This is a genomic window from Actinacidiphila polyblastidii, assembly GCF_036353415.1.
GTDB lineage: Bacteria > Actinomycetota > Actinomycetes > Streptomycetales > Streptomycetaceae > Actinacidiphila > Actinacidiphila polyblastidii.
The window spans coordinates 1-56,384 of the sequence record NZ_JAZEWV010000032.1 but is presented as its reverse complement, the minus strand read 5'-3'; the positions used below and the strand labels follow the sequence as shown (position 1 = coordinate 56,384).

General features: G+C 74.0%; 50 protein-coding genes (1 of these 50 running past the window's edge). 21 read left to right on the top strand and 29 right to left on the bottom strand.

What is annotated here, in order from left to right; all coding sequences use genetic code 11:
* On the top strand, positions 1-203 hold the final stretch of the coding sequence (locus V2S66_RS27315; RefSeq protein WP_330799369.1) for a LysR family transcriptional regulator. It extends 724 nt beyond the left edge of the window; only the last 203 of its 927 coding nucleotides appear in the window; its start codon lies off the left edge, out of view; its stop codon occupies positions 201-203.
* Between the two features lie 54 nt (positions 204-257).
* Here V2S66_RS27315 and V2S66_RS27310 read toward each other — a convergent pair whose 3' ends face one another.
* Positions 258-818, bottom strand: coding sequence for an NUDIX hydrolase (locus V2S66_RS27310; RefSeq protein WP_330799393.1), 561 nt, complete (start codon positions 816-818; stop codon positions 258-260).
* Positions 819-868: 50 nt separating this feature from the next.
* Complete coding sequence (locus V2S66_RS27305; protein WP_330799368.1) at positions 869-1,852, bottom strand: ArsR/SmtB family transcription factor; 984 nt, start codon at positions 1,850-1,852, stop codon at positions 869-871.
* A 91-nt stretch (positions 1,853-1,943) separates the two neighbouring features.
* Here V2S66_RS27305 and V2S66_RS27300 point away from each other — a divergent pair, with 91 nt between their 5' ends.
* The 3 genes from V2S66_RS27300 to V2S66_RS27290 all read left to right on the top strand — a co-directional run bounded on the left by V2S66_RS27300 (position 1,944) and on the right by V2S66_RS27290 (position 4,136).
* Entirely contained in the window at positions 1,944-3,218 is a 1,275-nt protein-coding gene (locus V2S66_RS27300; RefSeq protein WP_330799367.1) for an MFS transporter, read from the top strand.
* 136 nt (positions 3,219-3,354) lie between these two features.
* Positions 3,355-3,759: a YidH family protein gene (locus V2S66_RS27295; RefSeq protein WP_330799392.1), complete on the top strand. Its 405-nt coding sequence runs from the start codon at positions 3,355-3,357 to the stop codon at positions 3,757-3,759.
* Positions 3,759-4,136, top strand: a complete 378-nt coding sequence (locus V2S66_RS27290) for a DUF202 domain-containing protein (RefSeq protein WP_330799366.1) — start codon at positions 3,759-3,761, stop codon at positions 4,134-4,136. Before V2S66_RS27295 ends, V2S66_RS27290 begins: the two co-directional genes overlap by 1 nt.
* A gap of 50 nt (positions 4,137-4,186) precedes the next feature.
* On the opposite strand, the gene V2S66_RS27285 is transcribed toward V2S66_RS27290, so the two are convergent.
* Together V2S66_RS27285 and V2S66_RS27280 are read right to left on the bottom strand one after the other, a co-directional pair.
* Entirely contained in the window at positions 4,187-5,743 is a 1,557-nt protein-coding gene (locus V2S66_RS27285; RefSeq protein WP_413966493.1) for an MFS transporter, read from the bottom strand.
* Positions 5,744-5,904: 161 nt separating this feature from the next.
* The gene (locus V2S66_RS27280; protein WP_330799364.1) at positions 5,905-6,669 is read right to left on the bottom strand and encodes a FadR/GntR family transcriptional regulator; all 765 of its coding nucleotides are present in this window, start codon (positions 6,667-6,669) and stop codon (positions 5,905-5,907) included.
* A 148-nt stretch (positions 6,670-6,817) separates the two neighbouring features.
* On the opposite strand from V2S66_RS27280, the gene V2S66_RS27275 reads away from it, so the two are divergent.
* Entirely contained in the window at positions 6,818-7,342 is a 525-nt protein-coding gene (locus V2S66_RS27275; RefSeq protein ID WP_330799363.1) for a gluconokinase, read from the top strand.
* Positions 7,343-7,473: 131 nt separating this feature from the next.
* A complete protein-coding gene (locus tag V2S66_RS27270) occupies positions 7,474-8,871 on the top strand; it encodes a GntP family permease (RefSeq protein WP_330799362.1) in 1,398 nt (465 codons plus the stop codon).
* Positions 8,872-8,983: 112 nt separating this feature from the next.
* Here V2S66_RS27270 and V2S66_RS27265 read toward each other — a convergent pair whose 3' ends face one another.
* Entirely contained in the window at positions 8,984-10,300 is a 1,317-nt protein-coding gene (locus V2S66_RS27265) for a glucarate dehydratase family protein (protein WP_330799361.1), read from the bottom strand.
* Positions 10,301-10,417: 117 nt separating this feature from the next.
* Here V2S66_RS27265 and V2S66_RS27260 point away from each other — a divergent pair, with 117 nt between their 5' ends.
* Entirely contained in the window at positions 10,418-11,449 is a 1,032-nt protein-coding gene (locus V2S66_RS27260; RefSeq protein ID WP_330799360.1) for a phosphotransferase family protein, read from the top strand.
* A 6-nt stretch (positions 11,450-11,455) separates the two neighbouring features.
* Entirely contained in the window at positions 11,456-12,670 is a 1,215-nt protein-coding gene (locus tag V2S66_RS27255) for an acyl-CoA dehydrogenase family protein (RefSeq protein ID WP_330799359.1), read from the top strand.
* Positions 12,671-12,968: 298 nt separating this feature from the next.
* Here V2S66_RS27255 and V2S66_RS27250 read toward each other — a convergent pair whose 3' ends face one another.
* The 6 genes from V2S66_RS27250 to V2S66_RS27225 form a co-directional block, all read right to left on the bottom strand.
* Positions 12,969-13,952, bottom strand: coding sequence for an NADPH:quinone oxidoreductase family protein (locus V2S66_RS27250; protein WP_330799358.1), 984 nt, complete (start codon positions 13,950-13,952; stop codon positions 12,969-12,971).
* Positions 13,953-13,971: 19 nt separating this feature from the next.
* A complete protein-coding gene (locus tag V2S66_RS27245) occupies positions 13,972-14,625 on the bottom strand; it encodes a TetR/AcrR family transcriptional regulator (protein ID WP_330799357.1) in 654 nt (217 codons plus the stop codon).
* Positions 14,626-14,695: 70 nt separating this feature from the next.
* Complete coding sequence (locus V2S66_RS27240; RefSeq protein WP_330799356.1) at positions 14,696-16,351, bottom strand: AMP-binding protein; 1,656 nt, start codon at positions 16,349-16,351, stop codon at positions 14,696-14,698.
* Positions 16,348-17,196 carry an SDR family oxidoreductase gene (locus V2S66_RS27235; RefSeq protein WP_330799391.1) on the bottom strand — a complete coding sequence of 283 codons (849 nt, stop codon included), beginning with the start codon at positions 17,194-17,196 and terminating at the stop codon, positions 16,348-16,350. The genes V2S66_RS27240 and V2S66_RS27235 overlap by 4 nt, the downstream gene beginning before the upstream one ends.
* Positions 17,197-17,491: 295 nt before the next feature.
* Positions 17,492-20,260 carry a penicillin acylase family protein gene (locus V2S66_RS27230; protein WP_330799355.1) on the bottom strand — a complete coding sequence of 923 codons (2,769 nt, stop codon included), beginning with the start codon at positions 20,258-20,260 and terminating at the stop codon, positions 17,492-17,494.
* 136 nt (positions 20,261-20,396) lie between these two features.
* The gene (locus tag V2S66_RS27225) at positions 20,397-21,140 is read right to left on the bottom strand and encodes an SAM-dependent methyltransferase (RefSeq protein WP_330799354.1); all 744 of its coding nucleotides are present in this window, start codon (positions 21,138-21,140) and stop codon (positions 20,397-20,399) included.
* Between the two features lie 788 nt (positions 21,141-21,928).
* Here V2S66_RS27225 and V2S66_RS27220 point away from each other — a divergent pair.
* Both V2S66_RS27220 and V2S66_RS27215 read left to right on the top strand, forming a co-directional pair.
* On the top strand, positions 21,929-23,368 hold the full coding sequence (locus V2S66_RS27220) for an amidase (protein WP_330799353.1): 1,440 nt from the start codon (positions 21,929-21,931) through the stop codon (positions 23,366-23,368).
* 128 nt (positions 23,369-23,496) lie between these two features.
* Positions 23,497-23,961 carry a MaoC family dehydratase gene (locus tag V2S66_RS27215; protein WP_330799352.1) on the top strand — a complete coding sequence of 155 codons (465 nt, stop codon included), beginning with the start codon at positions 23,497-23,499 and terminating at the stop codon, positions 23,959-23,961.
* A 56-nt stretch (positions 23,962-24,017) separates the two neighbouring features.
* On the opposite strand, the gene V2S66_RS27210 is transcribed toward V2S66_RS27215, so the two are convergent.
* Both V2S66_RS27210 and V2S66_RS27205 read right to left on the bottom strand, forming a co-directional pair.
* Positions 24,018-24,632, bottom strand: a complete 615-nt coding sequence (locus tag V2S66_RS27210) for a TetR/AcrR family transcriptional regulator (protein WP_330799351.1) — start codon at positions 24,630-24,632, stop codon at positions 24,018-24,020.
* A gap of 151 nt (positions 24,633-24,783) precedes the next feature.
* Complete coding sequence (locus tag V2S66_RS27205; protein WP_330799350.1) at positions 24,784-25,932, bottom strand: acyl-CoA dehydrogenase family protein; 1,149 nt, start codon at positions 25,930-25,932, stop codon at positions 24,784-24,786.
* Between the two features lie 77 nt (positions 25,933-26,009).
* Between V2S66_RS27205 and V2S66_RS27200 the strand changes: the two genes are divergently transcribed.
* Positions 26,010-26,645 (top strand): TetR/AcrR family transcriptional regulator, encoded by a 636-nt coding sequence (locus V2S66_RS27200; protein WP_330799349.1) that lies wholly within the window; start codon positions 26,010-26,012, stop codon positions 26,643-26,645.
* Positions 26,646-26,685: 40 nt separating this feature from the next.
* The gene (locus V2S66_RS27195) at positions 26,686-27,300 is read left to right on the top strand and encodes a DUF402 domain-containing protein (RefSeq protein ID WP_330799348.1); all 615 of its coding nucleotides are present in this window, start codon (positions 26,686-26,688) and stop codon (positions 27,298-27,300) included.
* A gap of 81 nt (positions 27,301-27,381) precedes the next feature.
* Here V2S66_RS27195 and V2S66_RS27190 read toward each other — a convergent pair whose 3' ends face one another.
* From V2S66_RS27190 to V2S66_RS27175, 4 genes are all read right to left on the bottom strand, one after another.
* Positions 27,382-28,473: a Zn-dependent alcohol dehydrogenase gene (locus V2S66_RS27190; protein ID WP_330799346.1), complete on the bottom strand. Its 1,092-nt coding sequence runs from the start codon at positions 28,471-28,473 to the stop codon at positions 27,382-27,384.
* Positions 28,474-28,560: 87 nt separating this feature from the next.
* The gene (locus V2S66_RS27185; RefSeq protein ID WP_413966492.1) at positions 28,561-29,943 is read right to left on the bottom strand and encodes an aldehyde dehydrogenase family protein; all 1,383 of its coding nucleotides are present in this window, start codon (positions 29,941-29,943) and stop codon (positions 28,561-28,563) included.
* A 259-nt stretch (positions 29,944-30,202) separates the two neighbouring features.
* Positions 30,203-30,817 (bottom strand): TetR/AcrR family transcriptional regulator, encoded by a 615-nt coding sequence (locus V2S66_RS27180; RefSeq protein ID WP_330799344.1) that lies wholly within the window; start codon positions 30,815-30,817, stop codon positions 30,203-30,205.
* A 5-nt stretch (positions 30,818-30,822) separates the two neighbouring features.
* The gene (locus tag V2S66_RS27175; protein WP_330799343.1) at positions 30,823-31,500 is read right to left on the bottom strand and encodes a TetR/AcrR family transcriptional regulator; all 678 of its coding nucleotides are present in this window, start codon (positions 31,498-31,500) and stop codon (positions 30,823-30,825) included.
* A 240-nt stretch (positions 31,501-31,740) separates the two neighbouring features.
* Here V2S66_RS27175 and V2S66_RS27170 point away from each other — a divergent pair, with 240 nt between their 5' ends.
* From V2S66_RS27170 to V2S66_RS27155, 4 genes are all read left to right on the top strand, one after another.
* A complete protein-coding gene (locus tag V2S66_RS27170; protein WP_330799342.1) occupies positions 31,741-32,451 on the top strand; it encodes an SGNH/GDSL hydrolase family protein in 711 nt (236 codons plus the stop codon).
* Positions 32,452-32,521: 70 nt separating this feature from the next.
* A complete protein-coding gene (hmgA, locus tag V2S66_RS27165; RefSeq protein ID WP_413966491.1) occupies positions 32,522-33,907 on the top strand; it encodes a homogentisate 1,2-dioxygenase in 1,386 nt (461 codons plus the stop codon).
* A complete protein-coding gene (locus V2S66_RS27160) occupies positions 33,904-34,650 on the top strand; it encodes a GntR family transcriptional regulator (protein WP_330799338.1) in 747 nt (248 codons plus the stop codon). Before hmgA ends, V2S66_RS27160 begins: the two co-directional genes overlap by 4 nt.
* Before the next feature lie 23 nt (positions 34,651-34,673).
* Positions 34,674-35,933, top strand: a complete 1,260-nt coding sequence (locus tag V2S66_RS27155) for a type ISP restriction/modification enzyme (protein ID WP_330799337.1) — start codon at positions 34,674-34,676, stop codon at positions 35,931-35,933.
* Between the two features lie 126 nt (positions 35,934-36,059).
* Here V2S66_RS27155 and V2S66_RS27150 read toward each other — a convergent pair whose 3' ends face one another.
* Both V2S66_RS27150 and V2S66_RS27145 read right to left on the bottom strand, forming a co-directional pair.
* Entirely contained in the window at positions 36,060-36,323 is a 264-nt protein-coding gene (locus V2S66_RS27150; protein ID WP_330799336.1) for a hypothetical protein, read from the bottom strand.
* A 169-nt stretch (positions 36,324-36,492) separates the two neighbouring features.
* Positions 36,493-37,287, bottom strand: coding sequence for an SGNH/GDSL hydrolase family protein (locus tag V2S66_RS27145; protein WP_330799335.1), 795 nt, complete (start codon positions 37,285-37,287; stop codon positions 36,493-36,495).
* Between the two features lie 294 nt (positions 37,288-37,581).
* On the opposite strand from V2S66_RS27145, the gene V2S66_RS27140 reads away from it, so the two are divergent.
* Positions 37,582-38,697 carry a DUF5925 domain-containing protein gene (locus V2S66_RS27140; RefSeq protein ID WP_330799334.1) on the top strand — a complete coding sequence of 372 codons (1,116 nt, stop codon included), beginning with the start codon at positions 37,582-37,584 and terminating at the stop codon, positions 38,695-38,697.
* Between the two features lie 82 nt (positions 38,698-38,779).
* Here the strand turns inward: V2S66_RS27140 and V2S66_RS27135 are convergent, their stop codons facing one another.
* The 4 genes from V2S66_RS27135 to V2S66_RS27120 all read right to left on the bottom strand — a co-directional run bounded on the left by V2S66_RS27135 (position 38,780) and on the right by V2S66_RS27120 (position 44,995).
* Positions 38,780-39,157, bottom strand: coding sequence for a GntR family transcriptional regulator (locus V2S66_RS27135; RefSeq protein WP_330799333.1), 378 nt, complete (start codon positions 39,155-39,157; stop codon positions 38,780-38,782).
* Complete coding sequence (locus V2S66_RS27130; protein ID WP_330799332.1) at positions 39,154-40,293, bottom strand: methyltransferase domain-containing protein; 1,140 nt, start codon at positions 40,291-40,293, stop codon at positions 39,154-39,156. The genes V2S66_RS27135 and V2S66_RS27130 overlap by 4 nt, the downstream gene beginning before the upstream one ends.
* A gap of 61 nt (positions 40,294-40,354) precedes the next feature.
* Positions 40,355-41,209, bottom strand: a complete 855-nt coding sequence (locus tag V2S66_RS27125) for an esterase/lipase family protein (RefSeq protein ID WP_330799331.1) — start codon at positions 41,207-41,209, stop codon at positions 40,355-40,357.
* Positions 41,210-41,467: 258 nt separating this feature from the next.
* Positions 41,468-44,995, bottom strand: coding sequence for a PHP domain-containing protein (locus V2S66_RS27120; RefSeq protein ID WP_330799330.1), 3,528 nt, complete (start codon positions 44,993-44,995; stop codon positions 41,468-41,470).
* A 219-nt stretch (positions 44,996-45,214) separates the two neighbouring features.
* Here V2S66_RS27120 and V2S66_RS27115 point away from each other — a divergent pair, with 219 nt between their 5' ends.
* Positions 45,215-45,841 carry a 2'-5' RNA ligase family protein gene (locus V2S66_RS27115; RefSeq protein WP_330799329.1) on the top strand — a complete coding sequence of 209 codons (627 nt, stop codon included), beginning with the start codon at positions 45,215-45,217 and terminating at the stop codon, positions 45,839-45,841.
* Between the two features lie 660 nt (positions 45,842-46,501).
* Complete coding sequence (locus V2S66_RS27110; RefSeq protein ID WP_330799328.1) at positions 46,502-46,963, top strand: PPOX class F420-dependent oxidoreductase; 462 nt, start codon at positions 46,502-46,504, stop codon at positions 46,961-46,963.
* 133 nt (positions 46,964-47,096) lie between these two features.
* Here the strand turns inward: V2S66_RS27110 and V2S66_RS27105 are convergent, their stop codons facing one another.
* From V2S66_RS27105 to V2S66_RS27085, 5 genes are all read right to left on the bottom strand, one after another.
* Positions 47,097-47,921 carry a S1 family peptidase gene (locus V2S66_RS27105; RefSeq protein WP_413966490.1) on the bottom strand — a complete coding sequence of 275 codons (825 nt, stop codon included), beginning with the start codon at positions 47,919-47,921 and terminating at the stop codon, positions 47,097-47,099.
* Between the two features lie 419 nt (positions 47,922-48,340).
* The gene (locus V2S66_RS27100) at positions 48,341-49,093 is read right to left on the bottom strand and encodes a DUF1684 domain-containing protein (RefSeq protein WP_330799324.1); all 753 of its coding nucleotides are present in this window, start codon (positions 49,091-49,093) and stop codon (positions 48,341-48,343) included.
* A complete protein-coding gene (locus V2S66_RS27095; RefSeq protein ID WP_330799323.1) occupies positions 49,090-49,896 on the bottom strand; it encodes an LLM class flavin-dependent oxidoreductase in 807 nt (268 codons plus the stop codon). The genes V2S66_RS27100 and V2S66_RS27095 overlap by 4 nt, the downstream gene beginning before the upstream one ends.
* Positions 49,893-51,092, bottom strand: a complete 1,200-nt coding sequence (locus V2S66_RS27090) for an LLM class flavin-dependent oxidoreductase (protein ID WP_330799322.1) — start codon at positions 51,090-51,092, stop codon at positions 49,893-49,895. Before V2S66_RS27090 ends, V2S66_RS27095 begins: the two co-directional genes overlap by 4 nt.
* 636 nt (positions 51,093-51,728) lie before the next feature.
* A complete protein-coding gene (locus V2S66_RS27085; protein WP_330799321.1) occupies positions 51,729-52,958 on the bottom strand; it encodes a DUF5685 family protein in 1,230 nt (409 codons plus the stop codon).
* 304 nt (positions 52,959-53,262) lie between these two features.
* Here V2S66_RS27085 and V2S66_RS27080 point away from each other — a divergent pair, with 304 nt between their 5' ends.
* On the top strand, positions 53,263-53,706 hold the full coding sequence (locus V2S66_RS27080) for a cell division protein SepF (RefSeq protein WP_330799320.1): 444 nt from the start codon (positions 53,263-53,265) through the stop codon (positions 53,704-53,706).
* A 130-nt stretch (positions 53,707-53,836) separates the two neighbouring features.
* On the opposite strand, the gene V2S66_RS27075 is transcribed toward V2S66_RS27080, so the two are convergent.
* Positions 53,837-54,427 carry a hypothetical protein gene (locus tag V2S66_RS27075; protein ID WP_330799318.1) on the bottom strand — a complete coding sequence of 197 codons (591 nt, stop codon included), beginning with the start codon at positions 54,425-54,427 and terminating at the stop codon, positions 53,837-53,839.
* A 997-nt stretch (positions 54,428-55,424) separates the two neighbouring features.
* On the opposite strand from V2S66_RS27075, the gene V2S66_RS27070 reads away from it, so the two are divergent.
* The gene (locus V2S66_RS27070) at positions 55,425-56,345 is read left to right on the top strand and encodes a helix-turn-helix transcriptional regulator (RefSeq protein WP_330799317.1); all 921 of its coding nucleotides are present in this window, start codon (positions 55,425-55,427) and stop codon (positions 56,343-56,345) included.
* The last annotated feature ends 39 nt before the right edge of the window (positions 56,346-56,384 follow it).

Genomic DNA, 56,384 nt, shown 5'->3' with positions numbered 1-56,384 from the left:
TGCTCGACGCCCCGGCCGCCGTCGCGGTGGCCGACCTCGGCCCGCGCCGCCCGACCCGCAAGGTCGGCTACGTCACCACACCGGAGCTGGCGCACACTCTCGCGGTCCGCGCGCTCATCCGCGAACTGCGCTCCACCGCGCCCTCGTTGCTGCCCGCGGCCGCGCAACCCGCCGGTCCGGCGCGTGAGTCGGCGACGGGCTGATCAACGACGGCCGGAACGAGCCCCGAGGCGTGGGCAGCTCGACGGGCGAACGGCTCAGCGGCCCTCGCGCCAGGCGAGCAGCCGCCGGTACGCGTCGAGGCCGTCCGGCACCCATTCCCACTGGGTCAGCCGCGCGGCCAGCTCCTCCTCCGGCAGGAAGGCGTGCCAGGCGACCTCCTCCTGCTGCGGGGCGACCGGCAGTTCGCACCTGACCTGGTAGACGGCGGACCACCAGCGGTGCGAGCCGTTCTCGTAGAGGAAGGTGAACAGCGGCTCGGGCTGCGGCAGTCCGCTGACGCCCAGCTCCTCCTCGGCCTCGCGCAGCGCCGCCTGGTCGTAGCTCTCGCCCGCGCCGACCACGCCGCCGACGAACATGTCGTACAGGGAGGGGAAGACGAGCTTGCGGGCGGTGCGCCGGTGCACGAAGATCCGGCCCTGCCCGTCGCGGGCCAGCACGAACGAGGTGCGGTGGCGCAGCCCTCGGGCGTACGCCTCGGCGCGCGGCGCCTGGCCGACCACCCGGTCGTGTTCGTCCACGATGTCGAGGATCTCGTCCGCGGACAGCGGCGTGTCCGGCTGCGTGTCCGGCTGCTCGCCGGGCGGCTCGGCGTGCAGCGCACGCGGGTGGGGGTCGGGCTGCGGACGGGGAGCTGGCTGCGGCACGTTCAGGCACTTCCTGCGAGCAGGGACTCGGCGACGGCGGTCCGCATGTACAGCACCGAGCGGCCCACCCGGTGCGCCGAGACTATCCCGGCGTCCCGCAACGCGGTCAGGTGCTGGCTGACGCCGCCGGCCGACAGGCCGGTGCGGTCGGCGAGTTCGCTGGTGGAGGCGGGCGCGGCCAGCTCGGCGAGCAGCAGCGCGCGGGTGCGGCCGAGCACCGCGGCGACCGCGGCGGGGACCGGTGCGCGCTCGTCGTGCCAGACCGAACCCCAGCCGCGGCTGGGGTAGAACAGTTGCTTGACCGAAGGCGCCGCGGTGGTGGTGGCCACACCGGACCAGGCGAAGACCGAGGGCACCAGGACCATGCCCCGGCCGCCGAGGTCGACGCCGGGCGGGCAGTGCTTCTTGTCCACGGTGAGCACCCCCGCGCCCCACCGCACGGTCGGGTGCAGGTCGCCGAGCACCGCCTCCGCGCCGTCCGCCGCGAGCCGCCTGGCCTGGTGGAAGACGTCGGCCTCCAGCACCGCCTGCACCCGTGGCCAGTAGGGGGCCAGGGCCAGCTCCCAGTACGTGCGGATCTCGGCGGTGAGCCGGGCCAGGCCGTCGGCCGGATCGGCGTCCATCGCCTCGATCCGCGCGGTGCGCAGCCCGTACGCGTCCAGCTCCCGCCTGACCTCCGGCGCCGGTGTGGCGGCGACCTCGCGCAGTTCCGCGGGCAGACCGGCGCCCGGCCCGGTCGCGGGCGGCGGGGTGATGAAGTCCGGGGTGTAGCCGGCGGGCGGCACCAGGTCGAGGAGCAGGCAGCGGTCCAGGCCGGCGGCGGCCAGCCGCGGCGCGACCTCGTCCCGCCAGCGGCGGTGCACCGAGTGCGGCCCCGCGTTCTGGAAGGCCCGGACGCTCGCGACCACCTCCCACAGCGGCGATACCGCGAAGCGGGTCCGCGCCATGTCACTCGCCGAGAAGGCGAACCGGACGTTCCCCGCCATGTCGACTCCCCCGTCGCCGGCTGCCGTTCGCCGGATTCAGCCATGCCTTAATCAATGCCGTCAACCCAGGGGGCCGCCGCACCATTCCTTCATGACCACTCCCGTCCTGCAACCCCCGCAGCCGCCGAGCCGCCCGGGCGGCGCACCGCCCGAGGCGCCCCGGGCGCGGCCCGGCCGGGTGCGCGCCGCCGTGGCCGGGCACTTCGGCGGGCTGCCGGGACCGTTCTGGGTGGTCTTCGCCGGCACGGTCATCAACCGGGTGGGCACGATGGTGGTGCCGTTCCTGGTCTTCTACCTCGGCTCACGCGGCGTCACCACCGGGCAGACCCCGTACGTCCTCGGCGCGCTCGGCGCCGGCGGACTGGCCGGGCCGGTGCTCGGCGGCTGGTTCGCGGACCGGCTGGGGCGGCGTCCTGCCATCCTCACCGGCATGGTCGCCACGCCGGTCAGCCAGGCGCTGCTGTTCTGCTCACCGGGCCTGGCGACGCTCGCGGTCGCCGCCGCGCTGGTCGGCGCGGCGAGCAGCCTGCACGCTCCGGGGGTCGCGGCGGTCATCGTCGACTCGGCGGGACCGTCCCGCCGCCAGGCCGCCTTCGGGCTCTACCACTGGGCGATCAACCTCGGCGCGGCCACCGCGGGCGCGCTCGGCGGCTTCCTGGTGGACCGCGGGTTCTGGCTGCTGTTCGCGGTGGACGCGGTGACCTGCCTGGGCTTCGCGGCGGTCGCGGCGGTGGCGCTGCCGCGCGACCCGGTCCGCCCGGCGAAGTCCGCGGCGCCCGGCGGGGGTTACGGCGTGGTGCTGCGCGACCGGCTGCTGCTGGCCTTCGTGACGGTGTCCGTCGCCGGCGAATGCGTGTACGCGCAGACCGAGTTCACGGTGCCGATGGCCATCCGCGACCACGGGCTGCCGGCGAGCGTGTACGGGCTGGTGGCGGTGGTCAACGCGGCGCTCGTGGTGGCCCTGCAGCCGTTCGCCAACACGTGGGTGCTGCGCTTCGACCGGATGCGGGTGTGGGCGGCGGCGTCCGTGCTGGTCGCCGCGGGCGTCGGGCTGACCGGGACGGCGCACACCACCGGCGGCTTCGTGGCGACGGTGGTGGTGTGGAGCGCGGGCGAGGTGTGCGCGGGCGGCATCGCCACGTCGGTCGTGGCCGACCTGGCCCCCGACCACGCCCGTGCCCGCTACCAGGCGGCCCTCAACTGGGCGCGCGGCGCGGCCCGCTTCCTGGCCCTCGCCTTCGGCCCCGCCCTCTACGCGACCGGCGGCCCGGCCGCCCTGTGGTGGACGGTCGTCGCCGTGGGGCTGTGCGGTGCGCTCGGCGCGCTGCTGCTGCGCCCGGCGCTGCGTGCGGTGCGCCGCCCCTGAGCGGGCGGTCCGGCGCTCACGGGGGTGCCGGACCGCCTACCACCGCCCGGCCCTCGCACGGCGGCCCCACTCCCCTGGCGACCGGGCCCGCCGGGTGAAGTGGGAGGTGGCTGGTTAGTGTGGTCGGGTGAGCGACATCGGCCGGCTGCGCGGCGCCCGTGAGGCGGTACGGCTGTGGTTCGCGCCCAGCCGGGTGGAGGCGGAGGGCGCCACGCCCGACTACCGCTTCTCGCTCGCGAACGAGCGCACGTTCCTGGCCTGGATCCGTACCGCCCTCGCGCTGATCGGCGGCGGCTTCGCGGTCGACCAGTTCCTCACCCACCACCTCACGCACTGGGTCCGGGTCGCGCTGTCCCTCGCGCTGCTCGCCGGCGGCGTCGCCTGCACGCTGCGCGCGGTCAACCACTGGGTGCGCTGCGAGCGGGCGATGCGCCGCGGCACCGATCTGCCCCAGTCGCGCTTCCCCGCCTCCCTCGCGATCCTCGTCGCGGTGATCGCGGTCGCCATGGTGGCCGTGGTGCTCTTCGGCTGGGCCGGCTGATGGACGCGGCCCCGGCGGGCGAGGGCGGCGCGCGTACCGGGTCGGGCCGGTGGGTCGCGGTCGAGACCGACCGCGACCCGGGGCTGCAGCCGGAACGCACCCGGCTGGCGTGGCGGCGCACCACCCTGTCCTGGGCGGTCGTCGCCGTGCTCGGCGTCCGCCAGGCGCTGCGCCGCCCCGGCGGCGGGGCGGCGCTCCCGGTCACCGCGGTCTGCGTCCTCGCCGCCGTCTTCCTCGCCTTCCTGGCCCTCGCGCACCTGCGCATCCAGCGCCTCGGCCGGAGCCCGCAGCCGGCGCGCCTGAGCCGGCGAGCCGCGCTCGCCGTCCTCACCTGCACCCTCGCACTCGCCGCGTGCGGCGCCGCCCTGATCCTCTAGCACGGGCACCGCACCGGCGCCGGGCCGGTCTGGCGCGGCGCCCCGGTTCGTCAGCGGGCCGCCCGCGCCGCGGTCTCGGCCGCGGCGCCGCCCGGCGCGTCGGCGCCGGCGCCGGCCGCGGCGCGGTCCGCCGGGGCGACCGCGGCGGACGGCGGGGCTTCGGAGGGGCGGCGCAGACCCGCCCAGGCGACGAGGGCGACCAGGGCGAGGGCGACGCCGGCGATGGCGAAGCTGAGGGTGTACTGGGACTCGGCGGGGAGGGCGGGGGTGCCCGGGGGCAGGTGGGGGACGGTCTTGGAGGCGAGGACGGTGGTGACGACGGCGCTGCCGATCGCGCTGCCGGTGGAGCGCGAGATGGAGTTGATGCCGTTGGCGATGCCGGTCTGGTGGTGCGGCACGCTGCGGACGATGACGGCGGGCATCGCCGCGTACCCGAAGGCGATCGCGACGCCGACGAGCGCGCCCGCGCCGATCACCGAGAAGCTGTGCGCGTGGTCGGCGACGATCCAGCCGAATCCGGCCGCGCCGGCCAGCGCGGCGAGGAGCAGCACCAGGCGCGGCCCGTGCCGCCGTACGAGCGCGCCGCCGACGGGCGCGGCCACCAGCGACACCAGGGTGCTGGGCAGCAGGTACTCCACGGACGCGCGCAGCACGCTCGCGTCGAAGCCGTAGCCGATCAGCCGCGACGGCATCTGCGCCAGGTAGGACACGCCGATGAAGAGGACGAAGGCACCGAAGCCGACCAGGAGTCCGGCGAGGTTCGCCATGAGCACCGGGCGGTGGACGAACATCCGCATGTCGACCAGCGGTTCGCGCACCCTGCGCTCGACCAGCACCCACACCGCGCCCATCAGCACCGACCCAGCGAAGCAGCCGGCCGTGCGGACGGAGGACCAGCCCCACTCGTGGCCCTGGCTGATCGCGAGCAGCAGGAGGACGAGGGTGAGCGCCAGGGTCAGCGTGCCGAGCACGTCGGTGCGGCCGCCGGTCCTGTGCCGGGTCGCGGGGACCAGGGTGAGCACGGCGACGAGCACCAGCACGGCCATGCCGGTGGCCAGCCAGAAGGCGCTGCGGTAGTCGGGGTGCGCGCCGGAGGTGAGCAGCCCGGTGGCGACCAGTGCGATGCCGCTGCCGAACGCGAAGGCGCCGCTGGCCAGGGCCATCGCGCCGGGGAGCTTCTTCGGTTCGATCTCCTCGCGCAGGATCGACAGCGCGAGCGGGAAGATCGCGGTCGCCGCGCCCTGCAGGACCCGGCCGGCGATCAGCCAGAGCAGCGAGTGCGTGGTGGCCGCCAGCAGCGTGCCGGCGATGAGCACCAGCAGCACCCCGACGAGGGTGGGCTTCTTGCCGTGCTGGTCGCCGAAGCGTCCCAGCAGCGGCGTGAAGACCGCCGCGGACAGCAGCGTCGCCGTGGTCACCCAGCTGGCGTTGGCGGCCGTGGTGTGCAGGCTCGTCTGGATCAGGCCGAGGATCGGCACCACCAGCGTCTGCATCATCGACACGACCATCGCGGCCAGGCTCAGCGCGAGGACGGTGCCTTTCGTGCTCCTCCCCGGGTGGCCGGGGCGGAGCGCGTGGCCGGGCTGCGGCGCGGTACTGCTGCTCATCGCGGAGATGTCCTTCAGGTCCTGGATACTTAAAGATGTCAAGCAAATGTCCTGATGGATGCTAGGCGCGACTACTTAAGGTCGTCAAACAGAAGATCGATGCCCTGAAGCATCGGCGCGGGCCTCCGCCACCCGGTCGTACGGGGTCGCCGCGCCCGTCGTCAGCGGGCGCCGACCTCCGGCTCCGGGGCGAGGATGTCCAGTTCGCGCAGGGCGCCGACGCAGATCGCGCGCATCAGGGACTCCGCCGCGGCGGCGTCGCGGGCCCTGACCGCCTCCGCGACACGGACGTGCAGGGTCACCGCCTCGGGGTCGGGAGCGGTGAACATCACATGGTGCTCGGTGCGGCCGGTGAGCACCTCGGCGACCACGTCGCCGAGCCGGGCGAACATCTCGTTGCCCGACGCCTCCAGCATCACCCGGTGGAAGGCCACGTCGTGGACGAGGTACGCGGCGAGGTCGGCCGCGCGGCCGGCGGCCGCCATCTCGGCGGCGAGCACGGTGAGTTCGCGGCACTGCGCGGGCGTGGCCGCGTCCGCCGCGAGGCCCGCGGCGACCGGCTCGACGGCGGTGCGCAGCGTGGTCAGCGAGCGCAGTTGGCGCGCGCGGTCGGCGCCGGCCAGCCGCCACCGGATCACCGCGGGGTCGAAGACGTTCCACTCCTCGGTGCGCCGGACCGTGACGCCGACCCGGCGCCGGGTCTCCACCAGGTGCATCGCCTCCAGCACCCGCACCGCCTCCCGCACGACCGTGCGGGACACCCCGTAGCGCGCCTCGAGTTCGTCGATCCGCAGCACCGTCCCCGGCGGGTGCTCGCCGGAGGCGATGGCCGGGCCCAGCTCGGCCAGGACCCGGGAGTGCAGCCCGTTGGCGTGACCGGCGGCGGGGGCGTCGCGCCGGTCGTGCGGGGCTTCCTGCTGAGGCATGGGCCAAGCGTAGTTGGTCACCACTGTCGTATGACTTTTAGATCACAGACTCTTGAATAAGTAGTACCTAACGTGTTCAGTGGTCCGCAGCCGCCGGGCGGGGTCTCCCCCGTCTCCGCCCGGCGGTCCCCCAAGGAGGTAGGAACCGATGACGCCCGCACCGCAGCTGCTCCCGGTGATCGTGGTCATGGGAGTCTCCGGCTCGGGCAAGTCCACCGTCGGCGGCCTGCTGGCCGAGCGGCTCGGCGTCCCCTACGCCGAGGCCGACGACTTCCACCCGCCGGCCAACATCGCCAAGATGTCCGCCGGTCACCCGCTGGACGACACCGACCGGGCGCCCTGGCTCGACGCGATCGCCGGCTGGATCGAGGAGCGCGCCGGCCACGGCGGCGTGGTCAGCTGCTCGGCGCTGCGCCGCCGTTACCGCGACCGGCTGCGGCGCGACGCGCCCGACCTGTTCTTCCTCCACCTGGACGGCTCACCGGAGCTGATCGCCTCGCGGCTCGCCGCGCGGATGCAGCACTTCATGCCGTCCGGCCTGCTGGCCTCGCAGTTCGAGGCGCTCGAACCACTGGAGCCCGACGAGGCGGGGGCGGTCGTCCCCGTCGACGGCGGCGCGCGGCAGATCGCCGAGCGGGCGCTCGCCGCGCTGCCCGGCGCCACCGGGCGCTAGCGCCCCTCCCCCTCCCCGTCCGACCCGCCGTCACCGCGGCCGCCGCCTCGGCACCCGCCGCCTCCGGTGGCCGCCGCCGTCACGGCGCCCTGTCCGCCGCCCCTCACGCCCCCGTCCCCCTGGAGTCCTCCGTGTCCGCACTCAGCGTCGAGCTGCTGGCCGCCGCCACGCCCCCGCCGATCACCGACGCCGGCAACACCCGGCTCGCCCTGGCCGCACTGGCCGGTATCGCCGTCATCGTCGTGCTGATCACCCGCTTCAAGCTGCACGCCTTCCTGGCGCTGACCATCGGCGCCGGTGTGCTGGGCTCGGTCGCCGGCGCCCCGCTCGCCAAGACCATCACCAGTTACACCACCGGCCTGGGCACCACGGTGGCCAGTGTCGGCACGCTGATCGCGCTGGGCGCGATCCTCGGCAAGCTGCTCGCGGACTCCGGCGGCGCCGACCAGATCGTGGACACCATCCTGGCCAGGACCAGCGAGAAGCGGCTGCCCTGGGCGATGGCGCTGATCGCGGGCCTGGTCGGGCTTCCGCTGTTCTTCGAGATCGGCATCGTCCTGCTGATCCCGGTGGTGCTGCTGGTCGCCAGGCGCAGCGGTCAGTCGCTGATCAGGATCGGCATACCCGCACTCGCCGGCCTGTCGGTCATGCACGGCCTGGTGCCCCCGCACCCCGGGCCGCTCGCCGCGATCGACGCCATCCACGCCGACATGGGCACCACCCTCGCGCTCGGCGTACTGGTCGCGCTGCCCACGCTGGCGCTGGCGGGACCGCTCTTCGGGCGGGTCGCCTCGCGCTGGGTGGACGTCGCACCGCCGGAGCGGATGACCCCGGCGCGTGCCTCGGACGACCTGGAGAAGCGGCCGGGCTTCGCCGCCACCGCCTGCACGATGCTGCTGCCGGTCGCCCTGATGCTCGCCAAGGCACTGGCCGACGTGATCGTGGACGACCAGAACAGCCTCGCCTACCGGATCTTCGACGTGATCGGCACGCCGCTGGTCGCACTGCTGGCCGCGGTGATCGTGGCGATGTTCACGCTCGGCCGGGCCGCCGGGTTCGGCAAGGACCGGCTGTCCTCGACGGTGGACGCCTCGCTCGCGCCGATCGCCGGGATCATGCTCATCGTCGGCGCCGGCGGTGGTTTCAAGCAGACCCTGATCGACTGCGGGGTGGGCCAGACGATCCTCGACTGGTCGAAGGACTGGCACATCTCGGCGCTGCTGCTCGGCTGGCTGATCGCCGTGCTGATCCGGGTGGCGACGGGCTCGGCGACCGTGGCGATCATCTCGGCCTCCGGCCTGGTCGCGCCCCTTGCCGCGAACATGTCCGGCACCCACACCGCGCTCCTGGTGCTCGCGGTGGGCGCCGGCTCGCTCTTCTTCTCCCACGTCAACGACGCGGGATTCTGGCTGGTCAAGGAGTACTTCGGGATGGACGTCCCGCAGACGCTCAAGACCTGGTCGGCGATGGAGACGGTGATCTCGGTGGTGGCGCTCGGGTTCGTGATGCTCCTCTCGGTGATCGTCTAGCCGCCCGCGACCACCCGGCCTGCGACGACCGGCCTGCGACGACCGGCCCGCGAACCCACCGGCGGGCGGCCGTACCCCTCTCATGCGGGGTACGGCCGCCCGCCCCGGCCTGTCACCAGCGCGGCACGCTCGGCGTCTGCCACCGGGGGTCGGCCTTGCGCATCGCCGCCGCGTCGTCGCGGTCGCGCATCGTGCCGTCGTCCTCCAGCCAGCGCCGGTGCAGCGCGGCCAGCACCTCGCGGTCCAGCTCGACGCCGAGCCCCGGCCGGTCGGACACCGCCAGCCGGCCGCCCTCGAAGACGTGCCGCTCGGTGATGACGTCCTCGGTCTGCCACGGGTAGTGGGAGTCGCAGGCGTAGTCGAGGTTGGGCACGGTCGCCGCGACGTGGGTCATGGCGGCGAGGCTGATGCCCAGGTGGGTGTTGGAGTGCATGGACAGGCCGACGCCGAAGGTGCGGCAGACCGCTGCGAGCTGCTGGGTGTTGCGCAGCCCGCCCCAGTAGTGGTGGTCGGAGAGCACGACCTGGACGGCGCCGCGGGTGAACGCCTCCTGGATCTCCGGGAAGGTCGTCACGCACATGTTCGTGGCCAGCGGCACCTCGGTGCCCGCGGCGACCTCGGCCATCCGGTCGGTGCTGCTGGCCGGGTCCTCCAGGTACTCCAGGACGTCCGCGAGTTCGCGGGCGACGTGCAGCGAGGTCGGCACCGACCACGCGCCGTTGGGGTCCAGGCGCAGCGGGCGGCCGGGGAACGCCTCGGCGAGCGCGCGGACGGCGGCGATCTCCTCCTCGGGCGGGAAGACCCCGCCCTTGAGCTTGAAGGAGCCGAAGCCGTATGTCTCGGCGAAGCGCCGGGCCTGGGCGACCACGCCCTCCGGGTCGAGGGCGGCGCCCCAGTCGTCGGGCTCGCCCTGGCCCTGGGGGTGGGCGGCGAGCCGGTAGAAGAGGTAGGCGCTGTAGTCGATGTGGTCGCGGACCTTGCCGCCGAGCAGGGCGTGCACCGGCAGGCCGAGCGCCTTGCCGAGCGCGTCGAGGCAGGCCACCTCGAAGCCGGAGATCACCGACAGCCGCAGCTTGTCCGCGGTCTGCACGCCCCGCAGGCCGCCGACGTCGACCGAGTCCGACACCTCCGCCGGGTCGCCGCAGACCTGCTCGGCGAGGGTGAACAGGCCGTTCAGGTCGCTGACCGGCCGGCCGGGCAGGGCCTTGGCGAGGGGTGCCGCGAGGTCGAGATAACGGGTGTCACCGTAGGTCTCACCCACCCCGGTCGTACCGTCGGCGGTGACGACCTCGATGATGAGCCGGGGGGTGTAGGGCTGGTGGACGCCCTGGGTGTTGAGCAGTGGCGGGTCCGCGATCAGGATGGGGGTCAGCCGCACCTCGGTCACCGTGAGCGCCGCCGAGCGGTCCGTCGCATCCACTGTCTTCATATGTGAATTATGTTCACCCATAAGTCCAGAGAGTAGGCGCGCCGCCCCTCGCCCGTCAACGCGGCCGGGGGCGCGGGGGAACTGGACGGCATACCGACCAGTCGGTACGATTTCCGCATGAGCGATACGGACACCCCCCGGGGCCTCGACCTCGCCCGGCTCCGCGACCTGCTGGACCGGGAACGCCCCGGCCTGGTGGCCGCAGACCTGCGGGCGGACCTCGTCGAGGGCGGCCGGTCCAACCTCACCTACCGGGTCACCGACGGCGCCGGCTCCTGGGTGGTGCGCCGCCCTCCGCTCGGGCACGTCCTCGCCACCGCGCACGACATGGCCCGCGAGCACCGCGTGATGTCCGCCCTCGCGCCGACCCCGGTGCCGGTCCCCCGCACCGTGCTGCTCTGCGAGGACGACACGGTCATCGGCGCGCCCTTCTACGTGATGGACTTCGTGCCGGGCACCCCGTACCGCACCGAGAGCCAGCTGCGGGAGCTGGGCGCCGAGCGGACCCGGGCGGTCGCGCTGACCCTCGTCGACACCCTGGTGGACCTGCACGCGGTGGACCCGGCGGCGGTCGGCCTCGACGACTTCGGCCGGCCGGAGGGGTTCCTCGACCGCCAGCTGCGGCGCTGGGGCAAGCAGCTCGACGCCTCCCGCAGCCGTGAGCTGCCCGGCATCGACGAGCTGCACGCCGCGCTCGGCCGGGCGATGCCGGCCTCCCCCGCGCCGGCCGTCGTGCACGGCGACTACCGGCTCGACAACGTGCTCTTCGACCGGGACGACCGGCTGACCGCCGTGCTGGACTGGGAGATGTCCACCCTCGGCGACCCGCTCACCGACCTCGGGCTGCTGGTGATGTACGGCGAGCAGCACGGCGTCCCCGACTTCCCCGCGCCGACCACCGGCGGCGCCCCCGGCCATCCGTCCACCGACGAGGTGGTCGAGCGCTACGCCCGCCGCTCCGGCCGCGACGTCTCCTCGATCGGCTGGTACACCGCCTTCGCCTACTTCAAGCTCGCGGTGATCCTGGAGGGCATCCACTACCGCTGGACGCTCGGTCAGACCCTCGGGCGCGGCTTCGACCGCATCGGCAGCGTCGTGCCCCTCTTCATCGAACGCGGCCTGCACACCCTCCAGCACGAGAAGGGCTGACCCACCATGGACTTCGGCTTCGACGCCAGGACCACGGAACTGCGCGAGCGGCTGGCCGCGTTCCTCGACGAGCACGTGTACCCGGCGGAGGCGGTCTTCGACGAGCAGCGCGAGCAGGCCACCGGCGAGGCCGTCTGGTCGGCGCCGCCGGTCGTGGAGCAGCTCAAGGCCGAGGCCCGCGGGCAGGGTCTGTGGAACCTCTTCCTGCCCGGCGAGCACGGCGCGGGACTGACCAACCTTCAGTACGCGCCGCTGGCCGAACTCACCGGCCGCAGCCCGCACCTCGCGCCGCCCGCGCTCAACTGCGCGGCCCCCGACACCGGGAACATGGAAGTGCTCGCGGAGTTCGGCACCCCGGCGCAGCGCAAGGAGTGGCTGGAGCCGCTGCTGGCCGGCGAGATCAGGTCGGCGTTCGCGATGACCGAGCCGGACGTCGCCTCCTCGGACGCGACCAACATCGAGACGCGCATCGAGCGCGACGGCGACTCGTACGTCGTCAACGGCCGCAAGTGGTACATCTCCGGGGCGATGAACCCGCGGTGCGCGATCTTCATCGTGATGGGCAAGACCGACCCGGCCGCCGACCGGCACCGCCAGCAGAGCCAGATCCTGGTGCCGCGGGACACCCCGGGCATCGAAGTACGGCGCGGCATGCGGGTGTTCGGCTTCGACGACGGCGACCACGGCGGGCACGCCGAGGTGGTCTTCCACGACGTGCGGGTGCCGGCCGCGAACCTGATCGGCGAGGAGGGCGGCGGCTTCGCCATCGCCCAGGCGCGGCTGGGCCCCGGCCGCATCCACCACTGCATGCGGCTGATCGGCATGGCCGAGCGCGCCCTGGAGCTGATGTGCCGGCGCGCCGCCGGCCGGGTCGCCTTCGGCAAGCCGCTCGCCGCGCAGGGCGTGGTGCAGGAGTGGATCGCCGAAGCCCGCGTGGAGATCGAGCAGTTGCGGCTGCTGGTGCTCAAGACGGCCTGGCTGATGGACACCGTCGGCAACCAGGGCGCGCACACCGAGATCCAGGCGATCAAGATCGCCACGCCCGCGGCCGTGCAGCGCATCGTCGACCGCGCCATCCAGGTGCACGGGGCCGGCGGCGTCGGCCAGGACTTCCCGCTCGCCCACCTCTGGGCCGCGGCGCGGACACTGCGTTTGGCCGACGGCCCGGACGAGGTCCACAAGCGGTCGCTGGCGCGACGCGAGCTCAAGAAATACGCCTGACGGCGTTTGTCCCGCCGACGCCCCCCGCCCCACCCGGGGCGCGGGGAACGGCGCGAGCGACCCACCGGCCCGGAAACGACCGCAGCAGCCCCACCCGGCCGGTGACCACGTACAGTCCCCGCGGCGGCTGGCCGCGCGGTTCCCCGCGCCCCTCAAAAACCCCGGGCTGCGCCCGGAACACGCCGGGCGTCACGCAGCGCCAGGGGCGCGATCAGCCCACCCACCGGCAGGTGGTCCGGGGACGACGGCAACGGCCCGAACGGGCCGGTGGTGGGGTGACCGCCGGGAGGCGGACGGGTCAGGGGATGACGACGAGGCGGCCGGTGGTCGTGCCGTCGGCCACCCGCTGGACCGCGCCGGCCGCGCCGGCGAACGGCACGCGCTCGGTGACGAGCGGCCGTACCAGCCCCTCGGCGGCCAGGCGGCCCAGCTCGTCGTGGGCCTGCCGCACCGCGACCGGGTCGTGGGTGTTGTACAGCCCCCAGTGCAGCCCGAGGATCGCGTAGTTCTTCACCAGCGCGTGGTTGAGGCCGGGCGCCGGGATCGTGCCCGAGGTGAAGCCGACGACCACGATCCGCCCCTCGAAGGCGACGCACTTGGTGGACTTCGTGTACGCCTCGCCGCCCACCGGGTCGTAGACCACGTTCGCGCCGCGGCCCGCGGTCGCCTCCTTCACCACGGCCACGAAGTCCTCACGGTGGCGGTCCACCACGATGTCCGCGCCCAGCTCGCGGGCGGCCTTCGCCTTCTCGGGGCCGCCGACCACGCCGATCACGGTGGCGCCCGCGGCCTTGCCGAGCTGGACGGCCGCGCTGCCCACGCCGCCCGCGGCGGCGTGCACGAGCAGCGTCTCGCCGGGTCGGAGGGCGGCCCGCCGGTGCAGGCCGAACCATCCGGTCTGGTAGCCGATGTGCAGCGCGGCGGCCTCCGCGTCGTCCAGCGCCTCGGGCGCGGGCAGCACGCCGGCCGCGGGAACCACCGCGTACTCGGCGAAGGCGCCGGCCGGCAGCGCCGCCGGAGTGATCACCCGGGCGCCGGCGTCGAGCCCGGTGACGCCCTCGCCGACCGCCTCGACCCGCCCGCACATCTCCACGCCGGGGGTGAAGGGCAGCGGCGGCCTGATCTGGTACTGGCCGCGGCACAGCATCGCGTCGGGGAAGTTCACATTCGCGGCCAGCACCCGCAACAGCACCTCGCCGGGGCCCGGTTCGGGCGCCGGGACCTCGTCGAGGCGCATCGCCTCGCGCGGTTCGCCGTTCTCGTGGACGCGCCATGCCTTCACGTGGGAACTCCCCAGGGGGTCAGGGCCGCCGCACCGAGTGCAGCAGCAGATCGGAGAACTCGGTGGCGACCTGCTCCGCGGACAGCGGTCCGTCCGCGTGGTACCAGGTGCCGAGATGGTGCACGGAGCCGAAGAAGTAGTCGACGACGAGGTCGGGCCGCAGTTCGGCGCGGAAGTGCCCGTCGCGCTGCCCCTCCTCGACCAGCGAGCGGAACCGCTCGTGGTAGCGGCGCCGTTCGGCACGCACCGCCTTCTGCTTCTCCGGGCTCAGCTGGTGCATCGAGCGGAAGAAGATCTTCGTGTCGTCGAGGTTCTGGATGCTGGTGACGACGACGTCCGCGGCGGCCTCGGCGAGCCGCTCGGGCACGTCGGTGGGGCGGGCGGCGATCGCGTCGAGCCGCTCGGTCTGCAGCCGCAGCACCCGGGCGTAGATCTCGTGCAGCAGGTCGTCCTTGGAGCCGAAGTAGTGGTAGAGCGCGCCCTTGGTGACGCCGGCCGCCTCCACGATCTCCTGGACGGAGGTGCGGTCGTAGCCGCGCTCGGCGAACAGCCGGGTGGCCTCGGCGAGCAGCCGCTCGGGTACGGCGGCGCCCGCGCCCGCCCCGGCGGCCGTACCCGGCCCCGCGCCGGCGCCCGTCCCCGCGCCGCTGCCGCCCGTCGCGCTGCGTGCCATGACCTGACCTCTCTCCCTGCCGTGCGGCGCCGGTGGCGACCGGCTGCCGGCATCCCGACCGGTATGGACCCTATCCGGCCGCCGCCCGCAGCTCCCGCCGCAGGATCTTGCCGGTCGCGGTCTTCGGCAGCTCGCCGAGCACCTCGACCTCGCGCGGGTACTTGTACGCGGCAAGCCGCTCCCTGCAGTAGGCGACCAGCTGCGCGGCGTCGGCCTCGGCTCCCGGGCGCAGGCTCACGTACGCCTTGACGCTCTCGCCGCGGTAGGCGTCGGGGACGCCGACGACGGCCGCCTCGCGGACCGCGGGGTGGGTGTAGAGGACGTCCTCGACCTCGCGCGGCCACACCTTGAAGCCGGACGCGTTGATCATGTCCTTCTTGCGGTCGACGACGTAGAGCCAGCCGTCCTCGTCCATGAAGCCGATGTCGCCGGTGAGCAGCTCGCCGCCGGGGATGGCGGCGGCCGACTCCTGCGGCAGGTTCCAGTACCCGGGGACGACCATCGGCCCGCTGACGGCTATCTCGCCGTGCTCGCCGAAGGGCACCTCGGCGCCCGTGTCGTCCAGGATCCTGACCATGGTGCCGGGGCCCGGCACGCCCACCGCGAGGGTGCCCGACGCGGGGTCGACGGGCGCCTCGCTGCCGGGCGGCACGCTCGCGCAGGGCGCGGTGCACTCGGTGAGGCCGTAGCCGTTGGCCAGGTAGAGGCCGCCGGTGCGGGCGCGGAACCCCTCGACCACCGCGGGCGGCAGCGGCGCGCCGCCGGAGGAGATCAGCTGGAAGGACGCGAAGTCCTCCGCGGTCGCGTCCGGCCTGGCCAGCAGCGCCATGAAGGCGGTGGACGGGCCGACGGTGTAGGTCGGCCGGTGCTCGCGCAGTGCGTCGAGGACCACGCCCGGCTCGAACCGGTAGGCCAGCGCCACGGCGTAGCCGCCGGCGAGCGCGGCGCCCAGCTGGCAGACCATGCCGGTGATGTGGAAGAGCGGCGCGAGCGCGAAGTAGACCGCGTCGTCGTCGAAGTCCTGGAGCCGCACCTGGCGGTGGGCGTTGAAGGAGATGTTGCCGTGGGTGTTGAGGGCGCCCTTCGGCTTGCCGCTGGTGCCCGAGGTGTAGCTGATCAGCGCGATGTCGCCGGCCTGCGGCAGCGCGACGTCCGGCCGCGGTCCTGCGGCCGCGCGGGCGGCGGCCAGCACGTCGTGCGCGTCGGCCGCGGGCTGCCGCGCACCGGTCAGCACCCGCGGGTCGTCGCGGCTCTGCAGGTCGAACTCGCTGGCGGTGAGCGCGAACCGGACCGGTGTGCGCGCGGCGGCGTCCCGCACGTAGCCGTCCCAGGCGCGCTCGGAGCAGACGATTCCGGCGGCGGCGGCGTCGGTCAGGATGTGGGTGAGCTCCTGCGCCTTGTACATCGGGTTGACCGGGATGACCGCGCCGCCCGCCTTCCACGCGGCGAGCACGGCCACCGCGAACTGCGGCACGTTCTGCAGCATCACCGCGAGCCGGTCGCCTGCCGCGAAGCCGCGGCCGGCCAGGTACCGGGCCAGCCCGTCGGAGAGCGCGTCCAGTTCGCCGTACGTCAGCGCGCCGTCGAAGTAGTACAGCGCGGTCCGCTCGGGAACCCGTCCGGCGTGGTCCAGGAAGCTGTGCAGGACCGATGCCGGGTGCTCGACGGGCTCGCGCTGCTCCTCGGTGAAGTGCTTGAGCCAGGGCCGGTCCGCGTATCCGGTCATGCGCGCTCACCCTTCCCGTGCGGCGCGGACGCCTGCTGCGCCGACGCCTGCTCTGCCGATGCCTGCTGTGTGGCGGCGTGCTGCGCCTGGAGGTCCTCGTAGCCGCGCTGCAGCTTGTTCATGCCCCCGAGCCAGCGCTCGGGCTCCGCGGCGCGGGCGGCGTAGTAGTCCGCGACCTCGGGGTGCGGCAGGATCAGGAAGCGCTCGGCGGCGATGCCGTCGAGCACGGCCCGCGCGACGTCCTCCGGCTCGATGGCGCCCGGTCGCAGCACCAGGTCGCCCGCGGGCCCGGTGGCGTCGAGCATCGCGGTGCGCACGCCCTGCGGGCAGACGGCGTGCACGCGCACGCCGCGGTGGCGGTAGGTGAGCGACAGCCACTCCGCGAAGGCCAGCGCGCCGTGCTTGGTCACCGAGTACGGCGCCGCGCCGATCATCGTCAGCAGCCCGGCGGCCGAGACGGTGGACACGAAGCGGCCTTCGCCGCGCTCCAGCCATTCGGGGAGTACGGCGCGGGCGGCCCGCACATGGGCCATCACGTTGACGTCCCAGGCCAGCTCCCAGGCGGCGTCGTCGGCCTCGGGCCCGCCGCCGGTGCCGACGCCCGCGTTGGCGCAGAAGACGTCGATCCGGCCGCCCAGCGCGGTGCGGGCGGCCGGCACGATCGTGGAGGCGTCGCCGGGGACCACCGTGGCGTCGATCTCCGCGGCGACCTTCCGGGCGGCGTCCGCGTCGAGGTCGTTGACGGCCACCCGGGCGCCCTCGGCCGCGAATCGGCGGGCGAGGGCGGCTCCGATGCCCCCGCCGGCTCCGGTGACGACCACCCGGGCGTCACGCAGTGCTTCCACGACCACGACGTGTCTCCTTCGACTCGGCGTTCTCCGAGCCGCGGCGCCTCAGGCTGCGGCGCGGCTCCCGATCGCATACTAAGCGGTCGGTCACGCTTCCGGAAGGGCCGGTGGGGCGCGCCGGACTCGACCCGGCGGCTGCGTGAGTGCGGACGCCTCCGCGGTGGTGAGCGCGGGCGGCCCGCCGTCCGGCGCGCACGGCGACATCTGCCACGAGGAGCCGGCCCGCCGGGCGCCGCGGGCCGCGGGCCGGGTCCCCGATGGAGGACCCGGCCCGCGGTGTCGCGCACCGGGATCACCGGTGGGCGGGGAACTCCACGACCTGCTGGAAGGTGGGACGGTTCTGCCAGCTGATCCGGTCGTCCGTCACGCCGCCCAGCGGCCGCTGGACGATCGAGTCCGCGCACCACTGGTCGCCGGCCGAGCAGCCGCCGTCGTCACCCGGGTACACGGTGCTCGCCGGGACCGCCGCGGCCTGCTTCAACGTGGACAGCAGGACGTCGCGGCACGCCGCCAACTGCCCGCCGCCGCAGTACGTCTGCGCCAGTGCGCCCTGCACCGGCCGGCCGAGCACCTTGCGCAGGTCCTTGTCCGCGTAGGACCACCAGCCGTACTGGAACGCGCTGCCGGCGTGCGAGCCGGTCGGCCCGTGTCCGGCGGACGGCGACTCGTCGACGGTGAGGTCCGCGCCGAGGGCGTTGTAGAGGCCGGTGCCGAGACCGGGCGCGAACTCGCCCTGGACGAGCAGCGGCCACCACGCGTCCATCACCCGGATCGCGGCGGCGTCGGCGTACGCGTGCGAACCCGCCGACGTCTCGGTGCGCTTGGCGCCGGCCTGGCTCCATGCCGTCAACTGCTGCACGGCGGTGGCCTCCTGGGGGTCGGTGACCGGCGCAGAGCCGATCACCTGGAGCAGTTCGGGCAGCACGTCCTCACCGCGCAGGTCGGTGACCGCCGCGGACGCCATCGCCTTGACCAGCGCCGAGCGCGTGACGCCGCCCTGCTGGACGAGCGCCTTCACCCGGTCCTCCAGCAGGTCGGCGCGGTGCACCGAGCCGTCGCCGAAGCCGGCGGCGGTGTAGCCGGGGGCCTGCTTGTTGTTCCAGCTGATGTAGTAGTCCTGGTCCACCGACTGCGGATGCTGCGAAGGCGGCGTGTAGTCGGCGGTGTTGAGGGTCGGGTCCCAGCCGTGCCAGTCGTAGGCGGTCTGCGCCCACACCGGGAACGACGCGTCCACGCCCGAGGCGCGCACCGGGTTGGTGCCGCTGTTGTAGTAGGCGGTCTGCCGGGAGTCCGCGTAGAACCAGTTGAAGGTGTAGTTGATGTCCTGCGCCGCCCGCTGGAAGGACGCGGCGTCGTGCACGAAGGTCGGGTCGTTCAGCTCCTGGAAGCCGAGGATGGAGTCCGCCTCGTGCCGGTAGGAGCTGCGCAACTGCGTGTAGGCGACGGGTTTCCCGCCGACCGTGGCCCGGTACTCCACCGGTCCGTACGCGGTCCGCCACACCTGCATCCGGTAGGAGCCCGCGGCCGTGGAGTCCGCGGTGGTGGGCTTCCAGGAGTTGGTGCGCTCCAGTTTCTCCATCGGCACGCAACTGCCGTGGAAGAGGTAGTGCGTCGAGTCCTGGCACAGCTCGACCGCGTAGGTGTCGGTGACGTCCTGCGAGGCGGAGGTGGCGCTCCACGCGTAGTCCTGGCCGCGACCCAGCTCGACGTACATCCCCAGCCCGGCGAAGGACGCGCCGCGGGCGCTGATGCCGGGGCCCTGGAGCTCCTGGAGCATCAGCAACTGCGGGGCGAAGTAGCCGGTCTGCGGGCCGAAGACGGCGACTGGGTGCCCGCTGGCGGTGTGCGCGCCGCTCACCACCAGGGCGTTGGACATGCCCTTGCGCGGCGTGGCGAAGAGGTTCGAGGGCAGCACGCCCGGACTCCTGGTGGTCGCCTGGGTGGCGCCGCCGGTCGCGTCGTAGACGAGCGGCTCGGGGACGACGGAGCCGGGGTCCGGCAGCGCCTCCCCCTGCGGGTTCGAGGGTTTGCCCGCGTACGGGAAGCTGGTGCCGTCGTGCACGGTCGAGGTGGCCTCGGGGTCGTCCCGCTCGCGGAAGGACTCCCAGACCTGGGTGCCCTGCGCGACGCCGTACCGCTGCTGCGCCGCCGCCAGCGACAGCGCGGACTGCACCTCTCCGCCGCCGCCGGTGCCGAACAGCGCGCCGATCACCGAGGCGAGGGCGATCAGGTCGGTCAGCTGGAAGGGGTCGATGGTGCCCGCGTTGGTGATCGCGTCGACGTGCCCGGTGAGCACGTACTCGCCAGGGAAGTAGCGGCCGTTCTTCGAAGCGGTGATGTAGGCGTTGATGCCGTCGACGTACGCCTGCGCGTCGGCGAGCGCCTGCTGGCCGCGGGAGCCGCCCTGCTGGGCCAGCCAGTCGACCTGGGACTGCAGGTCGGCCTCGGTGTACGGGGCCTGCCGCCAGAACTCCTGCTCCAGGCCGCGGTTGGCGGCCGCGCCGCCGGCGAAGGAGGACAGCTCGCCGCGGCCGACGTGCCGGAAGAGGTCCATCAGCCACAGCCGGTCCTGCGCGGCCGCGTAACCCGCGCCGAACTCGGTGCCGGAGCGGGTGGTGCCCTTGATGTGGGGGATGCCGGACTTCTTGTCCCGGGTGATGGTGACGTCGGAGCGGGGGATGGTCACCGAGGCGACCTGGTTCGAAGGCACCCCGAACGACGAGGAGTTGAAGAAGTCGGTGATCGTCGCGTCGGTGACGCCGGGGTAGCCCGTGGCCAGCGACGCGTAGGGGCCGAGCTGGTCCATGGTGTGGTCGGGACGGGTTCCGAAGACCTTGTTGGCCAGGATGTCGGCGAGGGTGGCGTTGCCGTTCTCGCCGGGCGGGAGGATGTCCGCGCACTGACCGCCGCAGTAGTCGGTGGTCGCGTCGGCCGCGTGGGCGGCCAGGGGGACGGGGGCCACCAGGGTGGCCGCGAGGGCCAGTAGGGCGGCCGCGGTCGCTGTGCGCAGGCGACCCAGCTTTCTGAGCGTGCCGATCGGTCGTGGGGTCCGCAGCGGCATGTCTGCTCCTTCCGGATGCCGGTGCGCGGAGGTTACCGCCGGTACGCCGACCCCGGAAGATGAACATACGTCAACTTTTTCCGCGGGCCGGGCCGGTGCGCGCCGGCCCGGCGCCGCGAACCCCCGCCGCCTGCGGTTATGCCGCGACGCGCAGCACGAAGACACCCCAGCCCATGTAGCGCCGGTTGTAGGTGAGGTGGGTGCGGCGGGCGTGGTCGAGGAACAGCCGCATGTCCGCGGCGTCCGGATGCCCCGGGTCGGCGCGCAGCCAGTCGGAGATCGTGAGCCACTGCGAGGCGGCGTAGCGGTCCCAGCTGTCGCCGTCGGCCAGCACCATCTCGACGAGCTCCATCCCGGCCGCCTCGAACCGGTCCAGCGTCCCGGCGAGCGAGGCGAAGTCGTCCGGCTCGACCTCGTTCGCCTCGTACGCCTCGGGCGGCACGTCCTCGGTCCAGTACGGCTCGCCGATCAGCATCAGGCCGCCCGGCCGCAGCGCCGGCCGCAGCAGCTCGATGGTCCCCGCGAGCCCGCCGCCGATCCACGTCGCCCCGACACACGACACCACGTCGTACGCCGCCGGCTCCGCCCGGTACGCCCCCGCGTCGCCCCGCTCGAAGCCCACCCGGTCCGCCACCCCCAGCTCGACCGCCCGCTCCCTGGCCGCCGTGAGGAACACCTCGCTGAGGTCCACCCCGACACCCCCGATCCCGTACCGCTCGGCCCACCGGCACAGCATCTCCCCCTTCCCGCACGCCAGATCCAGCTGCCGCTGCCCCTCCCGCAGCCCGCACACCTCCCCGAGCAGCATCAGCTTCTCCTCGGTGATCGGATTCAGGATGCGGTGCCGGGACTCGGAGATCTCGTGGTGTCGCAGGCTCATACGGGGTCCTCGCGGAAGCGGTCCAGTGGGTGGCCGGTGGCCTGCCGGCCGGGGTAACGGTCCCAGGCCGGTGGCCTGCCGGCCGGGCTGACGGTCGCGGGCATGCTGCCCGATCATCCGACACGGTGCCACCGTTTATCCACGCCGCGCGCGTGACCACGGCTCCCGCCGCCCGGGGGGCGCCTCCAGCCGGGCCGCGCGGCCGACGGGCGCGACCCGCCGCCCGGGGGGCGGACGGCTGCCAACTGGCCCGGCCGCAGGCCGTGACGCGCCGCCCAGCCCCCGACGGGCCGCGCGGGCGCCGGCCGCGATCCACCGCCGGGGGCAGACCGGCTGCGGCCGTGATCCGCCGCCCAGGGCGGACCGGCTGCCGCCGCCTGGCCGCGCGGCCGCGGCCCTGTGGCGGCCGAAGGCAAAGCAGGCCGGGCACGGCAGCCCTGCGGCGGACCTGCCGAGCACACCAAGCCGCCCCCGCTGGCCCGCGCGGACGCGGCCTCGTCCAGCCGAAGGCAAAGCAGGCCGGCCCGGCGTGCCCGCAGCCGACCGGCCGGGGCACACCCCGGCCGCCCCGCGCGGGCGCAGGCCTCCTCCGGCCGAAGGCCGAATCGGCCGGGACGGCTGCCCGCGGGGCGATCCGCCGGGGTCGGGGTGGCTGACGCCGTGCGTGCGGGTCGGTGGTGTGGCTTCCCCCGGTAGGGGGTATGGCCGTTACCGCTCGGTAGTGCGAGGATCGCGCCGGGCCGCGGGCGGCGCGGATTTCCGGGCGGGGCGGGCGAAGGGCGGACGGCATGGGCGAGTTGCACGATCTGACGGCAGTGGAGCAGGCCGCGGCCGTTCGCGACGGCTCCCTCTCCCCGGTCGAGCTGACCGACCACTATCTGGCCAGGATCGAGCGGCACGGCGCCACGCTCGGCGCGTTCATGACGGTGACCGCGGAGATCGCCCGCAAGCAGGCCGCGGAGGCCGAGGCACAGGCGGTCGCCGCGCGCCGGGAGGGCGGCGCACTGCCCCCGCTGCACGGCGTCCCGGTACCGGTGAAGGACCTCAACATGGTCGCGGGGGTGCGCTGCACCTTCGGCAGCGCCGCCTTCTCCGACTTCGTGCCGGACGTCGACGACCACGTCGTGACGCTGCTGCGGGCGGCCGGCACGATCCTGCTCGGCAAGACGAACACCCCCGAGTTCGGGCTGCCGGCGTACACCGAGAACCGCCTCGCGCCGCCCGCCCGCACCCCGTGGGACCTGACGCGCTCGGCCGGCGGTTCCAGCGGCGGCGCGGCGGCCGCGGTCGCCGCCGGGCTCGCCCCGCTCGCGCAGGCCAGCGACGGCGGCGGCTCGATCCGCATCCCCGCGTCCGCCTGCGGACTCTTCGGCATCAAGCCGAGCCGCGGCCGCGTCAGCATGGGGCCGGTGCAGCACGACGTGACCGGACTCAGCACCTCGGGCCCGCTGGCCCGTACCGTCGCCGACGCCGCCACGCTGCTCGACGTGCTGACGGGACCGATGCCCGGAAGCCCGTACGGCGCCCCCTCGCTGCCGCCCGGCGAGACCTTCGCCGCGTACGCCCGCAGGGAGCCGGGGCGGCTGCGGATCGCCGCGCTGCCGCAGCCGCCGATCCCGGGGGTCGGGCTGCACCCGGACTGCCGGGCGGCCCACGACGCGGCCGCCGACCTGCTGCGCGAGCTGGGCCACGAGGTCGACGAGCTGGAGCTGCCCGTCGACGAGTCGGTCAAGAAGGTCTTCGAGGCCGTGTGGTCGGTGCTGGCCGCGATGCGCCCGGTCCCGCCGCAGCACCAGGAGCTGCTGATGCCGCTGACCCGGCATCTGCGGGCGGCCGGCGCCGGGGTCGGCGGCGTGGACTTCGCCGGCGCGCTCTACGCCTTCCGCGCCCTGGGCCAGCTGATCGCCGACGCGCTGCTCTCCTCGTACGACGTGCTGCTCTCCCCCACGCTGGCGCAGCCGCCCAGCCTGGTCGGCGGGCTGCGCGACGACGCGGACCCCTCGGCGGAGTTCGAGGCGATGGGACGTTTCACGCCCTTCACCCCGCTATACAACGCGACCGGGCAGCCCGCGGTCAGCCTCCCCCTGCACTGGACGGAGGACGGCCTGCCGATCGGCGTGATGCTGGGCGGCCGCTACGGCGAGGACGCGACGCTCGTCTCGCTCTCCGCGCAGCTGGAACAGGCCAGGCCGTGGGCGGACCGGCGGCCGCCGGTGTGGACGGCGTAGCGCGCGAGGGGCCGGGCACGGGAACAGCCGGGGCACACGGACCTCGGGGCGCGGGGCGTTGACAGGCCGGACGACCGGAACCATGCTGCTGAGCAAGCGCTTGGTAACCCGAACCGGAGGCCCTTCCCATGTCGCAGCAGCCCCGCGTCTTCGCCTCGCCCGACGAACTGCGCGCCGCCGTCGGCGAGCAGCTCGGCTGGACCGAGTGGCTGGAGATCGAGCAGAAGCGGATCGACCAGTTCGCGGAGGCCACCGGCGACCACCAGTGGATCCACGTCGACCCCGAGCGCGCCGCGGGCGGACCCTTCGGCACGACCATCGCGCACGGCTTCCTGACCTTGTCGCTGATCCCCTCGCTGACCCCGCAGCTGTTCCGGGTCGAGGGCGTGAAGATGGGCGTCAACTACGGCGTCAACAAGGTGCGCTTCCCCGCCTCCGTACCGGTGGGGTCGCGGCTGCGCGGGACTGCGGTGATCGCCGAGGTGACCGAGGCGGGCGGCGGCATCCAGCTGGTGACCCGGGTGACGATCGAGCGCGAGGGCGGCGAGAAGCCGGTGTGCGTCGCGGAGACGGTCGCGCGCTTCTACCTGTGACGAACGGCTCCGTCGGTGGGAATCCGGTTCCGGCCGGGGCCCAGCCGGAACCGGGGTCAGTCCGCCTGGCGGACCATGCGCAGGACGAGGTCGGCGTAGAGCGCGCCGACCTCGTCGGGCGTCCTGCGGCCCTCCGGGTTGAACCAGCGGGCCACGTCGATGCAGAGCGACAGCACTGCGAGCGTGGTGCCCGACACCTCGGGCACGTCGAAGACGCCCTCGGTGACGCCTTCCTTGATGATCGAGCGGATCGCGTCCTCGCTCTGCCGGCGCAGCGCCACGATCTCCGTGTAGTGCTCGGGCGCCAGCGCCCCCAGCTCGTACTGGACGACCCGGCCCGTGGTGTGGTGCTCGGCGTGCCAGCGGACGAACGCGCGGACCGCGCCCGCCAGCCGCTCGGCGGCGCCGCCTCCGGCGTCCCTGGCCTCGGCGAGCATCGCCAGCGAGCGCTGGTGGCCGACCTTGCTGATCTGGTAGAGCAGCTCTTCCTTGGTCTTGTAGTGGATGTAGAGCGCGGCGGGGCTCATGCCCGCCCGTCCGGCGATGTCGCGGGTGGTGGTCGCGTGGTAGCCGCGCTCGGCGAACGCCTGCACCGCGGCGACCACCAGCCGCCTCGCGGCGTCGGGGGTGATGTCTCCCCACGCCTCGCCGGTTGCCGCCTCCGCAGTCATCGCGCGCTCCTCCCACCGGTCCGTTGACAGGGTCACACCCTACCCGGAAGGTGAGCAAGCGCTTAGATACTAAGCAGTAGCTTATGTCAGGTCGGTCCGGCCGCCGCCACGCGGCGCGGTGCCACCCGGCGCCGGGCTGCCCGGCCACCGCTCAGAAGGCGGACACCCCGGTCAGCGCCCGTCCGATCAGCAGCTTGTGTATCTGGCTGGTCCCCTCGTACAGGGTCATCACCCGGGCGTCCCGCAGCAGCTTCCCCGCCGGGTACTCGTCGATGTAGCCGTAGCCGCCGAAGACCTGCAGCGCGTTGTTGGCGCAGCGCACGGCGGCCTCGCTCGCGTACAGCTTGGCGACCGAGGACTCGGTGGCGAAGGGCAGCCCGCGGTCGATCAGGTCGGCGACCCGCCAGGTGAGCAGCCGCGCGGCGTCCACGTCCACCGCGATGTCGGCCAGCAGCTCCTGGACCAGCTGGCGGCCGGCGATCGGCGCGCCGAACTGCTCGCGCTGCCCCGCGTACGCCACCGCCGCGTCCAGGCACGCCTGCGCGATCCCCACGCAGCCCGCCGCGACCGACATCCGGCCCTTGGCGAGCGCGGACATCGCCACCGAGAAGCCCTTGCCGACCGGGCCCAGCACGGCGTCGGCCGGCACCCGCACCTCGTCCAGCACCAGTTCCGCGGTGGCCTGGCCGCGCAGGCCGAGCTTGCCGTGGATCTCACGCCGGGTCAGGCCCGGGGTGTCGGCCGGCACCAGGAAGGCGCTGACGCCGCGGTGGCCTTCGCCGCCGGTGCGGGCGAAGAGCAGCACCACGTCGGCCCAGGTGCCGTTGGTGATGAACATCTTGCTGCCGGTGATCACGTAGTCGCCGCCGTCGCGGACCGCGCGGGTGGTGAGGTTGGCGGCGTCGGAGCCCGTACCCGGCTCGGTCAGCCCGAAGCAGCCGACCGCCTCGCCGGACGTCAGCCGCGGCAGCCACCGCGCCTTCTGCGCCTCGTCGCCCCAGTGCGCGACGGACTTCGCCACCAGGCCGAGGGAGACCGAGACGATGCCGCGCACCGAGGAGTCGCCGCGGCCCAGCTCCTCGGTCACCAGGCAGTACGCGAGGTGGTCGCCGCCCGAGCCGCCGTACTGCTCCGGGATGGTCAGACCGAGGAAGCCGACGTCGCCGAGCTTCTTGACGATGCCCCGGTCCACGCTCTCCGCGCGGTCCCACTCCACCGCGTGCGGGCTGATCTCGCGCGCGGTGAAGTCCCTGGCCAGCTCCTTCGCCGCGGCCTGCTCCTCGGACAGCTCAAGGTTCACTGCGACACCCGGACCCCTTCGCCCCCTTCGAAACTACCACCGCTAGTTTTCTGGCGGCAGCCTCTACTATGTGCCGCATGGCCCGCCCCCGCAAGCCCCTGCTCAGCCGCGACCGCATCGTCACGGCGGCGCTCGGCCTGATCGACGAGGAGGGGCTCGCGGCCCTGTCGACACGGCGACTCGCCGCCGTGCTGGGAGTCAGCGGACCGTCCCTCTACAACCACTTCGCCACCAAGGAGGCGATCCTCGACGCCGCCGCGGACACGGTGACCGGCCAGGTCGACCTGTCGATGTTCGGCGACGGCACCGACTGGCGGACCGCGCTGCTGCGCTGGGGCCGCTCCTACCGGGCCGCGCTGTCCGACCATCCGAACATCGTGCCGCTGCTCGCCACCGGGCCCGGCCTCCGCCCCGCCGGGCTGAGGATGGCCGACGCCGTCTTCGGCGGCATGGTCGAGGCGGGCTGGCCGCCCGCCCAGGCCACCCGGATCGGCGCGCTGATGCGGTACTTCGTCACCGGCTCCGCCCTCGGCTCCTTCGCGGCCGGCTTCGTCGGCGACGCGCAGGCCTACGACCCGGCGGACTACCCGCACCTCGGCCAGGCGCACCTGCTGGCCCGCCATCAGGAACGCGTGGACAACGCCGCCTTCGAGACCGGCCTGCGCGCCCTGGTCGACGGACTGGACCTCCAGTTCAGGGCCGCGGTGAAATAATTCCGGGTGGGGGTGCGCGGTACCGGGGAGGATGGCGTCCATGCCGACGACAGCGCACACACCACCACACCGGCCCGACCGGGAGAGCGAGGCGGCGAAGGGCGACGCGGCGCAGGCCCCGGACGGGCGGGGGGACGCGCCCACCCGCGCCGACGGACTCGTCCAGGTCGATTACCACAAGTACGACGGCACGCTGCACTGGAACCTGAGGATGCGGCGGCTCGGCGAGGACCGGCACGGCGTCTGGCTGGGACTGCCCGCCGACAGCGTGATGCGCAAGGGCCACGCGCCCGCGGTCCCGCTGGCCGAGGCGCACGTCATCCTCTTCCCGCGTGACGCCTGGTGGACCGCGGCCTTCAACGCGGCGCCGCGCAGCACCGAGATCTACTGCGACATCACCACCCCGCCGCGCTGGCCCGCGCCCGACGACGTGACCATGGTCGACCTGGATCTCGACGTGCTGCGCAAGCGCGGCAAGGTGCTGCCGCTGCTGGTGGACGAGGACGAGTTCGCGGAGCACCAGGTGCGGTACGGCTATCCGCCGGAGGTGGTCGCCGCGGCGGAGGAGTCGGCGCGGTGGCTGATGGACGCGGTCAGGGAGGGTGCGGGCCCCTTCGGCGGGGCGCACGAACGCTGGCTGGCCATGGTGGCGTGAGCGCGACGCGGTCGCCGGTGGCCGGGTGGCCGGGCGTGGCGGCCGGGGGCGGACGGCCCGGCGGGACGGCGGGCCCGCGGGTCAGAAGACGACCAGGGCCCGGCCGCCACGGCCTGCCGTCATGGCCTCGAACGCCGCCGGGATGCCGTCGAGGCCGATCCGGTCGGTCACCATGGCGGACAGGTCGAGACGGCCGGCCCTGACGTGCTCGGCGAGGACGGGGAGGTCCTTGGACGGGTCGCAGTTGCCGTACACGCAGCCTGACAACGTGCGGCCGAAGTAGAAGAGTTCCAGCGCCGAGAAGGTCACCTGCTGGTCCTGCCCGCCGATGCCCACGACCGTCGTGCGGCCGCCGCGCCGGGTGGCCGACCACGCGGTGCGGATGGTGTCGGCGCGGCCGACGCACTCGATGGCCACGTCGGCCCCGAACCCGCCGGTGAGCGCGCGGATGCGCTTCGCGGTGTCCTTGCCGTCGGGCGAGGCGGCCAGGAAGTCGGTGGCGCCCGCGGCCCTGGCCAGCTCCTCCTTGGCCGGGGAGACGTCCACCGCGATGATCCGTCCCGCGCCCGCGATCCGGGCGGACTGCAGCACGGCGAGGCCGACCCCTCCGACGCCGAACACCGCGACGCTCTCGCCGCCGCGCACCGCCGCCGAGTGGTGCACCGCGCCGTAGCCGGTGAGCACCGCGCAACCGAGCAGCGCGGCGTCGGTCAGCGGAATGCCGTCGGGCAGCGGCAGCACGGCGCTCGCGCCCACGACGGTCTCCTCGGCGAAGGCGGCGGTGCCCAGCCCCGGGTAGAGGGCGCCGCCGTCGGCGGCGAGCGTCGCGTACGGGACCGCGGCGGCGTTGCCCGCGCGGGCGCACAGCCAGGGTTCGCCGAGGCCGCAGAAGTGGCAGTCGCCGCACGCGGGAGCCCAGTTGAGCACCACGCGGTCGCCGGGTGCGACATGGCCGACGCCCTCCCCGACGGAGACGACCGTGCCGGCCCCCTCGTGGCCGAGCACGGCGGGCGCGGGCTGGCGCAGGGTGCCGTTGGAGAGCGACAGGTCCGAGTGGCACACGCCGGCGGCGGCGAGCCGCACCCGCACCTGACCGGGCCCCGGCGCGGGCAGGTCGATCTCGGTGACGGTCAGCGGGGCGTTGACGGCGGGCAGGACGGCGGCGCGGACCACGGGATCTCCTAGCGGTTCATCGCGGGCGGCTGGGCGGCTGGACGGCGGGAGGCTGGGGGCTGGGGCTGGGGAGCTGGACCAACGGGATCAGAACTGGAGCGACTTGGTCTGCAGGTACTCCGCGAGGCCGTGGGCGCCCAGCTCGCGCCCGACACCCGACTGCTTGTAGCCGCCGAACGGCGCGCGCGGGTTGAACCGGCCGCCGTTGATGTCCACCTGGCCGGTGTCCATCCGGCGGGCGAAGGCGACCGCGGTCTCCTCGTCGGGACCCCAGACCGCGCCGGCCAGCCCGTAGACCGTGCCGTTGGCGATCCGGAGCGCGTCCTCCTCGTCCTGGTAGCGGATGAGCACGACGACCGGGCCGAAGATCTCCTCCTGGGCGACGGTCGCCTCCGGTTCGACGTCGGCGAGCACGGTCGCCCGCACGTAGTAGCCGGTGCCGAGGTCCTCGGGTGCGTCGGGGCCGCCCGCGACGATCCGCGCGCCGTCCTCGGCGCCCTTGCGGATGTAGCCGCGCACCCGGTCGCGCTGCCGGGCGTTGACCACCGGGCCGAGGCGCTCGCCCGGCCGGTACTTGGCGGCCGCGGCGGCGGCCAGCTCCACCGCCTCGTCGTAGCGCTCGGCGTCCACCAGCATGCGGGTCCAGGCGCTGCACGTCTGGCCGGAGTTGGCGAACACGTTCGCCAGGCTGACGTTGACCGCGCGGGGTAGGTCGGCGCCGGGCAGGATGACGCTCGCCGACTTGCCGCCGAGTTCGAGGGCGACGCGCTTGACCGCGCCGCCCGCCGCCGCGCCGATGCGGCGCCCGACGGCGGTGGAGCCGGTGAACGAGACGAGGTCAACCCCCGGGTGCTCCGCGAGCGCCTGCCCGGCGACCGGGCCGAGCCCGGTGACCAGGTTGAACACGCCGGCGGGCAGCCCGGCGGCCGCGAGGATCTCCGCGAAGAGCTGGGCGACCAGCGGGGTGTCCTCGGCGGGCTTGAGCACCACGGTGCAGCCCGCCGCCAACGCCGGCGCGACCTTGGCGACGATCTGGTGCAGCGGGTAGTTCCAGGGGGTGATCGCGCCGACCACGCCCACCGGCTCCTGGTAGACCCGCGAGTTGCCGACCTTCTCCTCGAAGGGGTGCTCGGCGGCCAGGTCGGCGAAGGTGCCCATGACGGCGGTCGGCATGTCGGTGTGCACCGCGGCGGCGAAGGCCGCCGGCGCGCCCAGCTCCGCCTGGACGGTGGCGACGATGTCGGCCCTGCGCGCGGCCATCAGGTCGCGGACCGCGGCCAGGACCGCGCCGCGCCGGGCCGGCGGGGTGGCCGCCCAGCCGGGCAGCGCGGCGCGCGCCGCCCGTACGGCGTCGTCGACGTCCTGCGCGGTGCCCGCCGGGACCTGGCCGACGACCTTCTCGGTCACCGGGTCGATCACGTCGATGTGCTCGCCGCCGGAGGCGAGCCGCCACTGGCCGCCGACGAACAGGCCGTCGCGGCCCTGATGGACGCGCCCGGCGCCCTCCGGCTCCTGCTGCTTGGTCTCGTCGGCCACTGCGCCGCCTCCCGGGTCGCCCGCTGGGTGTCGTCCAGCGCCCAAACTAGCGCTGTTAGTTTTGTCTGGCCAGGGGGCGCCGGGTGCCGTCGGTCACCCGCGCCGGACCACCGCACCCGGCTGCGGCCCCGGACCGCCGCACCCGACCACCGCACCGGCCGTCCGCACGGCACCGGGGATGGGCGGCCAGGGGTCACGCCATCACCGTGCCCAGGTACGCGCGCAGCAGCTGCTTGGTCTCGGCGATCACCCGCGGGTCCCCGGCCGGCGCGGTGCGGAAGGCCAACTGCAGCGCGGCGTCCGCGGTCTCCACGGCGACCACCAGCGCGAGGCGCAGCCGCGGGTCGGCGGCGTCGGTGGTCAGCCGGTCGCCGAGCAGCGCGGGGAGCCGGTCGGCGAGGTCCTCGTTGGTCTCCCCCGGCACCCCGAAGTCCACCAGCGCGAAGCCCGGCGCGGTGCGCTTCATGGCCGTGTACTCGTCGACCAGGACATCGACCGCGGTGCGCCAGTCCGCGCCGGTCGCGGGTTCGCCCAGGCGGGCGGCGGCGCGGTGCAGGAAGTCGTCGAGGTTGCGGTGCGCGAGGGCGTCGGTCATCGCGCGCTTGTCGGAGAAGAACCGGTACACCGAGCCGATCGGCACGCCCGCGCGGGCCGCGACCGCGCGGGTGCTCAGCCGCTCGTAGCCGACCTCGTCCAGCTCACGGGCGCAGGCGTCCAGGATCCGGGCCAGCCGCTCGGCGCTGCGCCGCTGCACGGGGACGCGGCGCAGGCCGCCGTCTGCGCCGCGCGGGTCCCCGGGGGACGGCACGGCGCTCAGGCCCCGGTCGCGAGCGCGTCGAAGAGCACGCGCAGGTCGGCGAGCGCCTCCTGCAGCGCTTCGCGCGGGTCGTCGGCGCGCGCGATGGCCATGGCGCTCTCGCTCAGGCCCCCGTAGAGGATCGAGGTCAGCGGCTCTGCGGGCCGGGGCGCGATCGCCCCCCGCCTGATCGCGCGGGCGATCCCGCGCAGGGTCAGGTCGCGGCAATTGACGCCGAGTTCGCGCATCGCCTCCCAGCCGACGGCGCCGGGCGCGTCGAAGAGCGTGATCCGCTGCACCTCGGGGTCGAGCGACGCCTCCAGATAGGCGCGGCCGCCCTGGAACACCGCCTCCCAGGGATCGTCCTCCCGCAGGTACGCGGCCGTGACGGTGTCGGCGAGCCGCTGCTGCTCGCGGGCGTAGACGGCGCCGAAGAGCTGCCGCTTGCCCGCGAAGTGGTGGTAGAGGGCGCCCTTGGTGACCCCCGCCCGTTCGCAGACGGCGTCCAGGGAGGCGGCGGTGTAGCCCTCCGCGGCGAAGAGCGCGCGGGCGGCCGCGAGCAGGTCCTCGACCGTGGCGTCCGAGCGCTCCCGCTGCCGCCGCCCCGCGACGGGCGCGACTCCCCCGCGTGCGGCCGCGGCCGCGGGACCGGCCGCGCCCTGCCGGCTTCCGGAGCCTGTGCGCGCTGCTGCCACGGGCCACCCTCCTGTCGTACGGGATGCGGGTCCACCCTAGCCAACCGCTCGCCCCTTGACAGTCACATACCTTCGGTATGTATGTTCCGTACCGACAGTACGCATCTTCATCCTGGGGGGCCGGGAACGAGGCCGGGAACGGCCGCGCCCTCCGCCGCACCCACGTCCGGCCCATCCACCTCCGGCGCTGCGACCTCCAGCGCTGCCACGTCCGGCGCGCCGGCACGAAGGAGTCCTGAGATGACCCACGACACCGCCACCTCCTTCGCGGCGGAGGCCGCCGACCCGCACTGCCTCGGGGAGGGCGAGAGCGGCCGGCTGCTGCGCGGCGCGCCCTGGGCCTCCTTCGCGGTGGTCGGCGACAGCCTCGCCGAGGGCGTCGGCGACCCGCTGCCCGGCTACCGCACCGCCTCCTGGGCCGACCGGGTGGCGGAAGCGCTGCGCACCGCGGCGCCGGCGCTCTCCTATGCCAACCTGGGGGTGCGCGGACTGACCGCGGCGCAGGTGCGGGAGTCGCAGGCCGACCGGGCGGCCGCGCTCGCGCCCGACCTGGTCGCCGTGGTCTGCGGAGGCAACGACCTGCTGCTGCCCGGCTTCTCCCCCGCCCGCCTGGCGCGCGAACTCGACCTGCTCTTCGCCCGTCTCGCCGCCCCCGGCAGGACCTTCGTCGTCTTCGCGCTGGCGGACGTCACCGCGGCGGTGCCCGAACTGCGCGGCGGGCCGCTGGCGCAGGGCGTCGCGGCGCTCAACGCGGTCATGCGCGAGGCCGCGGCGGCGTACGACGCGGTGGTGGTGCCGATGTACGACCATCCCGCGGTGGCCGACCGCGACCTGTACAGCGCGGATCCGGTGCACGCGAGCGCCCGCGGCCACGCGGTGATCGCCGCGGCCACGGTGCGGGCGCTGAGCGGGCGGATCGCGGCCGGCGGGTTTTCCACAGGCCGCGCCTGAGGGGGTTGCCGCCGTGATTCCTATGGCTCAGCATAGGAATCACGACGGCGACGACGGCGGGGAGCACGGCATGAACGGCTCGGGCGGCGGCAGCGGGACCACGGAACTCACGGCGACCACCACGGACGGCAGCGCGGGCGGCGGCGGTGCGGGCGGGTCCGGCGGGGACCCCCGCCTCGCCTACCTCCCCGGTTTCGGGAACGAGCACAGCACGGAAGCGGTGCCCGGCGCGCTGCCGGTCGGGCGCAACGCCCCGCAGCGCGCGCCCTTCGGGCTCTACGCCGAGCAGTTGAGCGGCAGCGCGTTCACCGAGCCGCGCGCCCGCAACCGGCGCAGCTGGCTCTACCGCATCCGGCCCTCGGCGGCCCATCCGCCGTTCCGCCGCATCGGCAACGGGGCGTTGCGCAGTGCGCCCTTCCAGGACGTGGAGCCCGATCCCAACCGGCTGCGGTGGGGCCCGCTGCCGCTGCCGGACGAGCCCGCCGACTTCGTGCAGGGCCTGGTCACCGTGGGGGGGAACGGGGATGTGATGCGGCGCGAGGGCATCGGCATCCACTGGTACGCCGCCAACCGCTCCATGCGGCAGCGGGTCTTCTCCTCCTCCGACGGCGAGTTCCTGATCGTCCCGCAGCAGGGCGCGCTGCTGCTGCGGACCGAACTGGGGGTGCTGCGGGCCGATCCCGGCCATGTGGCGCTGATCCCGCGGGGCGTCCGCTTCCGGGTGGAGCTGCCCGACGGCGCCGCCCGCGGCTATGTGTGCGAGAACTACGGCCAGCCCTTCCAGCTGCCCGACCTCGGCCCGATCGGCGCCAACGGCCTCGCCAACGCGCGGGACTTCCTCGCCCCGGTCGCCGCCTTCGAGGACCGCGACGAGGACACCGAGGTGGTCAACAAGTTCGGCGGCAATCTGTGGGCGGCCGGGTACGGCCACTCCCCGCTGGACGTGGTCGCCTGGCACGGCACCCACGCGCCGTACGTGTACGACCTCCACCGGTTCAACGTGCTGGGCTCGATCAGCTACGACCACCCGGACCCGTCGATCTTCACCGTGCTGACCTCCCCCTCCGACACGCCGGGGCTGGCCGGCGCCGACTTCGTGGTGTTCGCGCCCCGCTGGCTGGTCGGCGAGGACACCTTCCGCCCGCCGTACTTCCACCGCAACGTGATGTCGGAGTTCATGGGCCTGGTCGAGGGGGCGTACGACGCGAAGGCCGAGGGCTTCGTCCCCGGCGGCGCCTCGCTGCACAACATGATGTCGGCGCACGGCCCCGACCGGACCACCTTCGACCGGGCGAGCGGCGCGGAGCTGGCGCCGCAGAAGATCGACGACGGGCTGGCGTTCATGTTCGAGACGCGCTGGCCGGTGGTCCCCACCGAGGGCGCCCTGCACGCGGGCCACCGCCAGGAGGGGTACGACAAGGTGTGGGAGGGGCTTGCGAGAAACTTCCGCCCGTGAACTCCTTCGCCCCCGACTCCCTGGTCCTGAACCGCAAGCTGCCGCTGTGGTACCAGGTCTCGCAGTCGCTGCGCGCCTCGATACTGGGCCGGCACGCGGACGCCCCGCTGCGCCTGCCCACCGAGGACGGCCTCGCCGCGCACTACGGCGTGAGCGTCCTCACCATGCGCCAGGCGCTCAAGGAGCTGGAGGACGAGGGGCTGATCAGCAGGCACCGCAGGCGCGGCACGTTCATAGAGCCGACCGCGCTGCGCGGCGCGCCGGTGCGGCTGCTCGGCTCGGTGGACGCGATCGTGGCACAGCAGTCCGGCGGCAGGACCGCGGTGCTGCGGCACGGCCTCGCGCCGCTCCCGCCGGAGGCCGCCGAGCATCTGCCGGACCTGACCGAGGCGATGGCCTACCGGCGGCTGCGCTGCGACGAGTCGGGCGAGCCCACCAACTGGGCGGAGAACTTCGTCCGGCCGGAACTGGCTGCCCGGATCGACCTCGCCGACCTGGAACGCTGGCCGATGACGAAGGTGCTGCGGGACGTGCTGGGGGTGCGGATCAGCCGGATCACCGACACCGTCGAGGCGCGGCTGGCCTCACCGGAGACCGCCCGGCTGCTCCAGGTGCCCCTGCTCAGCCCGATCCTGCACTACACCGGGGTGACCTACGACGACACCGGCCGCGCGGTCGACGTGGTGCGGATCCACTACCGGGGTGACCGGTTCTCGTTCACGGTGACCATGGAAGCGCCCTGACCGCCGTCAGTAGCATCAATGCGGTGAGCGACGACGCGCCTTTGCTGCACGATCTGATGCCATGGTCCGTGCGCCCGATGCGGCTCGGCCGCGGCTGGCCGATGGCACCGGAACCGGCCTGCCTGAAGGCCCGTTGGGCGCGGCTCACCGCGGCGCCGGACGACGCCGCCCGTGCGGCGCTGATGCACCCCACCCGTGCCCGCGGCCCGTACACCCCGGTGGCGCAGCTGCCCGGCCACCGCACGCCGACCACCGCGCTGGCCCGCGAGGACGGGCCCTGCCCGGAGCCGGTACGGGTGCGGCACGGGCCGTTCGACCAGCAGTGGCTGATCCCCGACCACCGGCTCATCGACACCGCCCGGCCCGAGCTGTGGCGGGTCGCCGACGGGCAGCAGGTCTTCGTGATCGAGCGCGCCCACCAGCCGGAACTCCCCGAGCCGGCGCTGGCGTTCAGCGCGCTGCTGCCCGACGGCCGCTCCCCGGGCGGGCGTCCGTCCCTGATACGCCCGCTGTTCCGGCAGCCCGGCGGCCTCGAACCCAATCTCGCGCCCGGACTCACGCGGTGGCTGTCCGGACGGCTCGGTGTCGAGGTGACGCCGCTCGACGTCCTGGCGTGGATCGCGGCGGCGGCCAGGCCCGGCCGCCGCGGCTGCGTCGTCCCGCTGCCGGACGGTCCCGAGGTGTGGCGGGAGGGCCTCGCGCTGGGCGCGCGGTCGGTGTGGCTGCACAGCAGGGGCGCCCGGTTCGCGGACCCCGAGGCCGGCCGGGACGCCGCCCGGCTGCGGCTGCCCGGCGGCAGCCGTCCCTACGTGCGGGCGCCGCTGCCCGCGGCGCCGCCCGGCGAGGGGCCTCGGTTCGACCCGCAGGAGCAGGTGCTGCACATCGGGGAGGGCCAGGTCTCGCCGGTCTCCGAGGCGGCGTGGCAGCTCACCGCGGGCGGCGCGCCCGTGCTGGGGCAGTGGTACGAGAAGCGGACCGCGGCGGCCGCGCCGGGCACGCTCGAAGCGCTCTGCCCGCCGTCCTGGACCCGGGCGGTGACCTCCGAACTCCTCGAACTCATCAGCGTCCTGACGCTGCTGGCGGAGCTGCGGATCGAGACGGCCGCATTCGGCGAACGGCTGGCGGCGTCCTCGGGTCCTGCGGGGTCCGCCGCGTCCGCGGTACCGGGCGCGGCGGATCTGCGGGCCGCCGGGGTGCTGCCGGTGCCCGCGGCCAGACGCCGGCCCGCCTCCGTGCTGGAATACCACGAAGAGGGACCGGACGGGCAGTTCGCCCTGCTGTAAGAGTGGCCGGGCCGACGGGCCGCTGGGGAGGGGCGGCCGCGGCGGACACGGACGGGTGGGGACGCAGGAACTCCCGGGCGGGCGCCCGGGTACGGCCGGGTGGGGGCGAGCGGCGCCCCTGGCCGGTCAGCCGTGGTTGCCGAACAGGGACCGGCGCAGCCTCCTCAGCGGAGCGAAGAGCGAGACGCGGGCGCCCCGGTTGGCCTTGGTGTGCGCGGTGTTGCGCGAGGTCAGCTCCCGCATCAGCAGGGTCGCCTCCTCGGCTTCGCGCTGAGGCACGGCGGGGCCGGCCAGCACCGAGAGGTGCCGGTCGAGCCGCGCACTGGACGCGCTCGTACCGCAGTTGATGGCAGGCACTCGCGCCCTGCTCGGCATCGCTATCTGTTCCATGACACTCCCCACCCTTACGAGGGCACCCGGCTCGGGCAGGTTAACCCTATCGCCCCGCCAGGTCACGTGCGCATCCTCTGCCCGCCTCGGACGCCGGATTCACCTTTTTCGCAAGGCCGTTGACGATGTGACGGCACGCAGAGCATGCCATGGAACGGCTTCGTCCAGCTCAGGCGGCACCGGTGAACGGAAGCAGATATCCGTGCGACTGGCCCGTGGCGGTCGGGTGGTACGACTCGTCGACCGGCAGGGTGACCGAATGCAGCCACGGGGAAGGCGAGCACAGCTCGTGCGCCGAGAAGGCGCTCCGCACGTCGGCGAAGGTGAAGCCGTGGTCGGCGGCGCGCTTGGCCAGGACGTCGTCGAGGTCGTCGGCCGCGGCGTCGATCGCCTTGCGCGAGGCGTCGCTCAGACCGAGCACGCAGTCGCCGGGCACCTGGTAGACGCGCGGATATCCGAGCACCACCACATGGGCGTGCGGCCCCTTGGCGCGGATCGCGTCGTAGGTGTGGTCCAGCAGGCCGGGGAGGGTGCCGTCGATGAAGGTCCTCGCCGTGGCGACCCGGTCCAGGCAGGCGGCCTGGGAGGAGAGCACGCAGGTCGTCATCACGTCGGAGAACTCCGCGTCGTTGCCCCCCACCGTGACGCTGACCAGTCCGGTGGCCGCGTCGACCGGCCCGAGCTGGCTGTCCGTCACGTCCGTGGTGGTGGCGCCTGAGCAGGCGGTGAAGTCGAACGCGGACGGCGCGTGCGCGGCCGCCCACAGCGCCGGGTACGCCTTGGTGCTGCGCTTGCAGGCGCCGCTGGCGGCGTCGTAGCTTCCGGCGCCGAGGCCGGCGGAGTACGAGTCGCCGAGGGCGACGTACCGCGGCCCCGCGGAGTGTGCGGGGGCCGCGCCGAGGAGGGCGAGCAGCGCGGCGAGCAGCGGCGCGATCGCCACGGCGATGAATCGAGGTGTTCTCATGTCGCTTTTCCTTGGGCGGAACGGTCGTCAGAAATGCTCTTCGCACGACCTGTTCGGGCGAGAGGTGGTCGAGGTGCGGACGAGCGGGGAGGAAGAGGGGGAGGAACGGGGAGATGTCCGAACGATTACAGAGAGTAGCTATCCGCGCGGTGCGCAAACGAATCAACCCATTCGGGCGGATTCTTCCGGCGCGTCATGGGGAAGGGCCGATTCCCTGCCGCCGATACCGGTGCAGCGGCGCCTTGTTCGGAAAAGAGGTGGGCGAATCCGGCGCCTTGCCGGATCATGTGCCGTATGTCCGCGCCACCCGCACACCAGAGGAGGCACGTCACGGATCCGCACCTGGCCGTCCCGATCCACGTCCGCCTGGACGACAGCGACTCCCCTTCGGACGTCGTCGACGCGCTCTTCCTCGGCCGGTTCGCCTCCGGCGAGCAGCCCTACGCACGCGGCGCCTCGCTGGACAGCGTCAAGACGGGGCTCTCGCTGCTGCCACCCGGGGCCTCGGTGCTCCGCCAGGCACGGGACAAGGACCGCCGCGCCCTCCTCGCCGAGGGCGACGGCTGGACCGTGCTGATCTCGCGCTGGAACCGGGGCGCCGACGTCACCGTCGCCGCGGTCTCCGACGAACTCGCCGAGCAGGTGCTGAAGTCCGCGGTGGAGGACGCCGAGGACGAGCCGGAGCCGCAGCCCGAGAACGTCAGCATGGGCTTCTGGTACGTCTCGCCGCGCCGCGGCCCGCACCGCACCACGCGGCAGATCTCCGCCGCCACCTGGGAGGAGCTGCGGGGCAACTACACCGCGCCGGTCGCCGACGCGATGGACGGCCTGATGAAGCTCACCGCCGACGACATCACCGGGCGGCTGCTGCTCCTGCACGGCCCGCCCGGCACCGGCAAGACCTCGGCGCTGCGCACCCTGGCCCGCTCCTGGCGGGACTGGTGCCAGGTCGACTGCGTGCTCGACCCGGAACGGCTCTTCAACGACGTCGGCTACCTGATGGACATCGCCATCGGCGAGGACGACTCGGCCGGCGGCCGCTGGCGGCTGCTGCTGCTCGAGGACTGCGACGAGCTGATCCGCGGTCAGGCCAAGCACCAGACCGGGCAGGCGCTGTCGCGGCTGCTCAACCTCACCGACGGCCTGCTCGGCCAGGGGCGGAACGTCCTGGTCGGCATCACGACCAACGAGGATCTGGAGCGCCTGCATCCGGCCGTGGTCCGCCCCGGGCGCTGCCTGGCCCGTATCGAGGTCGGCCCGCTGTCGCGCGACGAGGCGACCGCCTGGCTCGGCACCTCCGACGGGATCGGCCGCGAGGGCGCCACCCTCGCCGAGCTGTACGCCCTGCGGCGCGGCGCCGGCGCCTCCCCGCAGCTGCCCTCCCAGTCCCAGGACGGCCTGTACCTCTGACCGGGCGCGGGCGCGTGCCCCGCGGCGCCTGACGGCTTCGCGCGCGAGCGTGCGCGAAGCCGTCAGGCGCCGGCGGGCGGCCTCAGGACCGGTCGCCGTACGCCGCGCGCAGCGCCTCGTCCACCGCGGCCCTGGTCGCGTCCCGGTCCAGGCCGAGGCGGCGGGTGCGCTCCACGTAGGCGGTGGCGACCGCCGCGACCTCGCGGGCGCGCGCGTCGCCCGCCGCGATGTACGTGCCGTGCCGGCCGCGGGTCTCGATCACGCCGTCCGCCTCCAGCGCCCGGTAGGCCTTGGCCACCGTGTTGGCGGCGAGCCCGAGCTCCTGGGCGAGGCCCCGCACCGTGGGCAGCTTGTAGTTGACCGGGAGGCGGCCGGCCCTGGCCTCCTCCGCGATCTGGCCGCGCAGCTGCTCGTAGGGGGCGGTGGCCGCGGCCGGATCGATGGTGATCTTCAGGCTCATATCCCGGATCCTGGCACAGCCGGGGGTGCCAGCGGCACCGCCCGGTCGGGCCCGGCCGGATCGTGGGCGACGGCGTCTCCGCGCTCGTGCAGGTGGAGCAGGAAGCGGTGCCCCGCGCGGTAGGCGTCCAGGCCCGCGCGGCAGTAGGCGACCAGGTCCTCGGGCAGGGCGTCCAGCGGATACCAGCCGATCCCCGAGCACTTGGCGGGTTCCGCGTTGACGGGCTGCGGGGCGCCCTCGGCCTGCCGGGCGAGGAAGAACCAGCCGATCCTGGCCTGTGCGTCGGGGGCGCGGTGCTGCATCACCAGCACGGCCTCCAGGTCCTCGGGCGCCAGGTCCAGCCCGATCTCCTCGCGGGCTTCCCTGACCATCGCGGCCCTGACGTCCTCGCCGTCCTCCAGGTGGCCGGAGGGGGCGTGCAGCAGGCCGTCGGCGTATCCGGTGTTCGCCCGCCGCGCGAGCAGCACCTCGGCGCCGCGCACCAGCAGCAGGTGGACGTCGACGATCTCGGCGTGCCGGCGCGGGGCGGCGGGGTGGACCACCGCGACGTACCGCTCGTCGTCGACCGCACGGCCCCACAGTTCGCGGACTGCGCCGAGCTGTTCGATCCGGACGGCGCCGCCGAGCGGGGCGGCCAGCTCCGCCAGTGCGTCGGCGGTGATGCCGACCGGGCTGACGGCGCCCCAGCGTCCTTCGACCAGCACCAGCCGTCCGCCCGGCCGCAGCAGCCGGACCCATCGCCGCAGGACGGCCGCCGGGTCGGGGAGCGTCCACAGCAGGTGCCGGGCCAGCACCACGTCGTACCGGCGCTCGGCGACCGGGGGCCGCGCCGCGTCGCCGACGAGCAGGCGGGCGCCGGCGGCGAGGCCGGCGTCCGACAGCTTCCTCCGGGCCCGCGCGACCATCTCCTGGGACAGGTCGACGCCGGTGACCCGGTGGCCGTCCGCGGCGGCGAGCAGCGCGAGGCTGCCGGTGCCGCAGCCGAGGTCGAGCACCTCGGACGGCGCCCCCGGCAGCCAGGACCGCAGCCGCGCCGCCCACGCGTCGCGCACCCGCGGGTCGCGCAGACCGTGGTCCGGCTCGTCGTCGAAGTGTTCGGCTGCGGCGTCCCAGAAGGCGCGGTTCTCGGTGTCCATGGCACGACTCTGCCACCAGCCACCGACAACCCCGGGCCGCCGCTCGCCGCAGGTCGCGGGGCTAACTGAGCGCGGACAGACAGGTGGTCGGGGTGGCGTGCGCGGGATCGAGTGCGTTCGCCGCCTCATGGAAGGCGATGTGGTCGGTCAGGCCGATGAGCACGTGCTCGGAGACGTCGGCGGGGCACAGGTTCTGCAGCAGCACGTTGTGCACGCCGGGCCCCGAGAGGGCCTGCGTCGTATACGGCGTGACGACCTCGTCGTACACCGTCGAGATCACCGTGTAGTGCACTCCGGGGACGGTGTCGCCGCCCGCGTTGAGGGTGCGTTGGAAGGCGGAGCCCGCCATCTGGTCGGCCAGACCGGGCAGATCGGCCTGCAGGAACTCGGCCGCGCCCGGGAAGTACGGGACGAGCCGGGTCAGCCCGTCGAGCGTCGTGCCGTGGTTGTCCGGCGCCAGTGCGACCAGCGCGTTCACCTTGGCGGCGCCTCCGAGGAACTTCAGGTAGTACCGCGGCATCATGCCGCCCTGCGAGTGCCCGACGATGTCGACCTTGGCGGTCTGCGTGGCGGCGAGCACCCGGTCGGTGAAGTCCGAGAGCTGCTGTGCGGAGTCCGCGATCGGCCCGAGTCCGCCGATCAGCGTCTCGCCGGGCAGCATGCCGTAGTCGAACGAGAAGACGCAGTAGCCGCGGGCGACCAGGTAGGGCGCGAAGTCGAGCCAGTTGTCGGTGCCGTTGGCGAAGGTGCCGTGCACCAGGACGACCGCGCGGGGGTGCTGGGCGGACGGGCGGCAGGAGAAGTCGTTCCAGCCGCTGGTCGGCGCGGCGTGCGCGGACGCCGCGGCGGTGGGGACGACCGCCATCGCGGTCGCCAGCGAGAACGCGGCCAGGAGCCTTCGCCAGGGCAGCTTCATGTGATCTCCTCGCAGGTCGGATTGGGGACGTGGACGAGGCCACGCCACGCTCACACCCTGTGATCCGGATCACTCATGGTGGGCTCATGACAAGTTACGCACGAGTAGGAAGCCGCTGGCTAGTTACGCGTGAGTAAAAAGTCGCGCCGTTGTCGCACACCGCTGCTAGGGCCGCACGAACGCCTGCCCGCACCGGCGTTCGCGGTGCGCGGTGTCGCCGCGCCCGGTCGGTGACGCCTTCGGCGCCCTGGTGGGCGCTCACCCCGCACTCCCCGGGCCGGCGTGCCACAGTCTGCGGCCGCCGACGCCGCGCCCGCCCTCCCGGCGCTCGGGGCCGCCCCGGTTCCTCCGCCCGTCCGCCCCGGCGGCGCCCCCAGAGGACTCCGCGAGGCGTTCCGCGACGGCCTCCAGGCCGCCGGCGCGGCGCAGTTCGAGGAGTCCGGCGAGGTCCCAGGCGGCGGCGCCGGCCACGCTGACGCTCTGCGGCCCGCGCCGCTGGACCACGCCGCGTACCAGTACCAGGAGGGAGGAGGCGACCGTGTGCGCGGCCGCCGCCCGGGCCTCGCCGGAGAACGCGCAGTCCACCAGCCCGGTGCCGTCGTCGAGGGTGCTGACGATGGCCGGGCGGCCGGAGTCGGCCGACGGGAGCTGGACGGCTCCCCTGGCCCCGGCGACCAGCACGCTCCGCCCGTGCCGCACCGTGCCCAGGGACCGTGCGGGGACGGCGCCCAGCTCGGCCAGGAAGGCGTGGTGGTCCTGCGTCAGCCGCCAGGAGGCGTCCGGGGCACCGAGGCCCGCCGGCGCCTGCTCGGCGCCCGAACGCGCACCCCCCTCCAGAGCGGCCGGGAGCCGGTCCCTGCGGGCGCCGACCGGCCGTCCCCTGCCGTAGAGTTCGGCGATCCGCAACAGCAGCTCAGCGCGGTCGCCGCCGAAGCGGTCCAGCGCGCCGGCGCGCGCCAGCCGTTCCGCGACCAGCCGTCCGGGACGGGCCCGCGTCCAGAGGTCCTCCAGCGAGGAGTACGGGCGGCCCGCCACCAGGCGCGCGGTCTCCGCCGCGCCGATACCGGCACCGGCACCGGCACCCCCCACGCCGACCTCGATATCGGCATCGGCATCGGCATGGATGTCGGCGAGTCCCAGCCGCAGACCCCACCTCCCTGACGCGCGTTCGATCCGGCAGGTGGCGTCGGACCGGTTGACGTCCGGCGCCAGCACCGGCACCCCGCGCCGCCGCGCGTCAGCCAGCAGCAGCCGCTTGGGGTACGGGCCCGGGTCGTGGGCGAGCAGGCCGGCGTAGAAGGCGGCGGGACGGTGCGCCTTGAGCCAGGCCGACTGGTGGGCGGCCACCGCGGAGGCGACGGCGTGGGCCTTGCAGAACCCCTGGCCGCCGACGGCGCTGAGGCTCTCCCAGGCGCGCCGGACCTCCTCGGGGCGGTGGCCGTGCTCCCCCGCCCTGACGCCGAACCAGGCCCTCACGCCGCCCTGCCGCCGGGGGTCGGACAGGGCGCGCCGCTGCTCCTCGGCCACCGCGGGTCCGCAGCCGGTCGCCCCGTCGAGGATCCGGATCACCTGCTCGTGGAAGACCACCACGCCGTTGGTCTCCCGGAGCGCCTCCTCCAGGTCCCGGCCCGGGTGGCGGCCCGCCGTGGGGCGCCGCCGGGCCTCGACGAGGCGGTGCGCCATGGCGGCGGCGACGGGTCCCGGGCGCAGCAGCGCGATGTCCACCACCAGCTCGCGGAAGCCGTCGGGCCGCAGCCGCGCGGCCTGGTCGCGCCGGCCCGGGGAGCCGATCCGGAAGCAGCCCAGCGCTCCTGCGGAGCGGATCAGTTCGTACGTCGCGGGGTCGTCCCGCGGGACCTGCGCGGGGTCGTCGAGGTCGATGCGTTCGCCGGTGGCGCGGCCGATCTCCCGGACCGCGTAGGCCATCGCGGACTGCGCCGGAGCGCCTATGACGCCGAGTCTGAGCAGCTTGAGGTCGGCCGCGTCCTGCGCGTCGAACTGCGAGACCGGCAGCCCCGCGCCGCCGGCAGGCAGCACCGGGGTGCGGTCGAGCAGCGTCGCGTCGGACAGCAGCACGGCGGACGGGTGCGCGCCGACGCCGCGCGGCAGCCCGTCCAGCGCCTCCACCAGCTCCCAGAGGCGGCCGGGCTGCTCGGCGCAGAGGGCGCGCAGTTGGGGGAGTCCGGCGAGCGCGGCGCGGGCCTCCTCGGCCCGGATCTGCGGGAAGGACTTCGCCAGCCGGTCGACGGTCGCCGGGTGGATGCCGAGCGCGGCGCCCGCGTCCCTGATCGCGTGCCGCACCCGGTAGGTCTCGTGCCGGGCCACCGCGGCGACCCGCCGCGCGCCGAAGCGCCCGACGATCGCCGCGAGGACCTCGGCCCGCCGGGCGGACTCCACGTCGAGGTCGAGGTCGGGCAGCTCCCCGCGGTGGACGGACAGGAACCGCTCCATCAGCAGGCCGTGTTCGAGGGGGTCGACCGCGGTGATCCCCAGCAGGTGGTTGACGAGCGACCCGGCGGCCGCGCCGCGGGCCGCCACCCGTACCCCCGTCGCCCTCACGTCGCCGACGACGCGGCCCACGGTGAGGAAGTACGGGGCGAACTGCAGCCTGCGGACGGTGTCCAGCTCCTCCTCCAGCCGCCGCCAGTACCGGGCCTCGCGCTCGTGGCCCCCGCGCACCAGGCCCGCGGCGCAGCGGGAGTGCAGCTCACGGTCGGCGGAGCGCTCGCCGCCGCCCGCGAGGACGGCGGAGTCGGGGAAGCGCGGGCGGCCGATGCCCAGGTCGCGGCGCGGGTCCACGGCGCAGTCGGCGGTCTCCTCGGTGGCCCGCAGCAGCCGGTGCGCCCCGGACCGCCCCTCGCCCGCGGCCTCGGCGATCCGTTCGGCGATCGCGGCCATGGCGGCCGCGCCCTTGAGCCAGCGCTCGCCGCCGTCCGGCCGGCCGGGCCTGCGGGCGTCCACGGGGGCCCGCAGGCGGGCGGCGTCCAGCAGGTCGGCGACGGCGCCGAGGCCGGGGTCGGGGTAGCGCACCGCGTTGCTGAGCACCGCGGTGACGCCCTGCTGCGCCGCGAAGCCGACGGTACGGGCCGCGAGCCGCAGCGAGCCGGGCCCTTCGCCGCGCCCGTGGTGGCAGACGGCCTCCAGCCGCAGCGCGCCGCCGTAGATCTCCCGCCAGGGCGCGAGCAGCCGGGCGGCGCGGTCCGGGCGTCCCGCCGCCAGAGCGCGGCCGACCTCGGAGTCCGGTCCGAGCAGCACGTACAGGCCGTCGCCGGTCAGGTCGTCCCGCTCCAGGCGCGGCCCCGGGGCGCCGGGCCGCACCGGGTCCGCGGTCCCGGTGGCGGGGCCGGGGGCGGGGGCGAACCGGTCGCGGGAGGTGAGGTGGGCGTAGGGCGTGGTGGCGCGGTGGGCTGCGGAGATCATCCGGCACAGGGCGGCCCATCCGGTCCCGTTCCTCGCCAGGAAGACCGCCCGCGGGGCGCTCTCCCCGACGAACCCGCCGCCGGGCCCACCGGGCGCAGCCACTCCCCCGCCAGGCCCGGTCGGCCCGGTCGGCAGGGCGTCGTAGGACGGCACGGCCAGTCCCGCACCGAAGACCGGCCGCACCCCGGCCCGCTCGCACGCCTTGGCGAAGCGCACCGCTCCGGCGACCGTGTCCCGGTCGGTGAGCGCCAGGGCCGCCATGCCGCGTTCCGCCGCGCGCTCCGCCAGCCGCGCCGCGTGCCCGGCCCCGTACCGCAGCGAGAACCCGGACACGGCATGGAGGTGGGTGAAGCCGCCACCGCCCACTCGTGCCTCCTGCAGCGCCCACGCGGGACAACCATGCCCCTCCACTCGACCGCCACCCTAGACCAGATATCGAACGTCCGTACGATTGCCGCATCATCTCGGCCCACCGGCCGGACCTGCGGGGATACGCCGGCGTCCGCACCTCGCGGCGGACGCCGGACGTCGTGCCGTGCGGGGTGGGATGGCGCGGCCGGGCGCGGGGCTGGCAGCATGCGGGGCATGGGCGACGGGGTGGAGCAGCAGCAGTGGACGGCCGGTTCGACGGCGCTCGTGGCCATGGTTCCCGAGGCGGACCCGCTGGTCGCCGGAGCGCGCGGGCAGTACGACCCGGCGGCCGCCGCGGGGGTGCCCGCGCATGTGACGGTGCTGTACCCGTTCCTGCCGGCCGACCAGGTCGACGACGGCGTGCGGGCCGCGCTGCGCGCGCTGTTCGCCGGGCACCAGCCCTTCGAGCTGGACTTCGCGGGGTTCGGCCGCTTCCCCGATCTGCTCTGGCTGGCCCCTGAGCCGGACCGGCCGCTGCGCGCGCTCACCGCGGCGGTCGAGGCCGGCTGGCCGCAGGCGCCGGCGTACGGAGGCCGGTTCGAACCGGTGCCGCACCTGACGATCGCGGGCGGGCAGCCGCAGGAGACCTACGAGGCGCTGGCGCGCGCACTCGCGCCGGGGCTGCCGTTGCACAGCCGGGTCACCGAGGCCTCCCTGGTGGTCCACGACGGCCTTCGCTGGCAACTGCGGGAGACCTTCCTCCTCGGCGGGGAGCCCGGGGGCCTCGGGGCCGCCGTCGAGGCGGCCGGGGACAGCGCCAGCGGCTCCGCCAGCAGCGGCCCGGCGCCCACCGGTCGCTGAGTCCTGACGTCGCAGCAGCAGGAGGCAGCGGTCGTCAGGCCCACGCCGCCGACGGCGACGGCCTGCGGCCTCCGGCCGGTAGCCGGTAGCCGGTAGCCGAGGAGCGCCACAGCCCGGCGCCGGCCGCGCCGCCGCGCCGGCAGTCCGCCCGACCAGCTCGGGCCGGGTGCGCCTCTGGACCGCGGCGAGGGCGGCGGCGGCCGCGACGGCGGCCGAACTCGCCCGCGGACCGGGCGCCCCGCACGCCCCCGCCAGCCGGCGGAGGTGCGGGCCAACCGCGGCACCCGCGAGCGCCGTTGCCGCGCGCCGGACGCCGCGCGCCGGACGCCGGACGCCGGACGCCGAAAAGGTCTTCCTTGGCGCGGAGTTGTGGGTCGCACCCGAGCTGGGGGCGGAGGTAAGGCGCCGGCTCGCGGCGCAGGTCGGGGAGCCGCACGACGCCGGCGGCGCCCCGCACGGGCGGGGACGATCGGCGTGGGCGGCAGCGTCGTGGCGTCCCCCGCGCCGAGCCGGATCACCCGCCGGAGTGAACCTGGGCGCATCCGTGCGGAGTTCGGAACACGGCGCGCACACGCAGCGTTCTTCCCTGCACAAGCAGTCACCCCACGACCGTCATCGGGCCGCCACCGCGGTCGGCCACCGAAAATCCCAGGAGCGATCATGAGCCAGAGCCCCGCCACCGAAGCACTGCTCGACCTGCTGCGGCAGGGCGGCGTCGGAGTGCTCGCCACACTGAAGAAGGACGGCAGGCCGCAGCTGTCGAACGTCTCCTTCACCTACGACGACGCGACGCGCACCATCCGCATCTCGGCCACCGACGACCGGGTCAAGACCCGCAATCTGCGCCGGGACCCGCGGGCCAGTTTCTACATCGGCGCCGCCAACAACCGCGCCTACCTGGTCGCCGAGGGGGATGCGGAGCTGACGCCGGTGGCCGCCGATCCGCAGGACGCCACGGTGGAGGAGCTCATAGAGGTCTACCGGGCGATCGCCGGCGAGCACCCGGACTGGGACGAGTACCGGGCGGCGATGGTCGCCGACGGCCGGCTGGTGATCAAGCTGCGCGCCGACCGGGCGTACGGCTCGGGTCCCCAGGGCGCCACGAGCGGTCCGCTGGACTGACGCGGAGGCGGCGCACCGGGAGCGCGGACGGCGCCCCGGCCGAGCAGGGACGGCCGGGACGCCGGAGGGACGTGTTCGCGTCCCCGCCCGCCGCGGGCCCGGGTCGGGCCCGCGGCGGGCGGGGCGTCAGCGGTCAGAAGACGCTGACCCCGTAGGCGCTCAGCGCCTCGGTCACGGGCTGGAAGTAGGTCGTGCCGCCGGACGTGCAGTTGCCGCTGCCGCCGGAGGTCAGGCCGATGGCCTTGGTGCCGTCGTAGAGGGAGCCGCCGCTGTCGCCGGGCTCGGCGCAGACGTTGGTCTTGATGAGGCCGGAGACGACCTCGCCGTTGCCGTAGTTGACGGTGGAGTTGAGCGCCTGGACGGTGCCGCTGTGGATGCCGGTGGTGGAGCCGCGCCGCTTGACCGACTCGCCGACGAAGGCGTTGGCGGCGCTGGTGATGTCCTGGCTGCCGACGGTGCCGTCATGGGCGACGGTGGAGTCGTAGCGGACGATGCCGTAGTCGTTTCCGGGGAAGCTGGTGCCGACCGTCGGGCCGATGTAGGCGTTGGAGCTGGTGTAGTAGTCCGGGTAGCCCTGGGTGCAGTGGCCGGCGGTGAGGAAGTAGTAGGTGCTGCCGCTGCGGACGTTGAATCCCACCGAGCAGCGCCAGCTGTCGGTGTAGATCGCGTCGCCGCCGGAGAGCAGCTTGCTGAAGGTTCCGGAGACCCGGGTGACGTGCACCGCGTCTCCGTAGGCGGCGGTGGCCTTCTTCAGCTGGGCGAGCTGGGCGGCGCCGACCCGGCTGTCGACGTTGACCTCGAGGGTGTCGGAGCGCGGGTCGACCGACCAGGCGCTGCCGGCGATGTCGGCGGTCCTGGTGGCGTCGCCGGCCTTGAGCAGCTGGGCGGTGCTGTGGGCGACCAGACGCGGGGTGACGCCGGCTGAGCGTGCGGCGTCGGCCGCGGCCTGGGTGGTCACGTTGACGACGGTGGTCCTGCTGCCGGCGTCGTAGTAGGTGCCTGCCGTGCTGTCCGCGCCCAGGTGGGCGGCGACGGACGCGGCGGCCTCGGGAGTGGCCTTCGCCGTGGGAGCGGCGGAAGCGGAGGGGAGGGCGAACGCGGTGGCGGCCAGCAGGCCGGAGGTGACCGCGATCAGCGGGAGACGACGGGACTTCACTCGTTCCTCCTGTGGGGGTGGAGGGGGACCTGGTCCTGCACTTGTCGATGCACTGTCATAACCACACCGATTAACGAACGCATCATGTGCCTGACAAGTACGCAGGAGAGTATTCAGACCTCACAGGAAACACACAAGAGGGCTTTCCGGCCCGGCGGCCGACGCACAACAGCGCCCCGGCCGCCCGAAGGACAGCCGAGGCGCATGGTGGTGACGCCGTCTCAGCTGGTGAGAACCGCGCGCTCTCCCGCCGTGAGCGGGTACGGCAGGGTGTTGCCGGGTGGCGGGAAGGGGCAGATGAATGCGTCGGCGAAGGCGCACGGCGGCAGTTGGGTGCGGTTCAGGTCCACGGTCACCGAGCCGTCCGCGGCGGGCGCCGGGGTGTACAGGAAGCGGAACCGGAAGGTGGACTTCCCGCTGGTCCCGTCCGCGACCACCGCCCACAGCCGGCCGTCGTCCTCCACGGCGACGGACAGGGTGTGCTCGACCCCGTCCGCGGTGAAGGTCAGCTCACCGCCGAGTCCGAGGCCGCGCTCGCGGCCGTCGGCGTTGGGCACCAGGACCGAGCGTGTGGCGGCGTACGGGCGGAAGATCCCGGGGACCGCCCACCGCTCGTCGTGGGCGAAGACGTCGATCCCGGCGAAGGAGGTCCGGGCGGCCGAGGCCGGGTCCCAGACCCGGACGGCGAGCTGTCCGTCACGGGAGATCGCCCGCACCGTACGCCCGTCGGCGAGGGACAGCGGACCGCCCTCGGTCTCCAGCGCCGTGCGGACGCCGTCCGCTTCGTGGACGACGGCGCCGTTCTCCGCCAGCCAGCGGCCCGGCAGCCCCGGCGCCACCCCGTCCGCGAGGTCCTCCAGCCAGTGGGTGCCGGTCAGGGCCAGCGGCCCGGCGGCTGCGGAGACCGACGCGCGGCGGCGCTCCCGCCACTGCTCCCAGTCGGATATCGCCTGATCAACTGCTGGTGCACTCATGTCCTCAAGCCTTTCACACCGGTCGGGGGGAGCCCGAGATGCTCCCGCAGGGTCGTACCGCGATAGGCGGTGCGCAACGATCCGCGCCTCTGGAGGAGCGGCACCACAAGGTCGACGAATGCGTCCAGGCCGCGGCCGGCGGGCGCCGGCTCGGGCAGCAGGACGTAGCCGTCCACGACGCCGGACTGCACGGGGGCGTCGAGGCGTTCCGCGAGCGTCTGCGGCGCGGCCGGCTCGGCGAGGGTGAGGTCGAGGTCGAGGCGCGCCAGCAGCTTCACACCGGGGCGTACGGACTGCCCCGGCCGCCCGACCACCACGTCCGCCCCTTCGGCGACGTCCTCCGGCCCCGCCTCGCGGATCGTCACGGGACGCCCGTGCGTGCCGGCCCGCGGGACCGCCCCGGCGGCCACCGGTCCGGCCGCGCGCCCGCCGCTCAGCCGGTCCAGCGCGGCGATCCCGCGGGCCAGTCCGTACGGTTCGCGGCCGGGCGAGGGCAGTGCGGCGAGGCCGATGCGTGTGGTGACGGCGGCGAGCGCGTTGAGCACGGTGACCGGTTCGGGACTGCCGCCGGGCAGCGCGAAGGGATGCGGCCAGGCGGCGCGGCCGTCGGCGTGCGGCTGTGCGTGCGCGTGCGCGTCACCGTGCTCGGGGTCCGGGCCGTCCGTCAGCAGGACGAAGTCGAACAGGCCGCGCTCGGCGGCGCCGGCCAGCCGGGCGTATGCGGCGAAGTCCGGCGGCGGCCCCGGCAGACCGCGGCCGGGCAGCTCCACGGCGAGGCTCATCGTGCGGCGTCGCGCGCTCATGAGACGGCCGTCCCGTCCGCCACCGCGATCCCGGCGGCGCCGCCAGGAGACGCGATCCGGCTCTGCACGGGAAGGGTCTGCGCAGGACCGTGCCCGGGACCGGGCGCGGGGTGGCGCTGCGCCGGGCGGTGCAGCCCGAGGTGCTCGCGCAGCGTGGCGCCCGGGTGGAAGGTCCGGAACAGCCCCCGGTGCTGGAGCAGCGCGACCGTGCCGTTGACGAAGCGCTCCAGGTCGCGGCGGGGGTCCAGCGGCCTGACCAGGAAGCCGTCGACCGCGCCGGACTCCCGCCAGCGCACGACGAGTTCCGCCAGGTCGACCGGGCCGCCGCGGAAGACGACGCCGCCCGCGCCGTCGTCGGCCGGGGCGACGTCGGCGCCGGGTTCCTGGCCGAGTTCGCCGCCGCAGAGGTCGATCGCGAGGTCGGCGAGGACCAGCAGCCGGTCCGGGTCGCGCCCGGCCGCCGCCGCGAGGTCCCGCAGTGCGGCACGTTCGGCCGCGGCCTCTTCGGCCGCCGCCGCCCGGACGAGGACGATGTCGGCGTGCTGTGCCGCCACCTGCCGGCCCTCGCCCGACCAGGCGGCGGCATGCACCGCGACCACCGGTCTGCCCTGGGGGGCGCGTGCCCCGTCCACCGCCGCGCCCTCGTCCCAGGCCGCGGTCACCGCGGCGACGGCCGCCGCCACGTCGGCCGCCCGCGGCGGCGCCGGCTCGGCGTCCGGCCCGGTCGCGGTCGCGCGGACCGACCCGCGACCGGTCGCCGTCCCGCGGCGGAGCCCGGACCCGCGCCGGAGCCCCGATCCGGGGCCGGCGGTTGCCGGAGGGCCCACCACCGCCCAGCCGCCGCGCCCGTGGCTCACCCAGTCCAGCGTCGCCAGCGCGCGCGCCGGGTCCTGCGGTGCCAGGGCCGGCAGCGGCAACAGCGGCAGCACGCCGATCCGGTCGGTGACCGAGGCCAGTCGCGCGGGCAGGGCGACCGCGTCGGGCACCGCGTCGGCGCCGCTGTCCACCACCACGAAGTCCAGCCCGCCGCGTTCGGCGAGCAGCGCCGTCTCCGTGCACCGCTGCGCCACGTCGGCGGTCGGCTCACGCGCGTCGATCACCGCGGCCAGGTGCAGGGTTCCGGCAGGCCGGTGCGGAGCCGGCCGGCGGGCCGCCGGCAGCGGCCGGCGCTGCTGCTCCGAGGGCTCCGCCGGCACCGGCGGCTCCGGCGGCAGTCGCTGCGACGGCGGCAGCGGCCCGCGCTGCGAGGGCAGTCGCGCGGAGGCAGCAGGCCGGGCGGCGGAAGCGGAGCGCGCGGGCGGGCGCGGAGCGGAGGAAGGCGGCGGGGGCGACAGTTCGGCAGGCATGCGGACGCTCCAGAAACGCGCACCCAGGGCGCGCGGCAGCGGACGAGGCGGATACCGCCTTCACCGCACAGCCGCCGCGTCCCTCAACGCGGCCGGGCCGCTGGGGCCTTGACATGAGGCTAAGCCGACGCCGTCACCCTCTGTCAAGCACGTCCGACAGGTGGACACCGCGTCCATGCGCGGTTGACGCACCCGCCACACGGCTGCTGGACTGGGGTCATGCGCAGCTGCCGGCTGGTCACCCGCGACCACATCGACTTCGGTCGGGTGTGGTCGTCCTCGTGTCGTCGCCACTGACCAGGCGCTGACGCCGGCCGGGATCTCCGATCCCGCGCACCGCCGGCCCGCGCCTCCCGACCGCCGCCAGGCGCTCCGCACTCGCCGATCCGGTCGCTCGGGCCCCGCCCGCACCCGCTTTCACCGCAGCCTGCACCCGCCGTCCGCACCGGCCGGCACCTCCCTCGGCACCACCCCGGCCCGCCGGGTTCAGCAGTCGCACCCGCAGTCGCAGCAGTCGCAGTCCCCGCAACTCCCACAGCACTGGCAGCAGTCGCAGCAGTCCCCGCACCCGTCACAGCCGTCGCAGCTGCTGCACCACGCCTCGCGCCGCTGCCCGCTCCACGCGTCGTCGTGGTCGGTGCAGCACAGCCGGCAGGTGCAGCACAGGCCCGCGTAGACCAGGCATCCGGCGAGCAGCCCGCGCCTGCGCGGGGGCTCCGGCGGCGGCGGAAACCCACCGGGCTGTCCGGGCCCGTACGGGCCCGGCCCCGGACCGTACGGGCTCTGCCCCGGACCGCCGGGCGCGTAGGGGCTCCCCTGGTAAGGATTCCCGCCGCCCTGGTGCGCGCAGCGCTCCGTCCCGAACGCCCGATCCACCGACCGGCCCAGCTCGTGGACGAGCAGCACGTGCGCCAGCCGGCCGGCCGCGTGGTCGGCGTACTCCACGTCACGCAGCGCGAGGCGCACGCCGTGCAGCGCGTCGTCGCACAGCCGGCGGGCCTCGGCGAGATCCGTCCCGGTGGCGGTGAGCGGGTTCCACGCGCCGCTGCGGGTGTTCTCGGACAGGTCCTCGACGGCGTCGAGCAGGTGGGCGAGCCGGCCGAAGAGGCGTCCCGCCTCCTCCAGTGCGGCCCGGTTGGCGGGGCGCCCGGTGAGCACCGCGGTGTGCGCGAAGGCGGCGGCCGTCGCGGTCTCGGTGGGCTCGGTGACCCCGAGCAGCGGGGCGCCGGGGCCCGTCGCCGCCTCGATGCCGCTCTGCCGGCCGACCGCGTCGAGCAGCAGCGCGGTGTCGAAGCCGAGCCCCGCGCCGGTCCTCGCGCCGGCCCGGTCCCAGCGGCGGGCGACGGTGCGGGCCGCGGCGGCGACCGGGCGGCGGGCGAAGGGCCCGTCGGCGTCCTCGACATGGTCGCGGACCTTGGCGGAGGCGAGCACCAGCGAGACGGCCGCCGCCAGCCGTGCGCCCTCCCCCATGGCCACCGGCGCGGTCCGCATCCCGCGCAGCGGGCACGGCCCCGCGGTGCGCCGCCGCTCGTCCGACGGCGCGGACTGCGCCTCGACGAGCACGGAGACGATCAGGCCGTCGTAGTTGGTCGCGACGCGCGCGAACTGTCCATGGCCGTCGCGCAGTGCCAGGCACAACCCGCAGAGGTGGGCGAGCCACGCCGCGGCCATCCCCTCCGACATCCGGTGCCGGCACGGCCTGATGATCCCGAACATCGCCCGCTCCCCCGTTGGACTCGGCTTTTTGACCGCCGGTCATGTTATCGGCCCGGTGACGCGGGGCAGGGAAGGAGCAGGGTACCGCCGTACGGCCCTGCGAATCACCCGGAAGTGGAGAGCGTTCCCATCGGACTGTCACGTCGCATACACCTGACGCGGCCTGACGGTGCGCCACTATCGTGTGTGCCAGTACCGTCACAAGTCGCCTTCTTGGCGGCAATCCGCTTGGCACAACATCCACATCATGGACGACCATAGGTATGAGCGGACGGTACGACCGCGTGCGAGAGAGGAGGCGTCCATGGGTTCGGTTCGACGGGCGAGTGCCTGGCTGGGCCTCGTCGACGACAACGGCGGCGAGGGTTACTACGACGAGGAGTACGCCGACTACGGCGAAGGCTCGGAGCGTGCCGACACGTGGGTGACCGACCCGCGCGTACGGGTCGCCACCGAGTCGGCGCATGAACAGGGGCGCCGGATCGCCACGGTGACGCCGGACGGTTTCCGGGACGCACGCGGCATCGGCGAGCTGTTCCGCGAGGGCGTGCCGGTGATCGTCAACCTCACCGGCATGGAGCCGGCCGACGCCAAGCGCGTGGTCGACTTCGCGGCCGGCCTCACCTTCGGTCTGCGCGGCTCCATCGAGCGCGTGGCCACCCGGGTCTTCCTGCTGACGCCGGCGGACTACTCGGTGATGAACGCCGACGCCCGCCGCGGCGGCGACGGCTTCTTCAACCAGAACTGATGCCAGTGATGACCGACCTGCTCTCCACGTGACCGCCCCCGCGCTGACCTGCGCGGGGGCGGTTGTCATTGGTGGTCGTTGGTCATCGTTGGGCAACCCCGTACGGCCCACAGACGGCCCAGCGCAGCCGTCAGGCTCGCCGCCACGCGTCGAAGAATCGCGCGCGGTCCGGTGGCGTTTCGAACGCTCGCCGGCCGGCGAGAGCGACGTGCCATGCGGTCATCTCCGCGTCTCGAAGCCACAGCTCACCCCCGTACCGGCCACTGACGCCGAGAGTGCCGTGGTCGAGAACCGAGCCGATGACCTCGGCCACAGCCTCACGTCGGGAGGGCGACAGTTCCTCTAGAAAGGTGAGGACGCGGGAGGCGATGCCGCCCTCGTTGCCGTCGCGTATGCGGTCGAAGAACGGGCCGCCCATGTTGACGGGATCGATGTTCAAGGCAGCGTCACCCCCGGCGTCGCCGATGCGCTGCCAGAAGCTCTCTCCCTCCGCAGTTCCCGGTAGGGGAAGGGCTGCGAACAGGTCGATGAGATGGCCGTTGGCAGCCTGGCTGTAGGCGGTGTCACAGCTAGCGGCGGCGGCGACCCTGGCAACGTGGCTGATGGTAAGACCACCATCGCCGGGCCAGTCGAGCGGAGCGTTGAGCCGGTCTGTGATGTGCTGCTCTAACTCGTCGTGCTCATCGGGCTTGCTGCTGCCGATACGCCGGTTCACGATCACGTTGTCCCCTGGGGTCGCGGTCCGATACTCGGACCTGCCAGCATGCCAGCGCCAGGTTCGCGGGCGTGCACAGGTTGGGTAGGAATCGGCCGCCCCGTGGCCAGCGTCCTGCATCGAGCTGCATCCCGGCGCCACACGTCAAGGCACGCCTACGCCGCCTACGACCAGACCTGATGCCACGTAGTCAGAAGCCCTTGGTTCTCCTTCAGGGCGACCAGCAACAGGTCGAGGTGAGAAGTTCGTTCAGGGGAGCGCGCGCGAGTGTCAGTGGGATCGGCTAGCGTAGTTGGTCAACCTGGCGCCCAGTCAGGACGGAGATGTCCCCCTTCGAGTGTCCGATCAGCAATGATCATCAAATGCGCCGCTACATCGTGTGTGCGCATGATCGCCCGTTGGGGGTATCTTGGCCTAGTGCCGGAGAGTGACTACTTCGACACGGAAGAAATTTGCCTCGGGGGTGGCGGTCCCGCGACGAGGCCGGCACAAGAGGAGAAGCACCCTCCCGTGGCACCTAGGAACGATAGCTCGATACCCGGCGTCGCCGATGGCTGGTTGCGGGTCCGATCGCAGACTGTCTACGTTTGGCTGCTTCAGCCTCCTTGTTGTCTGGAGGTTGGCTGATGGTCGGCAAGATCCTTTCCGCTTCAGACATCCAGTACAAAGACGTTCGCAAGGCAGTAGAGAAGCTGATCAAGGTTGGGTGGACTCTCCACAAGGAGGGTCACGGGGCTCGCCTCTACTGCCCGTGCGACACGGCCTGTACAACCATCCCGGTCCCTTCGACGCCAAAAAACGAAGGGGCAGCCGTGAAGCGTATCGGTCGCTTCGCGCAGCGCTGTCCGCTTCCTCCTGATGACCCGAACAGGAGTCTGACCGGAAGGCCGCGCGAGTGAGATCCCCCTTCAGGATTTGCCGTTTGTCCCGATATGACACACGTTAAGTGTTGACGACTGTCAACGGGTCGGGCATGCTAGCAACCGACACAGGGGGCATCCACATGGACTATGAGTTCACGTTCGTCGTGGACGGGAGGACTGTCGACGACGACACAGCAGTCAGTCGCCTCGAAGACCAACTTGACGCCATGCTCGCACGTGCCGGCGGTCAGAACCTCCTGAGCGTCGCCAGCTCTGGCGACACCGCCGTTGAAGCAGCGCTCGCACTGGCACAGGCCGTACGCGGCCTGGTCCCCGGCCTGCGACTGCTCCGGCTGGACCGGGATCTAGTCGGCATCCAGGAGATCGCCGAGAGAACCGAGCGCTCGCGACAAAACGTACATCAGTGGGTTCAGGGTACTCGGCTGGCTGATCACGAGCCGTTTCCCGCACCAGAAGGGGCTATCGGCAGAGGGCATGTGTGGCTCTGGACTGAGGTGAATGCCTGGCTACGGCAGCATGGCCTTGATGATGGCTTGGCCTATCCTAGCCGCAAGGAAATGACACAGATCGACTTCGTTCTATCGAACAGCCTCAACTTCTCCTTCAGGTCGAGTAACGCCGAAGGATACGATGCAGCCAGGAAATCAGTTGTTGAGGCACTTGAGGAGCATATAGTTAGCTTCTCAGAATTCGTAACGGGCCTTCCGCTGGAGAAAAGCGCAGCGAATCAGCATATTCTCGCGATAGCCGCACCGCACGAATCTGCCCATGACGTGATGAGGTTTATCGCGGACCAACATCGAGATGTAGTGCTAGTCACTGCAACAGATGAGGCCATCGTGGGTGTTCTTTTTTCGATCGAGGATCTGGGGCCACAAGAAATCGTACTCGTTCCTCACGGTATCAGCGTGTGGGAATGGATGGATCTCGTGCGCGAAACGCCTTCGGCAACATTCGTCGCCGAAGATGCCGCGCCACCGGAAGTGCCACGTGTTCGACACAGGCAAACAATGGCATTTGATATCGGAGCAACTGCATAGTCGGTCATCCATGGCCTAAGCCCGGTCGCACCGAGCCGT

What these genes read in the sequence shown, in the direction of transcription:
- V2S66_RS27140 (WP_330799334.1), top strand. Translation starts at nt 37,582, where the DNA reads ATGTCCGCGCCACCCGCACACCAGAGGAGGCACGTCACGGATCCGCAC.
- V2S66_RS27210 (WP_330799351.1), bottom strand. Translation starts at nt 24,632, where the DNA reads ATGACTGCGGAGGCGGCAACCGGCGAGGCGTGGGGAGACATCACCCCC.
- V2S66_RS27280 (WP_330799364.1), bottom strand. Translation starts at nt 6,669, where the DNA reads ATGCCTCAGCAGGAAGCCCCGCACGACCGGCGCGACGCCCCCGCCGCC.
- V2S66_RS27305 (WP_330799368.1), bottom strand. Translation starts at nt 1,852, where the DNA reads ATGGCGGGGAACGTCCGGTTCGCCTTCTCGGCGAGTGACATGGCGCGG.
- V2S66_RS27135 (WP_330799333.1), bottom strand. Translation starts at nt 39,157, where the DNA reads ATGAGCCTGAAGATCACCATCGATCCGGCCGCGGCCACCGCCCCCTAC.
- V2S66_RS27150 (WP_330799336.1), bottom strand. Translation starts at nt 36,323, where the DNA reads ATGGAACAGATAGCGATGCCGAGCAGGGCGCGAGTGCCTGCCATCAAC.
- V2S66_RS27290 (WP_330799366.1), top strand. Translation starts at nt 3,759, where the DNA reads ATGGACGCGGCCCCGGCGGGCGAGGGCGGCGCGCGTACCGGGTCGGGC.
- V2S66_RS27145 (WP_330799335.1), bottom strand. Translation starts at nt 37,287, where the DNA reads ATGAGAACACCTCGATTCATCGCCGTGGCGATCGCGCCGCTGCTCGCC.
- V2S66_RS27225 (WP_330799354.1), bottom strand. Translation starts at nt 21,140, where the DNA reads ATGAGCCTGCGACACCACGAGATCTCCGAGTCCCGGCACCGCATCCTG.
- V2S66_RS27115 (WP_330799329.1), top strand. Translation starts at nt 45,215, where the DNA reads ATGGGCGACGGGGTGGAGCAGCAGCAGTGGACGGCCGGTTCGACGGCG.
- V2S66_RS27080 (WP_330799320.1), top strand. Translation starts at nt 53,263, where the DNA reads ATGGGTTCGGTTCGACGGGCGAGTGCCTGGCTGGGCCTCGTCGACGAC.
- V2S66_RS27070 (WP_330799317.1), top strand. Translation starts at nt 55,425, where the DNA reads ATGGACTATGAGTTCACGTTCGTCGTGGACGGGAGGACTGTCGACGAC.
- V2S66_RS27240 (WP_330799356.1), bottom strand. Translation starts at nt 16,351, where the DNA reads ATGACCGGATACGCGGACCGGCCCTGGCTCAAGCACTTCACCGAGGAG.
- V2S66_RS27275 (WP_330799363.1), top strand. Translation starts at nt 6,818, where the DNA reads ATGACGCCCGCACCGCAGCTGCTCCCGGTGATCGTGGTCATGGGAGTC.
- V2S66_RS27215 (WP_330799352.1), top strand. Translation starts at nt 23,497, where the DNA reads ATGTCGCAGCAGCCCCGCGTCTTCGCCTCGCCCGACGAACTGCGCGCC.
- V2S66_RS27230 (WP_330799355.1), bottom strand. Translation starts at nt 20,260, where the DNA reads ATGCCGCTGCGGACCCCACGACCGATCGGCACGCTCAGAAAGCTGGGT.
- V2S66_RS27220 (WP_330799353.1), top strand. Translation starts at nt 21,929, where the DNA reads ATGGGCGAGTTGCACGATCTGACGGCAGTGGAGCAGGCCGCGGCCGTT.
- V2S66_RS27125 (WP_330799331.1), bottom strand. Translation starts at nt 41,209, where the DNA reads ATGAAGCTGCCCTGGCGAAGGCTCCTGGCCGCGTTCTCGCTGGCGACC.
- V2S66_RS27300 (WP_330799367.1), top strand. Translation starts at nt 1,944, where the DNA reads ATGACCACTCCCGTCCTGCAACCCCCGCAGCCGCCGAGCCGCCCGGGC.
- V2S66_RS27260 (WP_330799360.1), top strand. Translation starts at nt 10,418, where the DNA reads ATGAGCGATACGGACACCCCCCGGGGCCTCGACCTCGCCCGGCTCCGC.
- V2S66_RS27245 (WP_330799357.1), bottom strand. Translation starts at nt 14,625, where the DNA reads ATGGCACGCAGCGCGACGGGCGGCAGCGGCGCGGGGACGGGCGCCGGC.
- V2S66_RS27085 (WP_330799321.1), bottom strand. Translation starts at nt 52,958, where the DNA reads ATGTTCGGGATCATCAGGCCGTGCCGGCACCGGATGTCGGAGGGGATG.
- V2S66_RS27100 (WP_330799324.1), bottom strand. Translation starts at nt 49,093, where the DNA reads ATGAGTGCACCAGCAGTTGATCAGGCGATATCCGACTGGGAGCAGTGG.
- V2S66_RS27255 (WP_330799359.1), top strand. Translation starts at nt 11,456, where the DNA reads ATGGACTTCGGCTTCGACGCCAGGACCACGGAACTGCGCGAGCGGCTG.
- V2S66_RS27195 (WP_330799348.1), top strand. Translation starts at nt 26,686, where the DNA reads ATGCCGACGACAGCGCACACACCACCACACCGGCCCGACCGGGAGAGC.
- V2S66_RS27285 (WP_413966493.1), bottom strand. Translation starts at nt 5,743, where the DNA reads ATGAGCAGCAGTACCGCGCCGCAGCCCGGCCACGCGCTCCGCCCCGGC.
- V2S66_RS27200 (WP_330799349.1), top strand. Translation starts at nt 26,010, where the DNA reads ATGGCCCGCCCCCGCAAGCCCCTGCTCAGCCGCGACCGCATCGTCACG.
- V2S66_RS27265 (WP_330799361.1), bottom strand. Translation starts at nt 10,300, where the DNA reads ATGAAGACAGTGGATGCGACGGACCGCTCGGCGGCGCTCACGGTGACC.
- hmgA (WP_413966491.1), top strand. Translation starts at nt 32,522, where the DNA reads ATGAACGGCTCGGGCGGCGGCAGCGGGACCACGGAACTCACGGCGACC.
- V2S66_RS27130 (WP_330799332.1), bottom strand. Translation starts at nt 40,293, where the DNA reads ATGGACACCGAGAACCGCGCCTTCTGGGACGCCGCAGCCGAACACTTC.
- V2S66_RS27170 (WP_330799342.1), top strand. Translation starts at nt 31,741, where the DNA reads ATGACCCACGACACCGCCACCTCCTTCGCGGCGGAGGCCGCCGACCCG.
- V2S66_RS27095 (WP_330799323.1), bottom strand. Translation starts at nt 49,896, where the DNA reads ATGAGCGCGCGACGCCGCACGATGAGCCTCGCCGTGGAGCTGCCCGGC.
- V2S66_RS27110 (WP_330799328.1), top strand. Translation starts at nt 46,502, where the DNA reads ATGAGCCAGAGCCCCGCCACCGAAGCACTGCTCGACCTGCTGCGGCAG.